The organism is Rathayibacter sp. AY1F2 (assembly GCF_002930885.1).
Classification (GTDB): Bacteria; Actinomycetota; Actinomycetes; order Actinomycetales; family Microbacteriaceae; genus Rathayibacter.
The window spans coordinates 55,500-110,981 of sequence record NZ_PSVG01000006.1 but is presented as its reverse complement, the minus strand read 5'-3'; the positions used below and the strand labels follow the sequence as shown (position 1 = coordinate 110,981).

The window sequence follows — 55,482 nt, the reverse complement described above, 5'->3', positions numbered from 1 at the left end:
GGCGGGGATCCGGTCGCCGGAGGCGGTCTCGGCTCCGACGGCTCGACCGCCCTCGACGACGACCGTCGTGCGTCCGGCGTTCTCGATCAGCACGCCGCCCGCCTCCTGGAAGGCCTGGAGCAGGTGGGCGGTGAGGAGCGGGAGGTCGACCCAGCCCTCTCCGGGGTTGAAGATGGCGCCCTCCTCGGCGACGGAGGAGGGGTCGACCCCTGGGGTCCACTCGGCGATCTCGTCGGGGGAGAGCCACTCGGAGTCGTAGCCGACCGCCTTCTCGTGGGCGGAGCGCTCGCGGTGGGACCGGCCGGGCTTGGCCCAGGTCAGGCCGCCGTCGAAGCGCAGGAACCGCGCGGCGTCGGGGTTGCGGGCGAGGAGCGTCCGGTAGCGGTCGATCCCGGCGACGCGGAGCGCGTGGTACTCGTCGCTGCGGATCCCGGCCGAGTTGAGCCACGAGAGCGAGCGGCCGCTGGCGCCGGAGGAGACGGTCGTCTCGGTCACGAGGGTGACCGTCGCGCCGCGCCGGGCGAGCTGCGCCGCGGTCGAGACTCCGAGCACTCCGGCACCGATCACGACGACGGCGGGAGCGGAGGCGGTGGTTCTGGGCATGGCTGTGCTTCCTGTTCGATGAGTGGAGAAAGGGGGCGCCGTCAGCGCGATGCGGCGGCGCGGATCCGGTCGATCAGCTCGAGGACGCGCACCGCGTCGTCGGGATCGACCGGCAGGGGCGCGCCGTCGAGCAGGGTGTCGGCGAGGCGGGAGTAGAAGTCGCTGTAGCGGCCGGCCAGGAGGGGGTGCGGCCGAGCCGACCCGTCGCGCCCGAGCAGGGCCGGGCTCGAGGCCGCGCCGAAGCCCTCGTCGGTGGGGAGGCCCCCCGCCTTGAGGGCACCCTCCTGCGGGTCGAGGCCCGAGGAGGTGAAGCCGGCCTCGGAGCCGAGGACGTGGAAGCGCGGCCCGACCAGCGGCGCCACCGCGTTCATCCACAGGTGCGAGACCACTCCGCTCCGGTGCTCGAGCGAGACGAACGCGTCGTCCTCGGCTCCTCCGCCGTCCCGCCGCGTCGCGAGTTCCGCGTGCACGTGGTCGACCTCGCCGAAGAGGAGGAGCGCCTGGTCGAGGAGGTGGGTGCCGAGGTCGAGGAGGATCCCGCCGCCGTCGGCCGCTGTCGAGCGGGCCTTCCACGTCTTCGTCTCGACCGGCTTGAACCACTCGAAGCGGGACTCGAACCGGCGCACCACGCCCAGGGCGCCCTCGTCGAGGAGAGCGCGCAGGGTGAGGAAGTCGCCGTCCCAGCGGCGGTTCTGGAAGACCGTCAGCACGACCCCCTGGGCGCGGGCGTGGTCGACGAGCGCCCGCGCCTCCGCGGCGGTGGCGGCCAGGGGCTTGTCGACGACGACCGCGACTCCGGCGTCGACCGCCCGGGTAGCGAGGTCGACGTGGGTGCCGGGCGGCGAGCCGATGACGACGAGGTCGAGGCCGCGCTCGAACAGGGACTCCGCGTCGGGCAGCACCTCGGCGCCCCGGTGCAGGCGGCGGGCCTCGGCGGCCCGCTCGGGATCGGCGGTGACGACGGCCTCCACCGAGTACCGCGGAGACGTGGCGAGGAGCGGACCGTGGAACACGCGGCCGGAGGTGCCGAACCCGATCACGCCGGTGCGCAGCGGCTCCCGGGCGCTCACAGCACCTCCGAGAGGAAGCGCTGCAGGCGGGCGCTGCGCGGTGCGTCGAAGATCTGCTCCGGGGTGCCGACCTCGACGACCCGGCCCTCGTCCATGAAGACGACCTGATCGGCGACCTTGCGGGCGAACTTCATCTCGTGCGTGACCACGAGCATCGTCATCCCGCGCTGCCCGAGCGCGGCCAGGAGGTTCAGGACGCCCTTGACCAGCTCGGGGTCGAGCGCGCTCGTGACCTCGTCGAAGAGCATCACCTCGGGCGCCATGGCGAGGGCCCGGGCGATGGCGACGCGCTGCTGCTGGCCGCCCGAGAGGTCGCGCGGCCGGTGGTCGGTGCGCTCCGCGAGTCCGACCTCCTCGAGGCGCTCGTGGGCGACGCGCAGCGACTCCGCCTTCGACATCCGCTTCACGTTGCGCAACGCCAGCGCGACGTTCTCGAGCGCGGTGTGGTCGGGGAAGAGGTTGAAGTGCTGGAAGACCAGGCCGATCCGGCGGCGGAGGACGTCGGGCTTCACCGCGAGGGCGCTCTCGCCGGCGGTCCGCACGTCGCCGCTCTTCGGCTCGTGCAGGCGGTTGATGCCGCGGAGCATCGTCGACTTGCCCGAGCCGGAGGGCCCGATGACGCAGGTGGTCGTGCCCGGCTCGACCGTCAGGCTCACTCCGCGGAGGACCTCGATGTCGCCGTAGGCCATCGTGAGGTCCGCGAGCTCGAGGCGCGACCCCTCGTAGACGTGGCCGTCGGCCAGGGGGATGGGCGAGGTGTAGGTCACGTGTTGCTCCCGAGGGTGAGAGGGGTGGGCGAGACCTCGGCGACCTCGTCGAGACCGCTCTTCGGCGGGGTGGCCCTGCGGCGGCCGGTGCGGAAGCGGTTGTCGAAGTAGTTGACGAGGTGGGTCAGCGGAACGGTGATCACGAGGTAGAACAGGCCCGCCATCACCAGCGGGGACAGGTTGCCGGTGAGGACGGCGGCGTCCTGGCCGACGCGGAACAGCTCCCGCTCGCTCACGAGGAGGCCGAGGAAGTAGACGAGGCTCGAGTCCTTCACGATCGCGATCGACTGGTTGACGAGGGCGGGCAGGACGCGGCGGATGCCCTGCGGCACCACGACCAGCCGCATCGCCTTCCCGTAGCTGAGGCCGAGGGCGCGGCAGGCCTCGAGCTGTCCGCGGTCGACGCTCTGGATGCCGGCGCGGAAGATCTCGCCGATGTAGGCGCTCGCGATCAGGCTGAGCGCGAGGATGCCGAGGGGGTAGGGCGAGGGGCCGAAGATCTGCTGGCTGAAGCGGGCGAAGCCCTGGCCGATCAGCAGGATGGTGAGGATCGCGGGGAGGCCGCGGAACACGTCGGTGTAGATCCGGGCGGGAATGCGCAGCCACCGGGAGGTGGAGATCCCCATGACGGCGAGGATCATCCCGAGCACGATGCCGATGACCGTCGCCGCGAGCGAGATCACGAGCGTGTTGACGAGGCCGGTGCCGAGCAGCTGCGGGAAGACCGCGGCCATCGCGTCGAAGTCGAGGAAGGTCTGAGTGAGGGTGTCGAGCCAGTCCATGGTGCTCTCTCAAAGGTCGAGGGGGCGCGGCGCGGACCGCGCGCGCCCCCTTCAGGTCACGGGGTGGGGGTGGGGGAGCTGGTCTGCTCGGCGCTCGGGAGGTACTGCTCGGGCATCGGGGAGCCGGGGAACCACTTCTGGTACAGCTCCTTCCAGGTGCCGTCCTCCATGGCCTCGTGGAGTCCGTCGTTGAGGGCCTCGCGCAGGGCGTCGCTGCCCTTGGCGACCGCGAAGCCGGCCGGGGCGTCGAAGGACGGGATGTCCTCCACGTCGACGAGGTCGTACTGGTCGATGTACGCCTTGGTCGACTCAAAGTCGAGGAAGTGCGCCTGGATGGTGCCGTTGTTGAGCGCCGCGATCGCCGCGTTGTTGTCGGGGAAGCGCACGAGCTCGGCCTCGGGGAAGTTCTTCACCGCGTAGGTCTCCTGGAGGGTGCCCTGCACGACGCCGAGGCGGGTGCCCGAGCCGAGGTCGTCGGCGGAGGAGATCCCGCTGTCCTTCGTGCTCAGCACCGTGAGGTAGCCGGCGAGGTAGCCGTCGCTGAAGTCCACCGTCTTCTGGCGGTCGGGAGTGATGCCGATCGCGGCGACGCCGACGTCGTACTGCTTGTTCGCCACGGCGGCGAGGAGGCTCGAGAAGTCCTGGCCGGTGAAGACCACGTCGGTGATGCCCTCGCGGGCGGCGACGTCGGTGAACAGCTCGATGTCGAAGCCGCTGAACTTCCCCTCGGCGTCGGTGAACGCGTAGGGCTTGATGTCGCCGACGCTGGCGACGCGGATCTGGCCCGGCGTGATGAGGCCGTAGGGGTTCTCGGCGGAGGTCGCTCCGCCGCCTGCTCCGCTGCTGCCGCAGGCCGTGAGGGTGAGCAGGGCCGCCGCCAGCGTGGCGATCGCTGCGGGGATGATGCGCTTCTTCATCGCTGTCCATTCATGAGGAGGTGGGGCGGAGGATCGGGGAATTCTGTAGGTGAGTCCGGTCCCAATCAGCTAAGTTGAGACCGGACTCACCGCGGTATCGAGGAAGCTACCCCGCGCTGCGAACGAGTGTCAAGAGCAGGAGAAGTCCGGATCGGAAGGAGCGTCGTGACCGACATCACGAAGCGGAGGCGCGAGGTGACCGTGGCCGACGTGGCCCGGGAGGCCGGCGTCGGGAAGGCCACGGCGGCGCGCGCGCTGGGCAACTACGGCGCCGTCAGCGAGAGCGTCCGCGACCGGGTGCTGGCTGCCGCCGAGCGCCTCGACTACCGGCCGAACGAGCTCGCCCGGAGCATGAACACGGGGAAGTCGAAGACCATCGGCGTCATCGTCGGCGACATCGAGAACGGCTACTTCGGCCTCGCGATGAGGGGCATCACCGACGCCGTCGCCGGAGCGGGCTACGACGTCGTCCTCATCAACACGTCGGAGGACGTCGACACCGAGGTCGACGCGGTGAGGGTGCTCCTGGACAAGCGCGTCGACGGCATGATCGTCTCGCCCGCGTCGTCCTTCCACACGCAGCACCTGCACGACGTCCACGCCACGGGTCGTCCCCTGGTCCTGCTGGACCGGCGGATCGACGGACTCCCGGTTCCCTCGGTCGGTGTCGAGATCGCCGTGGCCGCCGAGCAGGCGACCGCCGCCCTGCTCGAGGCCGGGCACCGCCGGGTGGCGTTCGTGACGGCGCTCGCCGACCCCGGCGATTGGACGCCGGGCGAGCCCCTTCGCGTGTCCTCGGTGACCGAGCGCCTGTCCGGCATCTCCGCGGCGCTGAGCTCGGCGGGCATCGCGCCCGACCGGGAGCTGATCCACTTCGGCGCGACCGGCTTCGTCGAGGCGGCCGCCGTCCTCGACGACCTCCTCGCGCTCTTCGAGCCGCCCACCGCGATCCTCGCCTCCGACAGCCTCATCGCCCTCGACCTGCTGCGCGCCGCGAGGGCCCTAGGCCTGCGCGTCCCGGACGACCTCTCCTTCGTGATGTTCGACGACTTCCCGTGGGCCGAGCTGATCGATCCGCCCCTGTCGGTCGTGTCCCAGCCGATCTACGACGTGGGAGTCGCGGCCGGCCGCACGATCCTGCGCCTGCTCGGCGGGCGGACGGAGTCGGACGCGGAGATGCTCGCCGCGACGTTCATCGCCCGGGAGTCCATCGGGCGAGTGGGCGGCGGCGCACCGGAAGAGCGCATCGACTGAGGCGTGGGCTGTCCGAACGTCTCCTGCCGGCCATCGGCACGGCGGACGTTGCCGGGGAGCGGAACCTCTGCGCCACTGACCGCGTCGGGGCGACCGGATGGATCGTCGGCTGCGCGGGAGTGTCGCGGCGCTCTCGGTGCCGAGGTCAGACGGGGCTCGGCTCGACCGCGCCGACGTCGCGGTCGTATGGCGCCACTCCGGGCATACGCGTATGCTGTCACGCATGATAGATGGAGTCGGGGCACAGCTTCGAAAGGGCGTAGCCGAGTTCTGCATCCTGGGGCTGCTCGACACCGTTCCCATGTACGGGTGGGAACTGTCCACGCGCTTGCAGGAGGTCGGTGTGATCGGGAGCATCGGCACCCTGTACCCACTCCTGGGTCGGCTGCGGGACCGAGGCTCGATCACCGCAGTCGTCGTCCCGAGTACGCAGGGTCCGGCTCGGAAGTACTACTCGTTGACCGACGTGGGGAAGGTCGAGCTCGGGCGGTTCAGGGCGGAGTGGCCGTCCTTCGTCGGGCAGGTGAACGAGACGATCGGAAGGGGAACGTCATGAGCACGACGACATCGCCGGCGGCGGCGCGCTACCTCGAGGAGCTGAGGATCGCATTGTCCGGCGTGCCCGCCGACCTCCGGAGTGAGATCTGGAGCGGGATCGGCGAAGAGCTGGACGGCCTCGACGACGATGCCGCCCGTGAGCGGATCGCTGAACTGGGAAGTCCCTCTCGGATCGCGCAGGCCGCCGGCGGATCGCTCGCTGGGGGCGGCGGGTCGATCTTCGACCGCCCCTGGTTCGCCGTCGTCGCCTCGCTGGTCTTCGCCTTCGGCTGGCTGGTGATTCCCGGGTTCGGCTGGCTCCTCGGCGCCGTCGCGATTCTCCTCTGCTCGTCCTGGACCGTCTCGGAGAAGAGGGGGGCGCTGGTGATCCCCGTCGTCGCTGCCGTGGTGGTCGGCGGGGCGATCGGGCTCTACTACTGGCTGTCGGCGATGCCGAGTTCCGGTATGACGACGTGGACGGTCCTGGCTGGTGCGTGGCTGGTCGGGGGTGGCACCAGCCTTGTTCTCGGGACGCGACTGTGCGCCCGCTTCGTGAGGACGCGGCGGGCGCACAGCGCGTTGGAGTGAGCCGGATGAGCTCTGCTCGTCAGCTCCAGCTCACCGTCGCGGCTCCTCCGGAGACCGTCAGGCGCAACTCGAAGGTCGTGTTGTAGGGGACGCCGCACATCTGCGCGTTGATGAGCATCTGCGCGCGGTTGGCGAGCGGTCGGCCGAGGTAGTTGAGCGACGAGCCACAGGCTCCCCCGATCGTCCAGGCCGGGCCCCACGGGTTGGCGGTCACCGTGTTGCTCGACAGGTTGTAGGAGGTGTAGAAGCTCATGCTCACCAGTCCGACCCAGGTGTCGATCTTGCAGCCGTTCCGCGCGGACCCGCTCACGGAGCACTCGCTGATGCCGCGCGTCTTCACGTCGGCGCCTTCTCCTCCGATGCGGACGACACTGACGGATCCGTCCTCATAGGTGGAGATCGTGTAATCGCCATCAGGACGCTTCTCCTCGACCACCTTCACGGTCGGGTTAGCGCTCGACAGCGAGTCCCACGCCTCGCCGGCGAGGTACGCCTCGACCAGGTCGTCCTGCGTCTCGGAGGGAACGCCGTACTCCGAGAGGAACTCGCGGGCGATGACGACCTCCGAGTGCTCGGCTTCCGTGCTCGCGCTTGCAGGCGCGGCTCCGGTGAGAGCGAGTGCGAGGACGGCGATCCCCGCGATCAGCTTGGATCTGAATCCAGACATGAGTGTCTCCGTTTCTTGTTCCGGGTGGAACATTGCGTGACAAGGTACTGATGGCGTGCACAGGCGGCCAAGGCTTCGGAGCACGGTGGCGCGTTCGCTGCGCTACAGACGCGATTCTCGCCGCGCCGTGTGCCGGTGCGCGGGGGCCCTGCGCCAGTTCGTGCCGCGGTCCCGTCCGTCTCCGTAGGCTCCGACGCATGTCTGATCAGGTCCAGGCCGGAGTTCAGCACGGAAATGTGCGGGGGATTCTCGCCCGTCGGTGGTTCGCGGTCGCGGCCTCCCTGGTCTTCGCCTTCGGCTGGCTGCTGATCCCCGGAATCGGCTGGCCGATCGGCGCCGTTCTGGTCCTGTGGAGCTCGTCGTGGACCGCCGCCGAGAAGAGCTCGGCGCTCACGATCCCACTGGTCGCGGCCGCGCTGGTCGGCAGCGGAGCGGGGCTCGTATTCGGGCTGCACGCCGTGCCGAGTTCGAGCATGACGATCTGGACCGCGGTGTGTGCCGGGCTGCTGGCGGGAGGCGTGACGAGCGTCGTTCTGGGGGTCCGGCTGTGCGCCGGGGCACTCCGCAGGCCTGCAGCGTCGGGCGACCGCTCGCTGTCCGGGGCGGCCCCTGCGCCTCGCGCGCACGACGTCAGCTGACGGGAGGGGGCGTCGGCTCCTGAGGGAGGCCGCCCTGTCTCAGCCGAGGTCGTGCGCACCCCGGCGGAGGCGAGCGCCTCGACGGCTCGAAGGGCGCAGGTCCGCCGGCGTCCTCGCGCGTCGGCAGGTCCCGCTCAGCGCTCGCCGGCCCCGCTCGCGTCGTAGCGGAGCCGCACCAGCTCAGAGCCCGGCAGAACCGTCGCGTCGAGGAGGCGCAGCCCGTGCTGCGGCGCCCCGGAGTAGAGCGGCGTCCCGCCGCCCGCGAGTCCGGCGCCGACGAGGACGATCAGCTCGTCCACCAGGCCCTGCTCGAGGAGCGGGTTCCAGGTGGTGCCGCTGCCGAACATCAGCAGGTCGCCCCGGTCGCCCTGCTTGAGCAGCTCGATCTCGGCCGGACCCTGCTTCCGCGGCACGATCCGGGTGGTGGCGGCCCACGGCGCCTCCGGATCGGGAGCCAGGGAGTCGCTGATCACCAGCGCGTCGAGCGACGTGACCAGCCGCGCGGTCTCGTGCTCCCGCTCGCCCGCCGTCCCGTCCGCGGCGACGGCGCTCCAGCTGTCCCAGTTGTCGCGGAACCAGCGGCCGCCGTAGACGAGTGTGCCCGCGCGGCGCAGCAGCTCGAGGTTGCGGTCGTTGAACGCGTCCTCGAACGGCAGCGCCGAGAGGTCGTGCCCGGGCCCCTCGAAGCGGCCGTCGAGCGAGGTGAGGACGGAGACGACGAGCCTGCTCATGCGGGGGATGCTACTCAGGCGGGGGTGCCGGGTGAAGGGGCGCGGAGGGCCGCGAGCCGGAGGAAGAGCGGCGGGGGCGACTCATCCGGCAGGGGTGTCCGAGAAGCGTCGGCAGCGGTGTTCCCGATCACCTTTCGATACGCGGCTGGATAGTGTCGAGCCGGGAAAAGGCGTCTACGGGGAACAGGTACAGGTGATGGTCGAGCGACCGGAGTTGGACAGGGCGAAGGAGAGAGTCGCGCGAGCTGCCGGCGATCTGAGCAAGCGTGCGCGGAGCGCTACGACGCAGGTGATGGAGCAGGCCGGCGATCTCCGCGAAGCAGCCGCCGAGAAGTTCGGCCCGAGGAGCCTCCAGTCGTACGAGGAGGTCACGGCCGAATACAACCGCGCCTTCACGGCGATGAGCGACGACGGGCTCTCCCTCCTCCGGCAACGCGAGCGCTCCACCGACCTGATCGCTCTCGTCGAGCTCGTGGTGAACAGCATCGCCAACACGCCCAAGTCCTTCAGCAGGGACTTCGAGCAGATCGAGCTCGACAGAGCCCGGTTCCTGGACGCCGAGGAGATCGCCCGCGCGGATCTCGTCGCTGCACGGAAGTCCGCGGCGGGAGCGGGCGCCGGTGTCACCGCCGGCGCGGCGATCGCGAGCGTCGCGCCGACCGCCGCCATGTGGGTCGCCACCACGTTCGGCACCGCGTCGACCGGGACCGCGATCTCGACCCTGTCCGGTGCCGCTGCGAGCCAGGCCGCCCTGGCATGGCTCGGCGGCGGGGCCGTCGCTGCCGGTGGCGGAGGGACCGTCGCGGGAGGAGCGCTGCTCGCGCTGGCCGGCCCGGTCGGCTGGAGCCTCGCAGGCGCCGCCGTCCTCACCTCGGTCGTCCTGTTCACGAAGAAGAAGTTCGAGAACCGCGAGACGAAGCACGAGATGCTCACCGCCGTGATGCGGAACATCGCGCAGGTGCAGGCGATGGACGCGCAGATCGACGACCTCCTCCAGCGCACCGCCTCTACTCGAGAGCTGCTTCTGAAGGTCTACGGCGAGGCGCTGCCGCTCTTCGGGGCGGACTTCGCGACCCTGGCTCCCGCTCAGCAGTCGCAGCTCGGCGCGCTGGTGAACATCGCGAAAGCGAGTGCGGCACTGCTGAGCGCCCGTGTGGAGCAGGCCGCCGACGATGCCTGATCTCGCCGACGTCGCCCGAAGCACTCACGAGCAGGCCGTCGCCGCCTGGGTGGGCTACCTGAACCAGGTCCGCGTCGATCGACTCATGGGCGCCCTGAGCAGGCAGGACCAGAACCTCTCGACGGCTCTCGACCATCTGGATACGGCCCTCCTGCACATAGGCGACGTGGTCTCGTCGAACCGCGGTGGAGTGAAGGGCGCGCACGGATTCATCGCCGAGGTCGCCGAGGTCGGCATCGGCAACGCCCGCGCCGCTGTGCTCGGGGAGACCGGCGGCAACTCCTGGGTGAACGACAACGGCCCTGTCGATCTCATGCGGAACGGCCTGCTGATCCAGCAGAAGTTCTCCACCGCCGGCGGGCGGTTCGGCCTCGGCGCGATCACGGAGCACCTCGAGAGGTACCCGGACTTCGTGAGGAACGGCGGCAGGTACCAGATCCCGAGCGACCACTTCGAGGCCATCCAGAAGCTGCACGCGATGTCCGCCGAGGATGCAGCGAAGCTCCTCTCCCGCAGCGGGGACGGCCCGTCCCTCCGCGACTGGAACCGTGTGGAGGCCTTCTTCTCGAGCGAGACGATCGACATCGCGGCACTCGAGCCCTCCCGGCTGGAGTACCGGGACGTGCAGCTCGGTGCGTACGCCGACACGTTCGCGGCGGAGGAGGGAAGGATCACGGCGACCGACGAGGCCGCCCGCACGGCTGCCGTTCGGGAGAACCGGGCGACGGTGCGCCAGGGCGCTCAGGCCACCGTCGTCGCCGCCGGGATCGAGGGTGGGACCGCATTCGTCTCCGCGGTCCTCGACAAGCGCCGCGAAGGCACGAAGCTCAAGGAGTTCTCGGCCGACGACTGGAAGGACATCGCGAACGCCTCCGGTCTCGGCGCGGTGAAGGGCGGTGTCCGCGGTCTCACGATCTACTCACTCACCAATCTCACTGCGACGTCGGCCGCCACGGCGAACACGGTCACGACCGCCGCGCTGGGGATCGCGGGCCAGGCGAGCAGGCTGCGAGCGGGCGACATCTCCGAGATCGAGTTCATCGAGAACTCCGAGATCCTCTGCCTCCAGGCCGGCATCAGCGCGCTGTCCTCGGTCGTCGGGCAGGTGCTCATCCCGGTCCCCGTCCTCGGCGCCGTCATCGGCAACACCGTCGGCTCCGTCATGTTCAGCGTCGCGTCGTCCTCGCTCTCCGCCCGGGAAGAAGCGCTCATCGCCGGATATCTCGAGGATCAGCGCTCACTCGATCAACAGCTGGCCGCCGACTACGCCGATCTCCTGGCGAAGCTCGAGACGAGCATGCTGCACTTCATCGACATCCTCGACCGGGCGTTCTCTCCCGACATCGAGGTCGCGCTTCTCGGGGCGATCGACCTCGCGGCCCGAGTCGGGGTGCCCTCGGAGGAGATCCTGGACACCGACGAGAAGGTGAACGCGTACTTCCTCGACTAGGTGCCTGCGGGGCGGGGCCGGACGTCGTTCGTGGCGGGGGCGTTGTGCCGGCCTGGCCCCACGTGTTCCGGATGGTGCTGCCGGCACGCCCGCCCCGCACCCCTCCTCACATCGCTGCTCCCAGCGCCTCCCGCAGCGTCGCCCGCGCCCGCGCGTGCCGGCTCCGCACCGTCGCGGCGCGGAGGGACAGGATCTCGGCCGCCTCGGCGAGGGAGAAGCCGTCCCAGTAGACGAGGGTGATGATCTCCTGGTCGACGGGCTTCAGCTGCGCGATCGCGGCGCGGACGTCCTCGGCCGCGTCGTCGGCCGGCGCGGGCGGAGTGATGCGGAGCTCCTCCGCCAGCCGCTCGACGAGCGCGCTCCTCCGGGTCGCGGTGCGGCGCTGGCCCGAGAGCACCCGCCGTGCGACGCCGAACGCCCACATCCGCGCGCGCGTCTCGTCCTCGGGGATCGACCGCTCCTTCCGCCACAGGATCAGGAGGGTGTCGCTGAGGAGGTCCGCGGCGTCCTCGGGGCTCGCCGTCCGCCGTGCGAAGTAGCGGAGCAGGTCCGGCGCCTCCCGCTCGACCAGGGCCGTGATCTCGGCCTCCCGGTCGCGCGCGGGGGAGCGGACGACGCTGCGCGCGATGGACGGCGCCGCCTCGCCGGCGCTCATCACAGCTCTCCCGTGCAGTCGGTGCTGCCGCCCAGGCCGCCGTCGCCCTCGACGATCACGCCCTCGGGGATCGTGTCGAGGATGTGGTCGTCCGCCGCCGTGATCCAGGCCCGCCAGCGGATCGTCTCCTCCGAGAGGCCGGGGCCGTCGCTGTTCATGTCCGAGGCCAGCCATACGGGGTCGGTCGTGTAGGCGACCGCGTCGTCGTGGATCCGCTGGCCGACGCCGCTCCAGTCCTGCGCGCGGAGGTAGGCGGTCGCGGAGGTGGTGACCTCGCGGTAGTCGATCTCGCCGTTGAAGTAGTCGATCGAGCACGACACCGCTGCGCCGGAGTCGGTGGTGTAGCTGATCGGGATCGTGAAGTCGGGGACCGAGCGGACGTCGGTGCCGGCGCTGGTCGCCAGCACGAGACCCGGGACGAGGAGGACGGGAGCCGCCAGCCACCACGCCCTCGACCGCGCGGGACGGCGGGGCGCGCGTTCGCGGGTCTCGGCGATCACGCTGTGCAGGGCGGTGCGGACGCCGGGCGCCCGGTCGTCGGTCGCGGGGTCGCTGCGGGAGAGCAGGTCGTCGAGTGTGCGTCGCGTCATCGGGTCCATCCTTCGTCGGTCGGGCGTCTACCGAGTACGTGGCCGGGTGGGGCCCGAGCGTTGCACGGGACCTGACGGGAGGAGTGAGCCGAGCCGGTCGCGCGCGCTCACTTCTTAGAACTCCTTCGCGAGGACCCGTCAAAAGGCGCCATATTCGGCTTCACCCCGGTCCTTTTCTCATCGGTTACGGCCCCGACAAGGGGGGCTCACTTCTCTATGGCGAGAGGGAGGCCGACCTATACGTTCATCTTCGGAAGCCCGCGGGGAATGCGTGCTCCCCTCCGGAGTCTGGGGCCTCCGCACTCGCTGCGACATCCGTGTCGTTCGTCGTGTCGACGTTTCGCTCATCTCCACGATCGACAACACGACTGAGAAGCAGAACCATGGCTTTCACGACCCGGCGGCGCCGCCACTCACGGCACCGATCGCCGTCGCGCCTCGGAATGCGGGCCGTCGTCTTCGCGACGATCGGCGCTCTCCTCGTCGGCTCGTGGGGGCTCGGCGACGTCTCCGCCTCGTCTCCCGCTCAGGCCGCGAACCAGGCGGATCCGGTCGCCGGCGACGCCCCCGCCCTTCTCCCGACGCCGGTCGCACCGACACCGCCGACAGCCCCCGAGGCCGATCCGGCACCCGCCCCCTCCGCATCTGCCACCTCGGCACCCACTCCGTCAGCGTCCGCCCCGTCGACGTCCGCCCCGTCGGCACCCGCCGAGGCCGCGGAGTCGCCGAGTGCGACGGCGGAGGAGCCCGCTCAGGACGAGCCCGATCCCGCAGCGCCCCGCGGCGCCGCGCAGACGGAGCAGCCCGTCGAGCCGACGCCCGCCGAGTCGGCGCCCGCTCCCGCGGCGGCCTCGGACGACGATCAGGAGTCGGACCGCGGCCCGCCCGCGACGGCGCGAGCAGCGGGAGGCTTCTCCACGCTCGCGGCCGGCGTCGCCGAGGCCCCGCGACAGGTGTGGACGGAGACCTTCGAGCAGGGTCTGACCACCACCCCGAGCGCGCTCACCGCCTACGCGAACGGCCGCTACACGGCAGCCACCGGCTGGTCGACCGCCACGAACTGCACCGGCGTCCTGGTCAACTACACGGCGCCCTACCCCAACTCCGCCTTCTGCCCGACCCGGCCCCTCCTCACCGTCGGCACGGGATCGTCGGCCGCACGCGAGACCCGCCGCATGGCGGACGTCCTCGGACAGGTGGCGGCCGGAGTGCCGGGGTCCACCTCCAGCAGCGCCCCGGCCAACGGCTCGAACACCGGCACGCAGGCGAACCACGCCCTGGTCGAGTACCCGTACGCCGCCATCACCGGCGGCACGACCGTCGCCCAGAGCGCCGCGGGGATCGGCGTCTCCGCGCCCGCCGCCCGCTACTACGCCGTCGGCATGAACGCCGCCGGCGGGCAGTGCGGGACGAACAACGCGTCCCTCTCCCTCAACCTGGTGTCGGGCGGGTCCACCGTCCTCACCGGATTCGCGGCACCGGTCGTGCCCTGCGCCGCGACCGGCGGCGTGTTCTACACGTCCCCGACCCTCCCGCTGGTCGGCGGGCTCGGCTCGCTCGTCGATCCCGCGCTCCCCGCCTCCGCTCGCGCCGCCGCCTACACCGGCACGAGCACCGCGCTCCTCACTCCGGCGCAGATCGCCGCGGCCCAGGTGCAGCTCGTGAACACGGTCACCGGCACGGGAAGCGCCTTCGCCGTCGACGACCTCCGCGTGCTCGACGTCACTCCCGCTCTCGATGCGGCCTTCACGCAGGCCGTGCCGACCGCGACGGTGCCGACCACGCTGACCTACACGGTCACCAACACCAGCGACCTCCTCGCGAAGGCGGACTGGCGCTTCTCGACCGCTCTCCCGGCCGGCCTCGTCGTGGCCCCGACGCCGGCTGTCGGCGGGTCCTGCACCGACGTCACCGGAACGGCGTTCGCCGTGACCGCGGCCGCCGGATCCTCCACCGTCTCGACGCTCGGCGGCGATCTCGCCGCGGGTGCGACCTCGTGCACGATCTCCGTGGACGTGGTGGCCGCCGCCGCCGGGACGTACAGCACCGGGACCACGACTCCCACCGGCCTCATCGCCTCCGCCCCCACCTCGGTGACGATCCAGGCCGCGACGACCCTCACCGTCCGGAAGAACCTGCCGGTGCGCAGCGCCACGGGCGACCAGTTCACGCTCTCGGTGCGCAGCGGCACGACGGTCCTCGCGTCGGCGACCACCACGGGCACCGCCACCGGGATCCAGGCCGCGCAGATCAGCCGCCTCACCGTGCAGTCCGGAGCGACGTACACGATCGCCGAGGCGCAGACCGCGGGCGCAGGCCTGGGGTACTCCAACAGCTACGAGTGCTCGCGCGGCGGCACGGTCATCGCCTCCGGAGCCTCCGCCGCCGGGTCGATCACGATCCCCAGCGAGGCGGGAGCGGAGGTGCTCTGCACCTTCACGAACACGGTGCAGACGCCGCGCCTGTTCTGCGACACCGGCCGCTTCTACTCCCTCACGGCGGCCGGCGCCCTGCAGCAGGCCGACATCGTCACGGGATCCCTGACCTCGATCGGCAGCTGGTCGGGGACCGCCGAGGCGAACGCGCTCGGCGTCGGCGCGAACGGCGCCTTCGCCTACGCGCTGGACCGCTCGTCCGACGCGACGGACGTCGACGCCGTCCTCAAGTGGACGCCGGACGCCGGCTTCCAGAGGATCGCGAACAGCGCGTACACGACCGTGGCCGGCGGAGCGCAGGTGACCGGCAGCATCGTCGCCGGCGCGGTCGACCTCCGGACGGGCCGGTACCTGTTCGGCAGCTTCGCGAGCGGCCAGTTCTACATCTGGAGCTTCACCGAGGCCAACCCCGTCGCCACCCGGTTCGCCCTCGTCGGCTCCTTCCCCACCTCCGGAACCCCCAACGGCAACGGCGACATGGCGTTCGACGCTCGCGGCAACCTCTACGTCGTCGGCGCGGGCTCGGTCAACAACGCGAGCAGCGCCGCGATCTTCACCGTGCCGGCCGACGCCCTGGCCGCGGCGACCGGCGGCACCCTCCCGGTGAACACGTCGATCGCAAAGGCCGTGACGGGGACCGACGCCGCCTTCGCCAACATCAACGGCATCGCCTTCTCGCCGCGCGGAACCGTCTACCTCGCCAACGGCGACGTCGCCGCCGCGAACGGCGCCCCGGCGATTCCCGGCAGCGCCTACGAGTTCGACGCCACCACGTGGACCCGCGTCAGCGGCACGCCGCGCGTGAGCGTCAACGCCGTCGACCTCTCCGGCTGCTCCTCGCCGGCCACGATCACCGTGCAGAAGAGCGTGGTCGGGCGCCTGGCCGCGGCGGACCAGTTCCAGCTCACGGCCGCCGCCGGCTCCCCGGCGTCGCCGTTCGCCACGGCCACCACCACCGGCGCCACCACCGGCCGCCAGACCGCGCAGATCGGCCCCTTCCCCACTCCGATCAACAGCACGGTGACGGTCTCGGAGGCGATGGCCGCGGGCTCCGCCTCCCCGATCACCGCCTACACGAGCATCTACGAGTGCTACGCGGACGGCGTGCGGGTGAGCACGGGCTCGAACCCGACCGGCACGGTCACCCTCCCGAACCGGCTCGGCGTCAACGTCACCTGCACCTTCTTCAACTCCCCGCGCCCCGCCTCCACGGTGCGCATCACCAAGACGATCCGGGACGCCTCCGGCACGACCCGCCCCGGCGTGGACTGGACGGTGGGCACGACGGCGACGGCCACCGCGGGCACCGTCGCCCTGCTGCCGGAGCAGTCGCCCCGCCAGCAGACGGACGCCGCGGGCCAGGCCGCCTGGACCGTCCTGTTCGGCACGGAGGCGTCGCGGGCGACGCTCACCGTCTCGGAGGTGCAGCAGACGGGCTTCGCGTTCGTCAGCGGCGCCTGCACGGTCAACGGCGCCGCGCGGGCGACCACGTTCTCGCAGTCGGGGACCGTCATCAGCGCGAGCCTCACCGGCATCGCCTCCGCGGCGGTCATCGAGTGCTCGATCGTGAACCGGCCCACGGCCTCCCTCACGCTGGTGAAGACGGTGAGCTCCGGCAGCGCGCTGCCCAGCGACTTCACGCTCAGCGCCACCGGCCCGACCGGCGCCCTGCCCGGCCCGACCGGCCGCGCGGGCTCCGCTGGCGTGTCGGCGATCCCCGTCACCCCGGGTGCCGCCTACCGGCTCGCCGAGACCGGGGGCCCCGCCACCTCCGTGCAGACCGGACCCTGGCAGTGCCGCACCGACACCGGCGCCGCCCTCACCGTGAGCGCGGCCGGAGACGTGACCCCGACGAACGGCGCCGCCGTCACCTGCACCGTGGACAACGCCAGCGCGACGATCACCCTGGTCAAGCAGGTCCTGCGCCCCCAGACCGGCTTCCAGGCCGCCGATTGGCGCGTCACCGCGACGCCCGCCGCACTGGCCGGAGCGACGCTCCCGACGGAGACCCGGGCCGGGGCGGAGTACGTCGCCGCGGGCAACCCGGCGAGCACCTTCGAGGTGCGACCGGGTCACGGCTACACGCTGTCCGAGGCGGCGACGGATCCGACCCGCCGCCTCGCCTACCAGGAACTGCGTCTCGAGCGCCTGACCGGGACGACGTGGTCCCCGGTCGCCTCGCGGACGATCACGGCCCCCACGGCCGGTCAGACGGCGGTCTACCGCTTCGTCAACGCCCCCGTGGACCCCACACGCCTGCCGCTGACCGGTGGCGCCAGCACCGACGCGTTCCTCCTGGGCGGGGGGTCGGTGCTCACTCTCGCACTCGGCCTCCTCCTCTGGGAGCGGCGCCGGAGGCTGCGAGGCCCCACCCGGTGACGCCCCGACCGAGAGCCCCGGCGCTCTCCCGCAGACCCCTTCCCGCACACCTTCGACTCCACGACACCAGCACTCACGACCTCAGTAGGAGAGATCACATGTCCCGCTCACTCACCAGGCGGCTCGCCGCCGCAGCCGGCGTCCTCGCGCTGAGCGCTGCGGCGGTCTTCACCGCCGTCGCGCCGGCGTCAGCGGTCACGCTGCCCGGCAACATCGACCCGACCATCAGCCGCACCCTCACCGTGCACAAGCTCGCGCTGGGCTCCAACAACGGCCAGGCGATCGGCACCGGCCAGGAGATCACGGTCCCCGGTGACGCGCTGCCCGGAGCCGTGTTCACCGCCGCGCGCGTCCAGGGCGTCGACCTCACCACGCCCGACGGCTGGAACCAGGTCGCGAACCTGACCCCGGGCACCGCGGCGACCCGCGTCACCGCCGCCGACACCTTCACCGCCACCAGCGGCACGGACGGCGAGGCCGTGTTCAACAACGGCGCGAGCATGCCGCTCGGCCTCTACCTCGTGACCGAGACCCAGCTCCCCGCCGGAGCCACCAACGGCGCGGCGCCGTTCCTCGTCACCCTGCCGTTCCCGACGGGCCCGACCGGTGCGCCGGCGAACCAGTGGATCTACGACGTCCACGTCTACCCCAAGAACGCGGTCACGGAGCTCACCAAGACGCGCGTCCCCGCGGCGGCGAACTCGGTCGAGGCGCGCAACCCCGACCTCATCCGCTGGGCCATCGCCTCGGACGTCCCGGTGCTCGCCGCCGGTGACACGCTCGACACGTTCACCCTCACCGACACGCTCCCCGCCGAGCTGACCTACCTGCCGACCGGCCCGGCCGGCGTCGCGCCCACCGGCATCACGGTGACCAGCGCCGCGGGCACCGCGCCCGCACCGGCGTTCATCGCGAACACCGACTACACGCTCGGCTACGACGCCGCGACCCGGAACGTGACGCTGAACTTCTTGCAGTCCGGCCTCACCAAGCTCCAGGGCCTGCAGGGCGGCGTCGTCACCCTCACGGTGCTCACCCGCGCCACCGCCATCCCGGCCAACGGCATCATCACCAACTCGGCGACGAGCGTCGTGAACGGGGCCACGGAGACGGTCACCGGCAGCACCCCGATCGGTCAGCTGACCGTGTACGCCTACCAGAACAACGGCGCCAACCGCGTGCCGCTCGCGGGAGCGGTCTACCAGGTGTTCCTCACCGAGAACGACGCCAACCTCGGCCAGAACCCGGTGTTCATCAACGGCAACCAGAACTGGACGACCGGGGCGAACGGCATCGTCGAGATCCCGATCATCACGCCGGGCAACTACTACGTCCGCGAGCTGACCCCGCCCGCCGGATTCCGTCTGCCCACCCCGGCCCAGGTGCTGACGCAGGTCGTCGCCGGACCGAGCTCGGCCACCGCGCCGATCCAGAACTACGTCGAGTTCCTCCACACCCAGGTGCCGGCGTTCGCCCTGCCCCTCACCGGTGGCGGCGCGCAGTGGTTCACCCTCGGTGGAGGCGCGCTCCTCGCCCTCGCGATCGGTTCGGGCCTGATCGCCTCGCGCCGCCGCACCGCGCTGGCTGCTCAGACCGCCGAGTAACGTCACACCATGACGAAGTCGAATGCGGGGCACCCGTCGGGTGCCCCGCATTCCTCTGTCTCCGGCCCTTTTCCTCCGCGGAGGCGGATCCACCGCCGGCCGCGGTGGCGGCTCCCGATCGCCCCGCTGGTCATCGCGCTCATCAGCCTCTCGGGGGTGGCGCTGCTGCTGTACCCCGTCGCCGCCAGCTGGCTCAGCGCCGTCGAGCAGGCGCGCGAGATCGACTCGCTCACGCAGGACATCACCGACCTCGGCGCCGAGACCCTCCGGCAGAACCTCGTCGAGGCCCGCGCCTACAACCAGAGCCTCAGCGGAGGCGGCGCGGCCGTCGCCGCGAACGAGCGCCTCCCCCTCGCCGACGACGAGCAGGTCGCCGACCGGGAGCGCTACTCCTCCCTCCTGCGTGGCGACGCCGAGGGACTGATGGCCCGCATCCGGATCCCCGCCATCGACGTGGACCTGCCGATCTTCCACGGCACGAGCGACGCCGTCCTCGAGCGCGGCGTCGGCCATCTCGAGGGCACCGCCCTGCCGGTCGGCGGCCCCTCCACCCACTCGGTGCTCACCGGCCACCGCGGCCTCGCCTCCGCCGAGCTCTTCACCCACCTCGACCGCGTCGACGTCGGCGACACCTTCACCATCGAGGTCTACGGCGAGGTGGTCACCTACCGCGTGCGCGAGACGCTCGTCGTCGAGCCGGAGGACACGCAGAGCCTCCTCGTGCAGCCCGGCCAGGACCTCCTGACCCTCGTCACCTGCACCCCGCTCGGGATCAACACCCACCGCATCCTCGTCACCGGCGAACGGGTGATCCCGACGCCGCAGTCGGACGTGGACGCGGCGGGGGAGTCGCCCGACGTCGCCGGGTTCCCGTGGTGGGCGGTCGCGGCCGGAGGCGCTGTGGTCGCCGCCGGAGTGTACGTGTGGTGGGCGGGGCGGCCGGCGCGCGGCGCGTGGGTGCCGGTGGTGGTCGCCGACGAGCGGGACAAGGTTCCTGCGGATCGGTGAGGCGAGGGGGTACGGATCTCCACCGTCCTGCTCAGGTCGCTTCGGCGCCGTCCTGTCCCCGTCGTCGGGAGCGCAGCTGCGCCGGCCTGGTCAGGCGGGGCGCCACTCCTCGAGGAACTCGGCGACCGTCTTCGTCTCGAGGTCGAGCTCGACCTGCCCGAGGAGGTAGTGGGGATCGGTGAGATCGGCCTTCACGCGGATGATCTCGGCCCCGGTGTCGAGGCGGACGACGACGAGGTCGTAGGGCGCGAGGAACCCGCTGCCCAGCGCCATGTCGATGGTGAGGCGGAGCCGCCCGAAGCGCCGCAGCTGCAGCTCGGCGCGGAGGTGCTCGGCGGCGACCTCGGGAGCGTCGGGAGTGGGGTCGGGCATGGGGGAGACGGTACCGAAGCGGGGGTGGTAGACCTCTGGCCGCGCCCGCGGTTGGCGGAGACATGACCGGAGTCGCTGTGACGCGGTCAGTCCCGCAGCCCGACCGTCACCGCTCGGCTCTCCGGCGCCGCGATCAGGTTCTTCGCCACCGCGGCGGAGAGGTACGACGTCGCGTCGTGCCGGCGCAGAGTGACGACCGAGGCGACGGCTCGCACCGCCAGGACGATCGGAGCGAAGCTCGGCCCTGAGGTCAACCAGTCTCCGACCGCGACGCCGACCTCGGTCATCGGGATCAGCAGCGTCATCGGATCGAGTCGCCCGCCGCCCTCGCCTTTCAGAGGTCCGGACGCTCGGTGCAGCTCCGTGACCCGCGCCTTGTAGGTGATGAGAGCGTCCTCGAGCTCCCGGCCGTCGTCCGCCTCGGTGACGGCGAGCCGCACGTCCCGGAGGCCGTCGAGGTACCGAGCGAGCAGCTTCTCCTTGCTCTGCCGGAAGGCCACGATGTCGTCGAAGGTCGCATCCTGGTGTGGCTCGGGGATGTCGTAGAGCGTGAGGGCGAGTGCGCGCTGGTCGGAGGCGTCGTCGATCGCGAACAGCGCCTGGCGGGCAGTCGCCGTCGTGGCCACGCCGTACTGCCAGCCCTTCGCCTGGCAGAGACGCCGGCCGCAGATCGCGAGGAGCGCGGGGACGAGGTTCTGTCTGGTCGCTCGGAACTGAGAGCCGTCGCGAGAAGCCGGCCTGAGGTAGTCGTTCTCGACGAGCCAGTGCTCCAGTTCGTAGGGGAGCTTGCGGGCGAACAGCCTGTCGGACTGCTGCCAGTCGTCGGTCGTGAACGTGTACCGCTCTGCAGAGCGGATACACTCGGCGACCGCTTGATCTCGAGTGGGCTCGTCGAGGTCGTCGAGGTCAGCAGGGATCCACCAGCCTCGATCCTGCATCTCGGCGAGGGCCTCGGTCGGCGCGAACCGTCGCGGAGAGATCGTCGCGAACCGCTCGCTCAGCAGCAGGGCCTTCTTCATCTCGGCCTCGGGCGGAACGATGAGCGGCGACAGCAGGAGGGTGTAGTCGAGGGTCGGGTGCATTGGTTCTCCGATCGTCTGGGCGGCTGGTGCGTGACGGCGCTAGTAAGGCGCTCTGTGCTTCGCGGCGTCGCTTCTCTCACGGACGCGTGAGACGGGAGCGCTCGTGCCATGCTTCTGGCCGATGCCGTGCGCACCTCTGACCCTCGCCCTCCAACTCGAGGGGGTGGTAGCCCTGAGAGTAGGGGCGATGCCTTGAGCGGGATAGGGCAGGAGCCCATGCTCCTCAGATGGCCGTACTGTTCGCACTGATCACGACTCATCGAACCATGAACGACTCGAGCAGTCGCAGTGAGTCCCTGCTCTACGCGGTTTCGCGGAGCTCATCGCTGACCAGGAGGCGACGGGCGACTTCCCAGTCCCGCAGACAAAATCCGCGTCAGTGACGCCTATCATTAAAGCAAAACGGAAGCGAGACGCCGGCGGTGCCTCCGGGTTGTGGGTATCGTCAGTCCTAGCGCCTAACTGACTGACAATGTCTCCAGAGACAAAACCGCAAAATTTAGATTTCTCGGCATCAAACGTTGAAAAAAGGATAAATTATGCCTGCGGCCCACATTACGCAAACTACTTTTCGCGTCGCTGATTTCCTCTCCTGGCAACGGCAGGGGCAATTACAGCTTAGCCCGACCTTCCAGCGACGATCGGTTTGGAATGTAAGTCAAAAATCGTACTTGATCGATACAATTGCGCGCGGCCTTCCAGTACCAATAATCTTCATTCGCGAATCGATTGACCTCGACACACAGTCAAGTTCGAGAGAGGTTGTCGACGGGCAACAAAGACTCCGGACTTTAATTTCATTTATTGACCCGGAGGCATTGCCAGATCTCGATGAGGCCCGTGATATATTTACAGTCAGAAAGATTCATAATTCCGATATCGCCGATAAGCCATTTGATCGACTACCCAAGGACGTGCGAGTTGCGATACTTGGGTATGAGATAAGTACTCACGTTCTTCCGTTGTCCTTTGAAGATCGCGACGTGCTACAAGTGTTCGCTCGAATGAACTCGACGGGCCAAAAGCTAAACCAGCAAGAATTAAGAAATGCGCAATATGCAGGCGCATTCAAGACGTACGCATATGAACTCGCCACCGAACAACTGGATCGATGGAGAGATTGGGGAATTTTTTCAGAAGATCAGGTCTCTCGTATGAGGGAGGTTGATCTGGTAAGCGACCTTCTGATCAACGCGGCAGCCGGTCTAACAGGCAAGTCTCAACCGGCGATCGACAAGTTCTACGATCGTCACGACCTTGAATGGCAGGGAGCGGAGCAATATTCCGCACGGTTCCGGCACGTTATGGACTCGATCGATAAAATTCTTGGAGACGAGCTTCGTGCCAAATCACCAACAGCCTGGAGAAGCGAAGTTAACTTCTTTACCCTGTTCGCGGTGCTCTACGACCTGGAATGGAACCTTGGATCGACCCCGGAGGCTCAATCCGCCCGCAAGCTCCCGCCAGTGACAGCCAGGCGCCTCGAAGAGATCGGGCGACGCATACGAGCCGGTGAAGTTCCGGCTGCCGTTCTTGATGCGATGCAACGCGCTTCAGCAGATCTCGGTCGTCGGCGCACAAGATTTGATTTTGTTAAAGATGCCATCGAAACCCGCTAGCACGGTCGCGGATGCTTGCGCGCGAAGAGCTAAATACATCATTGCATATTCCGCACGTATTTCGGCCCGATGTAATTCTGATGCGGACAAGAACCAGGTCTATGCAGGAGCCTATGTGGCGTACCTTGCTTTCTTCGAGCAACAGCTCGAAGAACTTTTCCTAGGCCTCCTCAGTTCGAGATATGCGCACCCGAATCCTGCCGTGCGCCCATTGGTTGCCACTTCCAACCGAACAGTCGCGGCTGGGTTGGTCAGAGGTGGCAGAAGTTATGTCGACTGGCTGCCGTATGAACTACACACAAAGAAGCGAGCTCCGGCTTTTTTTAAGGACGGGGAGCCTTTCAGCCGTTTGGAGAAAGCTGAGCGAGATGTGCTTGAAAGAGCGTCTATCTTGCGGAACGCGCTTGCACATCAGAGTGATCATTCTCTTAGTCGCTTCTCTGCAATGTTCACTGCTGGAAAGACTCTTCGTTCCAGCGAGCTGCGTCCTGGTGGCTATCTTCGCGGTTCCCATTCGCTCGGGCGAAATAGGTTTCAGATGCAACTACTCGAATTGGTTCGAGTAATGCGGATTCTCGCGACGTGACGGCGTTGTGGTAATGGTGATAATACTTATTAGGCTAAGTTTACATGCTAATAGTTGAGCTTCGCTACGTCTTGGTTCAGTGAACACGTCGCTCCTTCTTTACAAAGCTATGGTGCGTTCAAGCCACAACTTCGACACGCGCTCGAGCATCGACTTTGTGCAGGATGTCCACGATGGCCGTGACGTCGGACTCCTCGAAGAGATAGTCGATGCCGCTCGGAGCGCGGTCTGTGTAGGGCGATTCGTAGAGCCGACCGGCGCTCATCAGGCCGTTCGCGGTGAGCTCGTCGGCGATCAGGTGGATGAAGCGGATCTGATCGACGGAGAAGCGCGAGCCGTCGAGGAAGCGTGCGAACGACTCGAGCGCCGCTTCCCTGTCCAGCCCGACGAGAGAGCGGATGAACGGCCCGAGCCCGTGCGCCTGTTCGGCGGCGAGAACGATATCGGCTTTCGAGCCGGCACCGCTCGCGAGCAGCATCGACTCGAGGGCAGCCAGGTCATCGGGAGTGAGCTGCCGGTTCCGGCGCAGGCGTTGCAGCGCGAGGTGGTCCTCGTGCTGCCGCAGGTAGGCGGCCGCCTTCGCGCGGAACCGTTCGAGATCGGTACCCGGAGTGGTCTGCGCTAGGAAGATCTCGGTAGCGTCGCCGAGCTCGTCGATGAAGTCGGTGTAGACCCGTGGACGGGTGACGTTCGGCACGAATCCGGCGAGCTCGCGGATGCGTATCCGAGCGGTCTCGAGCATGCCGACGGTCACATCGATCCACCAGTCGTCGCCGGCGACCTCTTCAAGCAGGACGAGTTGCGAGGCGACGGCCGGAATGGCCGACTTGCCGAGTAGCGCCGTCGCGATCGACTGCACCTGTTGACGGATGCGCTCGGCGGCGGCCGCGTCGCCGTCGAGCTGTGCGAGCTGCCTGCGGAGGATGAGCAGATCGAAGCGCTTCGCGTCGACGTCGTCGTCCTTCACGCCTGACGGCAGGCCAGCCAGATGCGCGAGTACCTCCGCCGCCTCCTCGGGGGTCAACGCAACCCAAGCGTCCGAGGCGGCGAACTGCTCGACCCAGCGCCGTTCCGGACGCACGAGGATGTTATCGATGTTCATGCCTGCGATGACCCGATGCAGGGTGTCGGCAGTCGTAGCGCGCAGCTCTCCCTCGAGGTGCTCACGATCGAGCGCAGTGAGCAGCCCGAGCCGTGCTTCGAAGAGCCGCTGGCTGAGCGACTTCTGGGTCGAGCCTTCGCTGCCTGGGAGGTCCTGGCTGAAGAACTCCAGATTTCCGCAGAAGTCGAAGACCAAGAAGTCCTGTTTAGGGAGACCCTCCCCGAACAGGTCGGGGCGCAGGCGGGTGCCGCGACCGATCATCTGCCAGAACTTCGACATCGACCGCACCGTCTTGAAGAAGACCAGGTTCACAATCTCAGGCACGTCGATACCCGTGTCGAGCATGTCGACGGAGATCGCGATGTGCGGAGCGCGGTCGGCGATCGAGAACTCGTCGATCAGATTCTGCGCGTAGGGCGTGCCATGGGTGATGACACGGGCGAAGTGGCCGGCTTGCTCCGGGTACTGCTCGTCGAAGCGACGCTGGATGAATTCGGCGTGCGCCTGGTTCTTCGCGAACACGATCGTCTTGCCGAGCCGGTCGCCGCCGGCGACCTTGTACCCGCGCGTCATCAGGGTCGCCAGCACCTTGTCGACGGTGTCCTCGTTGAAGAGGAAGCGGTTCACTTCCTCCGCGTCGACCGCGGTTGGTGGCCCGCCATCGCCCCAGTCGAGCGCATCCCAGTCGTCCTTCTCCTCGTCGCTGAGGTCGTCGTAGCGGATGCCCTGGCGCAGGAATCGAGTACCGACGGAGACTCCGCGCGGCGGCACCAGGAATCCCTCTGCGACGGCCTCGTCGAGCCCGTATGAATCGGTTGGTACGCCGTCCTCGAGGTGGAACCGGCGGTAGGTGTTGTGGTCGACCTCGTTCTTCGGCGTCGCCGTCAGGCCGACGAGCAGCGCGTCGAACCAGTCGAAGATTGCCCCGTACTTTTGGTAAATCGACCGGTGCGCTTCATCGATCACGATCAGGTCGAAGAACCCCGGTCCGAACCGCCGCGTCGGTGCACCTTCGCCGTCGCTCATGTGGTCGATGAGGTTCATCATCGTGGGGTACGTCGAGACGTAGACGCGCCCCTCAGCGTTTCGCTCGGTGACCAGATTGACTGTCGCGGCCCCGGGCAGGTGCGCCTTGAACGCGTTCGCCGCTTGGTTCACGAGCGCGGTGCGGTCGGCGAGGAACAGGATGCGCTTGGCCCAGTTCGCCTTCATCAACTGATCGGCCAGCGCTATGACCGTCCGCGTCTTGCCGGACCCCGTCGCCATGACCAGCAGAGCCTGCCGTTGCTTGCGATCGAACGCGTCCCCGACAGCCCGGATCGCCCGCACCTGGTAGTGGCGGCCGGCGATGCCCGGACTCACGGCGGCGCCGGACAGGGCTGAACGGGTTGAGCGGCGCTGCATCATCAGCTCCAGCTCGCTGCGCGTGAAGAACCCGGCGACCTGCCGCGGCGGGTACCCCGCAGCGTCGTCCCAGAGCCAGTGCTCGTAGCCGTTGGTGAAGAAGACCACCGGCCGCCGCCCGTAGGCCGCTTCGAGGCGGTCCGCATAGAGCTTCGCCTGCTGCTGCCCGACCTGCGCACTCTTCGTCGTGCGCTTCGCCTCAACAACCCCGAGCGGCAGCCCGTCACTTCCCCAGAGCACGTAGTCGACGAATCCCACACCTTGCCCGTTCGGCATGCCGGCGACCTCATACTCGCGATCGCGCGCCTCGGTGAGTGGCCAGCCCGCCTCGGCGAGCAGCACGTCGATGAACAGGTCGCGGGTCTCGGCTTCGGAGTAGTCGTGGTTGTCGGTTGTGTTATTCGACGCCTGTGCGGCGGCCACCTGCGCCCGCAACTGCTCGATCTCCGCCGCTTGTACGGCCGCCAGCTCATCACGGTTTGCAAGCGCCTTCGCGTGAGCTTCGTCCTGCGCAGCGAACTTTGCCGCGAGCCGTTGCACGTCCTCGCGGGTGAGCGGTGCCGCTCGGGCGGCGAGAGCGGAATCGAACGATGCGCCCGTCGGGACGCCCTCCGGATGCGCTGAATGCCGGAACACCGCCCACACCAGCACGTGATGCAACTCACGCAACGCCGCCAATGCGATGTCGGGCCGCACCGGCTGCGGAGCATGCACCGCTAAATTGCCCAACTTGCGGATCAGGTTCAGCTTCTGCCCAATCCCCACCCCCGCAACCCGCGCGAAGCTGGCGTCGTTGATGCGCGCGGCGAGATCGTCCTGGTACGGGACGGGCAGATCGAGCACCTCGAACAGGTGGCTAACGAGCTGCTCGATAGCGCGGCGGCTATAGAAACAGGCCGACCGTGGGTCACTCGACAGGTAGGACTCAGCGCGGGAGGCGTCGGCACAGACGTCCGGCCACGCTGCGCGCACGAAATCAAAGTTCACGGTCACAGTTCACCTCGGAACGCCCGGGCCACGGCGGACGCGAAAAGCTCGTCTTCCATGGCGAGGGCACGCGCTGACTCAGCTCGGTGAGCTTCTATCGCTTCGATATGTCTAGCGAAACTTTGCTGTTCGGCAAAGCTGACCGCCGGAAGCATTAAGTCTGCGATCTTCTCCTTCGATATGTTCTTCATCGACCCTCCCGTTCCGCTAGACATTCGACTTATTCGGTGACGGATTGTGCGGGATTGGAACAAAGCTCGATAGAATACTGGAACACTTGCCGCCTCGTGCCATTCAAACCGCCAGATTTTGTCGGGCAGAACTAAATTGTCTGCGACCTGACTTACATGAGCGACCGCGCCGACCAACTCGGCCGTGTTAGCGCGGCTCATGAGCAAGTCGCCGGCGCGAACGAAGTGAGCGATTGGTGGCTGATATTGTAAGGGCAGTGGTTTTGATTCGCTCGGACGAAATTGCCCAGTTGTCACCGCGCTGATTTTGAGCACACGATATGGCGTTTCCGCGCTTAAATCATCCGCTACCAGGTTTCGGCCGCCCGAGAGCGAGGCTATCTTGCTAAATGGCACTTTCTCCGAAGCCATGTCAGGGTCGCCGAATAGCGTCAGGAAAACGCTCTGGGGTAACGAATCGAGGTGGGCGAGCACCTCACGGCGCTTCGCCGGGAGCGCCTCGGCGCGGTCGAGAATCGCGGCGATTCGCCGTTGCTCCCTAAGCGGCGGCTTCGGCACTCGAATCTCCTTCAAATATTTGAAGTGACGTGAATAGCCAGCATTCGGAAGGTTTTGCGAGGTTAGGAAATAATAAAGGTATTTTGCATCAAAGGCGCTACCAGGCCGCAGCACCTTCACGCCGTCCGCCCCAATAGCGAATGGGAAATCGATGTACTTGAGAATCCGTGTGTGGTCACCAAAGACGATCACTGGACCAGGTGCGGAAACGCGGGAGCGACCGTCGTTCGTCCAGCCGCCGACGAGCTTTTTACTCTGATCAACGACGGCAAGTTCTCCCGCCGCAAGGAAAGCCGATGCAGGAATCTTCTGGTTTCCTGCGGAAATATCGGTTAGTGATTCAAGCAGCGGGACCGTTTCGATAGTCACGCGAGCATCGCCTTTAGGTCAGCCAATTCGTCCGCAAGTTGCGCTTCGAGGGATTCAATGTCGGCGATAATCTCTAGAGGCGATCGGTGCTCAACTTCGTCGCGGACAATCTTCTTGTAGCGACTTAGGGAGAGGTCGTAGCCCTGCGCGACAATTTCTTCCTTGGGTACGGTGAATGATTGTTCGGTGCGGGCCCGGTCATTTTCGCTGGTGCGGCGGTGTGCCCATCGGGTGAGTACATCCGGTAGGTCGTTCGCTTTGATCGCATTGCGTTTGTCGTCGAGGGAGAAGCCGTCGGCGTGTACGTCGTAGAACCAGACGTCGTCTGTGCCACCCGAATCCGTCTTCGTAAAGAACAGGATCGCGGTCGACACGCCTGCGTAGGGACGGAAGACGCCGGATGGCAGCTTGACGACCGCATCAAGTTTCTGGTCCTCCACGAGCATCCGCCGCAACGCCTTGTGTGCGGTCGACGAGGTGGAAAGCACGCCATCGGGCACGATCACGGCTGCGCGGCCGCCGGGCTTCAGTAGCTTCAGGAATAGGGCGACGAAGAGCAACTCGGTCTTCTTCGTCTTCACGATACGCTTTAGATCCTTCGAGGTCGACTCGTAGTCGAGGGAGCCGGCGAAGGGCGGGTTGGCGAGGATCAGCGTGTAGCGCTCGGCGTCGTCGCTCACGCCCTCGGAGAGCGAGTCGCGGTAGCGGATGTCGGGCGCTTCGATGCCGTGCAGCAGCATGTTCATGCTGCCGATGCGCAGCATGGTCGAGTCGAAGTCGAACCCGTGGAACATGCTTGTGTGAAAGTGCGAGCGCTGCGCCGAGTTCGTCAGCACACCGGGGTGTTCGCGCCGCACGTACTCCGATGCGGCGACGAGGAACCCCGCCGTGCCGCACGCGGGGTCGCAGATTTCGTCCGCCGGCTGGGGCGCCATCATGGCGACCATCAGCTCGATGATGTGACGGGGCGTGCGGAACTGCCCGTTCACTCCTGCGGAGGCGATCTTCGAGAGCAGGTACTCGTACAGGTCGCCGTTGGTGTCGCGCTCGGCCATGGGTATGTCGTCGAGCATGTCGACCACCCGCGACAGCAACGCGGGCGTTGGAATGGTGAAGCGGGCGTCGCGCATGTGCTCGCCGTACGTTGACCCGTCACCACCGAGGGCCTGTAGGAGTGGGAAGACCTCGTCGCGGACGACCAGCCACATGATTTCGGGGTCGTCGTTCTTGAAGCGGCTCCACCTGAGATGGTCTTGGTCCCGCCGGTAGATCGTCCGCCCGACTGATCCGCCTGTGACGCGCGCCTTCCTCTCGGCGAGTGTCTGTAGGTCATCGAGCCGCCGCACGAACAGCAGATAGGTGATCTGCTCGATCACTTCGAGCGGGTTCGAGATGCCCCCGGACCAGAACGCATCCCAGACTCGATCGATCTTGCTCTTGAGCTCTCCGGTGATCACACCCTCACCATAACCGAGCCGTGGTTGCCGCCCCCCGCCGCCGGTACGCCCAGAGCCTGCAGCATGTGACGCTCCCGACCCGGTCGCCGACAGCGGCTGGAGCTGAGGAGCCGCTGGGATGGTCCGAGGTGCGATCCAGGCGCCGGCTCGGGCTTCCCAGATCACTCGGGTCACCACGCATCGCTTCCGACTTCCGGTACGCGGCGCTGCTGTCGGCTCAGAGCGGACCGGTGCACGTTGCCCTAATCAGGTTCGGCGACCGTTGGCATCAACTCAACCCCTCTCTTGGCCACTCGTTGCGCCGACTGGTGGGTACATGGCTCGTGTTGAGCGAGCGGACGTTCCCTGCGTGCCGTTGGGTGCTGAAGTGGCTGTCAGTGCGGCAGAACGTGTCCGGTTCGTTCCCGTGCAGTTCTACCGTGCCCACTCAAAGTCGGGACCCCAGGTCAGGCGTACACCCGCCGACCTCGTGGCATCGACCCATCGCCGCGGATCGACGGGCTTCCGTTCCAGCACGAGAACCGGTTGAATCTCCTGATCTGTTGTCGTTGCGCGCCGGAGCTGTGCCGCGTAGTCGACTACCTGGCCCATACCGAGTCGAATCTGTTGTGCTTCGTCGGGGCCGCCCAGGCTTTTCACCTCCGCGATGAAGGACCGCGTCGAATCACTCCATCCGACGTCGAATCTCGGCGCCGTCCGACTCGGCCGCTCAGCGACGAGCTGACGGCGGCCGAGCACGTCGATGAATGCCGCCAGTGTTCGCTGATGAGCGATTGTTCCCTTGTCCAAGGCGGCCAGGTCGAGCTCGACCATCACTCCCGAGTGATCGGGGGTCGGTCCGAGCGTCAACGGCCCACCGAGGATGCCCTCCCCGACCTGCGGCAGGACGAGGTACTCGTCGTCGCTCTCGGGCAGCAGCAGTCGATTCCGCGCGGGAAAACCTGCACACAGGTCGGAGAAGCCAGGCCCGTCGATCACGTGTATCCGCATCCCGGCACGTCGAAGGCGCTCTGCCAGAGCCAACTTCTTGCTGTAGTGGCGCGTCTTGTCGGTCACGACCGAACTGGCCAGGTCTCCGTAGACCAGGAGCGTGACCTTGCTGGACATGTCGGTCTTCCATCCGAGAGCGCCCCGTCTCTCGGCCATCAGGACACACTCCTCGCGGACGGTCCACTCCCCGTCGACGAGGACCTTCCCGGTGAAAGCCAGGACCTCACCTCGCAGGCTTGCGATCCACTCAGGCTCCACGTCTCTCCTCCTCGAGCGACGCACGATCCCGCACAACGCTTCGCGCGTCGTGGGGTGAGACCGGCGTGTTGTTGGTTCCACCAGAACTTAGCGCCGGTGCAACTTGCCCATTGCGTCAGGGCGACATGTCTACGGCGCTTGTTGCGCCATCCACCTCGGCTGAAACGCGGCAGGGCTTCTTGTCGCGCCGCAACGCGGCGTGGGTCGTTCAAGGGGACGGGGGATACGAACGTTGCCTAGAATCTCGTCGTGTTCTCCTACCCTTTCCAGGACGACGCGGTAGCCAGGTACTTGAAAAGGTCGACCCTGATTCCGCGTGTCGCACTTGCTGTCGTCCTCCTTGTGCTCATCGTCGGCGTCGTCTTGACCTCCGTCTTCGCGGTCCGCGCAGCAGACGTGTCCGCCCAGTCCGAAGCGGCTGATGTCGCGCTCGCACAGTCGTCGGATGCGTTGTCCGACGCCGAGAGCAAGCACAAGGGTGCCCAGAACCGGGAGATCATCGAGCGAGAGAACATGGAGGGGACGATCCAGCGGAACGCGCAGACATACGATCTCGAGGTCGCTCGCGGTGTCGAGAACGGAACGATCGCCGCTCCAGTCTGGCCGGCGAGGTACGGCTACGATGCAGGGCTGAAGGCGAAGATGGACGCAGCAGACACGGCGGCGCGAGAGCCGATCATCCTGGCGACGGAGGTCGCGGACTCCGCTGAACGGCACCTCGCTGAGGTGCGCGAGGACAATGCCAGAGCTCTCGGTACTGCGGTGGCGGTGAGTTTAGATGCTGACGAGGCCCGCTCTCAGACAATCGTTACCGGAGTTGCATCGGCGATAGCGGTCGCTGTGCTCGCGACGGTGCGGTTCATCCTGGCGACGCTGACCGCCAGGGCTCGCGCAACGATGGCGCTCCAGAGCGGTTCAGGATCCGCAACCCGCCTCTGACTGCGACTGACCGCTTGAGATTCGACGCCTGCGAGCGTCAGCGGCACTGAGTCGCCATGGACGAGAAGGCTGAGTGCGCCGCCAGCTGTCCAGCCTGACCTACACGTCTCCATGTCCGCGTCCTGGAACCGACTCACGGCTCGGGGATACCTGGACGGCGCACGATGAGTGTTCCCCAAGCGTCATCGATGTCTTTGTGCCTCCCGCCGACGCACGGCATCAGCCGTCCGCGCCTCCTACTTCCGCCGATTCAGCACCTTCGTCCCCACCCCCGCGATCGCAGCCCCCACGATCGGCGCCACCAGGAACACCCACACCTGCCCCAGTGCATCCGGCCCCGCGAACACCGCGGCAGCGATCGACCGAGCCGGGTTCACCGACGTGTTGCTCACCGGGATGCTGATCAGGTGCACGAGTGTCAGCGTGAAGCCGATGGCCAGCGGCGCGACGGCCTTGTACTCGCTCTTGGTGGTGACGGAGAGGATGACGGCGACGAAGACGGCGGTCAGGACGATCTCGGTCAGCATGACCGCGCCGAGGCCGAAGCCGCCGGGGGAGGCGGCGCCGTAGCCGTTGGAGGCGAAGCCGGAGTCGCGGGCGGCGGCGAGGTAGCCGGCGGGGCCGTCGGCGGCGACGAGGAAGACCATTCCGGCTCCGACGACTCCGCCGATGATCTGGCTGACGATGTAGCCGGGGATGTGCTTCCACTCGGTCCGGCCGGCGATGGCGAGGCCGATGCTGACGGCGGGGTTGAAGTGGCCGCCGGAGATGTGGCCCACGGCGTAGATGCCGGCCATCACGGTGAGGCCGAAGGCGAGGGCGACACCGAGGAAGCCGACTCCGAGCGCGTTGCCGGAGTCGGGGAAGGCGGAGGCGAAGACCGCGGTGCCGACGCCGCCGGCGACCAGGAGGAAGGTGCCGAACGCCTCCGACGCGTAGCGCGCTCCGGCCGAGTACTGCTCGGCGTGCTCGGTGCGCTGCTCGCTCGTGGTGCGGCTGGCGGAGTGGGGGCGGGCCATGATCGTTCTCTCTCTCGGGTCGGGGGAGTGCCTGCGGGGTCACCGGGCACCGGGACACTCCAGCACCAGCCAGCCGTGCCGGAGCCGGGACGCGGAGGGCTCTCAGACTCCGTCGCTCGACCGTTCCGTGAGCGGCCTGGAGCCACTCGCTCGGCGGCCATCCCGGGCGCCCATGCACAGGCGTCCGACACCGTAGCGACTGGCCGACGCGTGCACGTCCCAGCACCGGGGACAGGCGGGAAACAGGCTCCAGGTGGCACGTGCACCGCCTCACCCACCTCCCTCTTCTCCTCCGCCCGCCTCCCTGCTACGGCGCTCTGAACCGGTTTACAAAACCGGTTCAGATGCGGCGACGAGCGAAGGAGCTCCCATGGCGGGCAGACCGACGATCCTCGACGTCGCGCGCGAGGCCGGCGTGAGCAAGGCGCTCGTCTCGTTCGCGCTCAACGACCGGCCGGGCGTCTCGCCCGACTCCCGCGAGCGGATCCTCCGCGTCGCCGCCGAGCTCGGCTATCGGCCCAGCCTCACGGCCCGCTCCCTCTCCACCAGCGTCTCCTTCGCGGTGGGCCTCGTCGTGGCGCGCGACCCGGCGGTCATCGCGGCCGACCCGTTCTTCCCCTCCTTCATCTCGGGGGTCGAGCGGGTGCTCGCCGAGCGCGGCCGCGTGCTGGTGCTCAGCGTCGTCGACCCGCTTCGACGCCATGCTGGTGCGACCTCTGGTCACGCGCCTCGTGGTCGGAGGAGAGGGCGGCCGCACCGAGCTGATCCGCAACTCCACCGACGGGGTGCGCACCACGGCGATCGGCGTCTCGGGCGGCTCCGGCACCCTGCGCGTCTACTCGCAGGACGGCGCGCTCGTGAGCGAGACGGCGCCGTCCGGAGCCGTGTCCGTGCAGCTGCCCGCGCAGGGCTTCGCGGTGCTGGTGGGCTGAGGTCGGCCCTGCTGGTCGAGTAGCCGCTACTCGATCGGCAGGGGGCGGTGAGTCCACGGAAGTCGCGGTACTCGCGTTCGAGTACCGCGACTTCTGCGTTCTCGCGGGGGCGAGGGCGGCGGGGAGGCGCGCGGCTGGGCGCGGACCATCAATTCGATGAGAGCGCTCTCTCGAAAACGCTTGACCTCTCCGCGGGGGCGTGCGTAAGCTCGCCGCACACCTCGTGAGAGCGCTCTCACATACGCGGAACAGCACGCGTGAGAGCGCTCGCAGGGGTGCCCCACCACCATCACGAAGGAGTGACCGTGCCCTATTCACGACGCACCAGGATCGCCGCGGCGATCGCCGGCGCCTCGGCCCTCGCCCTGATCGTCACCGGATGCTCGTCGGGATCCGACGCCTCCGAGGGCGGCGAGATCGAGCTGACCGTCACCACGTTCAACGCCATGGGCTTCGACGAGCTCTACGGCGAGTACGAGGACGCCAACCCGGGGATCACCATCGTCCCGAACAACATCGACACCGGCGGCAACGCGCGGACCGACGCGTTCACCAAGCTCGCCGCCGGCTCCGGGCTCGCCGACGTCGTCGCCATCGAGGAGGGCTGGCTCGGCTCCGTCATGGAGGTCTCGGACCAGTTCGTCGACCTGCGCGACCACGGCATCGAGGACCGCAAGGCCGACTGGGTCGATTGGAAGTACGAGCAGGCGACCGACCCCGAGGGACGCGTCATCGGCTACGGCACCGACATCGGACCCGAGGGTCTCTGCTACAACACGGCCGCCTTCGAGGCCGCCGGCATGCCCACCGACCGCGCCGCCGTCGCAGAGATGCTCGGCGGACCGGACGCGACCTGGGACGACTACTTCGCCGCCGGCCAGAAGTACCACGACGCCACCGGCAAGGCCTGGTTCGACCACTCCGGATTCGTCTGGAACGCCATGGTCAACCAGCTGCCCGAGGGGTACTACACCTCCGACGGCGAGCTGAACGTCGAGGGCAACCCGGAGCTCGAGGAGCGCTGGGGCCAGCTGACCGACGCCACCGCCTCCGGCCTCTCGGCCGCGCAGAAGGCGTGGGACTGGAACAAGGGCAAGTCGTTCACCGACCAGACCTTCGCCACCTTCGTCTGCCCGGGCTGGATGTTCGGCACGCTGAAGAGCAACGTCGAGGCCGGCGGCGGGAACGCCGAGGCCACCGGCTGGGACTTCGCCGACGTCTTCCCCGGCGGCCCCGCCAACTGGGGCGGCTCGTTCCTCTCCGTCCCGACCCAGTCGAAGCACCCCGCTGAGGCCGCCGCGCTGGCGTCGTGGCTCAGCGAGCCGGAGCAGCAGCTGAAGGCGTTCGAGGCGGCCGGACCGTTCCCGAGCACCCTCGACGCGCAGAAGGAGCTCGCCTCCGCGGCCGCTCCCGACCCCGGCATGAACGACTCCCCGACCGGCGCGATCCTCGCGCAGCGCGCCGAGGGCGTCGTCGCCCAGTACAAGGGCCCGGACGACTCGCTGATCCAGGAGAACGTCTTCGGACCGGTCCTGCAGAAGGTCGACCGCGGCGAGATCGACGGCAAGGAGGGCTGGAACGAGGCGCTCCAGCTCCTCGGCGAGCTCGTCGACTGATCCGGTCGGGCCGACGCCCGGGGGCTGACCCCTCCGGGACGAGGCCCCACCATCACGGGAGGTCCGGCCGCCACCGGACCTCCTGGTCCCCGTGCGGCCGGGCCGCCCGCATCCCGGGCCGCCTCGCCGCACGGGAGAAACGCTGCCGCCCGCCGGCCGAGGCCTCTCCGGCCCCGCCGCCCGCGACTCCTCCCGGCCGGCCCCGCCGCACGAGAGACTCCGGCCCCGCCGCATCCCCTCCGACTCCGACTCGACCTCGAAGAGAGCGCCATGACGAGCACACTCACCCCGCCGACCACGGCGACGCCCCCCGCGGGGAAGCGGCGCCCGGCGCCCCGACTCCCGCTGACCTTCCGCCAGCGCGCGAGCCGCTTCGACGTGAAGGCCTCGCCCTACCTCTACATCTCGCCGTTCTTCCTGCTCTTCGCGCTCACCGGAGCGTTCCCGCTGGTCTACACGCTCGTCGTGTCGCTCTACGACTGGCAGCTGCTGCAGGGCCAGGGCGACTTCGTCGGGTTCGCGAACTTCGCGGCCGTGCTCGGCGACCGCTTCTTCTGGAACTCGATCGTCAACACGCTGAGCATCTTCCTGCTCTCCACGATCCCGCAGCTCGCCGTCGCGCTGCTGCTCGCGGCCGCCCTCGACCAGGCGCTGCGGGCCAGCACCTTCTGGCGGATGAGCGTCCTGCTGCCGTACATCGTCTCGCCGGTGGCGGTCGCGCTGATCTTCTCGAGCGTGTTCAGCGACCAGGAGGGCCTGATCAACAATCTGATCGGCCTCGTGGGCATCAGCCCGATCGAGTGGACGAACGACCGCCTCGCCAGCCACGTCGCGATCGCGACGATGGTCAACTGGCGCTGGACCGGCTACAACGCCCTCATCCTCCTCGCCGCCATGCAGGCCGTGCCGCGCGAGCTGCACGAGTCGGCCGCGATCGACGGAGCGAACGCGTTCCGCCGCTTCCGCTCGATCACGATCCCCAGCATCCGGCCGACCCTGATCTTCGTGATCATCACCGCCACCATCGGCGGCCTGCAGATCTTCGCGGAGCCGCGCCTGTTCGACGTGTCGAACGCCGGCGGCATCGGCGGCTCGGACCGGCAGTTCCAGACCACCGTCCTCTACCTCTGGGAGATGGCGTTCTTCCGCCAGAACTTCGGTGAGGCGGCCGCGATCGCGTGGCTGCTGTTCCTCCTGATCGTGCTGATCGGCCTGCTGAACTTCGCGATCTCGCGGCGGATCGCCTCCGTCGAGAACCGGATCTCGCAGCGCTCGAAGCGGCGCTCCGCCCGCCCCGCGACCGCCGACGAGATCGCCGCCGCGGACCCCCTGCTCACCACCACCGGCCTCGGCCAGAACGAGAGCGAGCGATGACCGCCCCCGCCACCTCCGCCGCCTTCCCGGTGCGCCGCGTCCGCGCCTCCCGCGCCTCCCGCGTCGACCGGCCCGGCTTCCTCACCTACGGACTGCTGAGCGCCTTCATCCTCGGCTCGACCTACCCGCTGTGGTGGTCGTTCGTCGTGGCGAGCGGCTCGAACGCGACCCGCAGCGAGACCCTGCCGCTCGTCCCGGGCGGCAACTTCCTCGCCAACGCGTCGCAGGTGCTGACGGCGATCCCGTTCTGGACGGCGCTGCTGAACAGCGTCATCGTCTCGGGGATCATCACGCTGTCGGTCGTGTCGTTCTCGACGCTCGCCGGCTACGCGTTCGCGAAGCTGCGGTTCCGCGGGCGCGACGGCCTGATGATCGGAGTGGTCGCCACCATGGCGATCCCGACGCAGCTGGGCATCATCCCGCTGTTCATCCTGATGCGGCAGCTCGGCTGGACCGGCTCGCTCGGCGCCGTGATCGTGCCGACGCTGGTCACCGCGTTCGGCGTGTTCTTCATGCGGCAGTACCTGGTCGACGTGATCCCGGACGAGCTGATCGAGGCGGCGCGCGTGGACGGAGCGAACCAGTTCCGGACGTTCCTCACCGTCGCGGTTCCCGCCGCGCGACCGGCGATGGCGATCCTCGGGCTCTTCACGTTCATGATGGCGTGGACCGACTTCCTCTGGCCGCTGATCGTCCTCAGCCCCACGAATCCGACGCTGCAGACGGCGCTCGCGCAGCTGCAGTCGGGCTACTACGTCGACTACTCGATCGTGCTGGCCGGCGCCGTGCTCTCGGTGATCCCGCTGCTGGTGCTGTTCCTGCTCGCCGGACGCCAGCTCATCGCGGGCATCATGAGCGGAGCGGTGAAGGGCTGACGCCCGGAGACTCCCGCGGGACCGGGTCGGGGGGACATCGGACCGCGGGACGGGGGCCTCGGGCCCGGGGCCGTGGTGCTCCGGGTCCGGGGGTCGGGGGCTGCGGTGAGGGATCGGGCAGTGCACTGGGCGGCCGGTGGGTTCGCGACCCGGCCGGTCGTCGTGCTCGGCTCATCCCGACCACTGCCGCGCAGGATCCCGCCGATCATGCCCCGTTCGAGACCTCCAGGCCCGACCTCCCGCCGCCTAGGCTGGCGCGGAGGAGGCGACATGGAGCCGAAGGACCCGCGCGACGAGGACCCCTCGAGCGGGCCGACGCAGCCGCGTCCAGGGGACGGGCCGACGCCGTCGGAGCAGGCGCTGCGCGCCATCCGCGACGTCGCGAACGGGGCGGATCCGACGAGCGAGGCGTTCCGGCTGTCGAACGACTTCACCGACCGGCAGGCCGAGCGGCTCCGGAGACTCCTCGCGCGCTTCCGCCGCGGGCGCTGACGGGCGCGAGGCTCCCGGCCTCCGCCAGTGCGCGACCGATCGCCGTGCGCCGGTCGCGCCGGTGATCGCCGAGGCGGCGCCCCGACCGCCCGGCGCCACCCCGAACGGCCTCGATCCGCGCCCTCGCAGGCCGCGGACTCACTCCGCCGGCCCGCTCCGCCGCCCCGCATCACCCCCGAATGGCCGCGATCCGCGCCCCTTCACGCCGCGGACGCCCCGCACGAGCCCACTCCTCCAGCGCTCGGCTAGCCTCGGAGGCACCCGCGAGGAAGGCCCGCATGACCCACGACACCGCTTCGGCCGCCCCGACCCTCGAAGCCGTCGCCGCGCTGGCCGGAGTCTCCCGCGCGACGGTCAGCCGGGTCGTCAACGACTCCCCGCGCGTGAAGGACGGCGCCCGGACGGCCGTGCTCGCCGCGATCGAGCAGCTCGGCTACGTGCCCAACCGCGCCGCGCGCTCCCTCGCCAGCCGCCGCACGCAGACCGTCGCGCTCGTGGTGCCGGAGTCGGCGGCGAAGGTGTTCGCGGATCCGTTCCTCGCCTCGGTCGTGCAGGGCGCCGCGATGGCCTTCGCCGGCACCGAGTACACGCTCACCATCGTGATCGCGTCCGAGGCGGCGCCCGAGAAGACGCGGCGCTACCTGCTCGGCGGCAACGTCGACGGCGCGCTCGTCGTCTCGCACCACAGCGGCGACCACTCCTACGCGCAGCTCGGCGCCTCGCTCCCCGTGGTCTTCGGCGGGCGGCCGCTGACGGAGGAGGGCGGCAGCTACTTCGTCGACGTCGACAACACCGGAGCGGCGCGCACGGTCACCGAGCACCTCCTGGGCCTCGGCCGCACGGCCCCCGCGATGATCGCGAGCCGCCAGGACATGCCCGCCGCGATCGACCGCTTGGCCGGCTGGCGCTCGGCCGTCACCGCCGCGGGGCTCGACGACTCGCTCGTCGAGTACGGCGACTACTCGCCCGAGGACGGCGCGACCGCGATGCGCCGTCTGCTCGACTCCGGGCGGCCGATCGACGCGGTCTTCGCCTCCAACGACCAGATGGCGGCGGGCGCCCTGACGGCGCTGCGCGAGCGCGGCCTCACGGTGCCGGGCGACATCGCGCTCGCGGGCTTCGACGGCGACTACTTCGCCGAGGCGAGCGAGCCGCGCCTCACCACGGTGCGCCAGCCCTCCACGGGCCTCGGCGAGGCGATGGCGGACGTGCTGGTGCGACTCCTGGCCGGCGAGGAGGTGCAGCGCGTGACGCTGCTGCCGACCGAGCTGCTGGTGCGCGGCTCCACGGTCGCGGGCGCGTGACCCCGCGCTGAGTGCGCTGACCCGTTCGCTGAGTCGCCCGGATCGGCTCCCCGTTGCGGTGTGTCGCGAGCCGATCCGGGCGACTCAGCGCTGGACGGGCTCGTCGGGGATCTCGAGCAGGTGGAAGGGGCCCCGGGGGAGCGGGCCTGTGCTCCACAGCGCGACGACGGCCCAGCCGAGGTCGGCGTGCGCGACGGCGCCCTCGGGCAGGGTCCGGGTGAAGAGCGCGTAGTCGATCCCGTCGAGGGGGAGGGGGCTCACGCCCCACGCGGGCCGGTCGGCGGCCAGCTCCTGAGCCCGCGCCTCCGCCGCCACCATCGCCGCTCGCGTCCGGTCCCCGGGCAGGCCGGCGGGGATCACCGAGAGGAGGAGCGAGCCGATCGCGAGCGTGGCCGTCGCGACCGGGTCGGTGACCACTCCGTGCACCGAGCCGCGCGGCCCGAGGCGGACACCGGTCAGCCGCAGCGTCCGGACCGAGTACGAGCTGCCGTCCCGCTCGGCGCGGACCGAGAGGTCGTCGACGGGCCCGTCGTCCGTCCGCCCGCTCCCGTCGACGGACCACGGATCGGAGACGGGGACCAGCGCGCGCACGCCCTCATCCGACTCCCTGCGGCGCCGCCGGTCAAGAGGCGCAGGGCGAGGATCCGTGCTGTGGTGCTCGGATCGGCCGGCCGTTCCGGCGTGTCGTGAGCAGATCCGGGCACCTCAGTGCGGAGGCGCGGAGGCCCGCAGGCGCTGCTCAGAACTCCTCGTAGTTGTAGGGCTCCGGGTCCTCGTCGATCACGGGGCGCGCGATCGTGGCGCGGTTGCTCTTGATGCGGGAGCGGATGTCCTCGACGGCGGCCTCGACGGCGCCGGTGGTCGACTCCTCGTCCTTGATGGAGACCTCGACGGGGACGGCGACGAGCTCGCTGCTCGCGTCGAGCGTCATCTTCGCCTCGATGAGCTCGCCGTCCTCGGTGAACGCCGGGACCGTGACCGCTTCGGAGTGCTCCTGGCGGTCGATCGCGGTCACCAGGTCGAGGAGGGCCTCGGTCACGGCGTCGGTCGTCACGAAGCTCTTGGAGGCGTAGGTCAGCTGCTGCATGCCTCCACTCTCCCGAACGGGAGCGCCCCTCGCGCGGGGTTGCGCCTCGTCGGCCCAGCCCGTAGCGGAGGGGCAGCACGACCGGCGCGGGCGCGAGGAGTCAACCCTCTAGGCCGCGATCCGGGCGTCCGCTTCCCTGGTGGCGGGGCCTCGGGAGGAGGCGCGGGGGTCTCGGGATCCCGGGGCCCCGGCACTCGATCGGGAGGGGACCGGATGCGGCGTCGGGGACTCCGCGGCGACCGGGCGTTCCAGGGCGGCCTCCTGATCGGAGTCGGCCTCATGGCGGCCGTCGACGAGATCGTCTTCCACCAGATCCTCGCCTGGCACCACTTCTACGACCGCTCCACTCCGGCGATCGGCCTTCTCTCGGACGGGCTGCTGCACGCGGCCGAGATCCTCGCGCTCGTCGGCGGCGGCTTCCTGCTCGCCGACGCCCGGCGCCGATCCGCTCTGCGTCCGCGCACGGCGTGGGCCGCGGGGCTCACAGGGGCGGGACTGTTCCAGCTGTGGGACGGAGTCGTCGACCACAAGCTGCTCCGCGTGCACCAGGTCCGCTACGACGTCGACCTGCTCCTCTACGACTCCGCCTGGATCGCCTCGGGAGCGGTGCTGCTCGCGGCGGGGCTGCTCCTCCTGCCGCGGCGACGGCGTGCGACGGCGTGACCCCGCACGCCGACCACTCCCTGCTCGACCCGGGCCTGCTGCTCCTGGTCCCGCTGGCCGCGGCGGCGGCACTCGGAGGGGGCGCCGCGGCACTCGAGCGGCGGCGCGGACGGCCGTGGCCGCTCCACCGCACCGCCCTGCTCCTCGGCGGGCTCGCGACCGCGGCGCTCTGCTTCACGGGTCCGCTCGCGGAGTGGTCGCACGCGGATCCGCGCGGGGCGATGCTGACGCACCTGGTCCTCGGGATGCTCGCGCCGCTCCTCCTGGTGCTCTCGGCCCCCGTCACCCTGGCCCTGCGCGCGCTCGACGTCACGGCTGCCCGGCGGCTCTCGCGGCTGCTCCGGAGCCGCCCGGCCCGTCTCCTCGCCCACCCCGTGACGGCGCTCCTGCTCTCGACGGGCTCCCTCTGGCTCGTGCACGCGACCGGACTGCTCGCCGCCGCGCACGCGGATCCGCTGCTGCACCTCGCACTCGGCGTGCACTTCCTGCTCAGCGGCTGCCTGCTGACGGCGGCGCTCGCCGGAGTCGATCCGAACCCGCACCGCGCCCCGTTCGGCCTGCGCCTGGGGGTGCTCGGAGCGGGCATCGCCGCGCACGGGCTGCTCGCGACCGTGCTCTACGCGGAGGCTCCGGACGAGACCGGACGCCAGGCGGCGCTCCTGCTGTTCTACGGAGGCGACCTGCTCGAGACGGCGCTCGCCGTGGTCGTCTGCGCCCGGCGCTTCGCGGCGACGGCGCCCCGGCAACCCCCTCCGCCGAGCGCGCCCTGCTCCCTACGCTCGGACGCATGCTCCTCATCTTCGGGACCCGAGCCGTCGAGGACCTCCTCCGGACGCTCGTCTTCGTCTGCCGCGTCTGCGGGCAGCGCGACGAGCAGCGGATCCTCCGCCGCCGGACGCGCCTCTCGCTCTTCTTCGTCCCCGTCCTGACCGTCTCGACCCGCTACCTGCTCGAGTGCTCGCACTGCGGCACCGTGTCCCCGATCAGCAAGGAGGAGGCGCAGGGCTCCGTCCGCTGGGCCGGCAACTCCGACCAGTGACCGCCCCGAGCGGGAGGCTCCCGCGGTGCGCTCAGCGCACCGGAGCCGGTACCGCCACGGGACGCGCGGCGACCGCGGCCGCGCGCCGCGTCGCCCAGTTGTTGAGCAGCAGCGCCGTCACGACGATGGCCGCGCCGAGCAGGGCGACGGGCCCCGGCCGGTAGCCGCCCGCCATGCTGATCGCGAAGGTCGTCACCGGGACGAGGTTCTGGAAGAGCGTGCCGTTGAGGGCGCCGAGCAGCTTGATGCCCGTGTTCCACAGCAGCACGGCGACGACGCCGGCCAGGAGGATCAGGTAGGCCAGCTGCGGCCAGGCCGCGAGCACCTCGGCCCCGGTCGGCGGGTGCGCGGAGCCGGTGGCCGTCGCCACGGCGACCGCGACGGCGATCGAGGGGCAGCCGAGCGCGGTGGTGAGCGTCGAGTACCGCAGCGCCGACCAGCCGGGGAACGCCGCGGCTCCGCGCGTGTAGACGACCCAGCAGATCGCTCCGAGTAGGGCGAGCAGCTCGCCGAACCCCAGCTCGCCGTCGAGGAGGAGGGCGACGTCGCCGCGGGTGACGACGAGCGCGACTCCGGCGAGCGCGAGCAGGATGCAGCCGACGGTGGCGGCAGGCGGCAGGCGACGCGCGCCGATGCTCGCGAGCACCGCGCCGATCGCGGGCATCATCCCCATCATCAGGCTGACGTTCGGGGCCGAGGTGAACCGCAGAGCCGTGAAGGCGAGCAGGCCGAAGCCGGCGAATCCGGAGGCGCCGAGCAGCGCCAGCCGCCACCCGCGGCCGTCGAGCCGGAAGGCGCGGAGCCCCTCCGCCCGGGCGAGCAGCAGGGCGAGGACGACCGCGGCGGCCGTGTAGCGGATGAGGGTCATGAAGAAGGAGTCGACCGTCGCCGCGATGCTGTCCGCGACCGGGAGCATGCCGCCCCAGAGGATCGGCGGGATCAGGCAGAAGAGCAGACCTCGCGACCGCATGGCGCCCCTGACCCGTCGGGTGCGGCCGCCCCGGGCGGGGGCCGTCGCTCGATGGTGGACCCCGGCGGCTCGACGCACAAGAGCGCCGCCGACCCCCGAACGGCCCGTCGCGGGGCCGAGCGGAGAGGGGTGCGCCGGGTGTGGAGGAGGCTCGGCGAGCCGACTGACCTGATACGACGAGGACGAGGGAGCCGCAAGGACCTTGCGTGGCCCCTTTAGGGTGACAAAATTCACTTGCTTCCATCATCTCCGTGCCCCTAGGTTGATCGCAGCACCCCCCGATGCTGTCCTCTGTCAGGCCCTGCTCCGATCCCCCCGTCGGACGCCGATCCTCACTCGGGTCGCGCCCACCCCGGCGACGACCTCCGTTCCGCGCGGGCGCTCATCAGCGCACATCGGCCCCCGGCCGCGGAGAGGAACAGTCATGAGCACACAGCCCGGCCACGGCGCGGACGAGCCGGCGGCTCCCCGTCGCCGGGCGACCTGGGAGGCGCACGACGAGACGGCCTCGCGCCCGCTCTCGGGACGCCGTGCCGCCCGCTCCGGGCGCGAACGGGTCTCCGCTCCGCGCCGCCTCGCGTCCGCGACGCCTGCCGGAGCGGTGACGGTTCCAGCCGCCCCGACCGCGGTGCTGGAGCGTCCGGCCGCCCCGTCCGCGGTGGTCGAGCGACCGGTCGTGCCAGCCGCTGTCCTGGAGCGTCGGGCTGCGCCGACCGCGCTTCCGGCCGCGACGGCCGCTGTCCTGGAGTATCCGGCCGCCGCGACCGCCGTCCCGGAGCGTTCGTCCGCCGCTACCGCCGTCCCGGAGCGTAAGGCCGCCCCGACCGCGCTCCTGGAGCGCTCGGCCGCCCCGACCGCGCTCCTGGAGCGCTCGGCCGCCCCGACCGCGCTCCTGGAGCGCTCGGCCGCCCCGACCGCGCTGCTCGAGCGTCCGCCGGCCCCCACTGCGGTCCTCGAGCGCACCGGGCTCCCCGCCGTCGACGCCGACCGGCTCCCTCCGGCATCCACCCCGATCGCCGGCACGCGCCCCCGCAGCGGCCGCCGCGCTTCGTCGCGCATCGGCGACCTGGTCGCCGCCCTCCCCGCCCACAACGAGGAGGCCGGGATCGCCGCGGCGATCGAGGGCCTGCGCCGGCAGACCTGGCCGCCGGACCGGATCGTCGTCATCGCCGACAACTGCACCGACGCCACGGTCGAGATCGCTCTCGCGCACGGCGCCGAGGTCTTCGTCACCGTCGGGAACAGCCACAAGAAGGCGGGCGGCCTCAACCAGTTCCTCGCCGAGGTCCTCCCGGGGCTGCAGGACGACGACCTGGTTCTCGTGCAGGACGCCGACTCCGCGCTCGACCCCGGGTTCCTCGAGATCGCCCGCGGCAGGCTGCACGGCGGCATCGGCGCGGTCGGAGGAGTGTTCCGCGGCGGCGAGGGCGGCGGCTTCGTCGGCCACCTCCAGCGCAACGAGTACGCGCGCTACGCCCGCGACGTGCTCCGGCTGAACGGGAAGTGCCTCGTCGTCACGGGCACCGCGGCCGTGCTCCAGGTCGCCGTGATGCGCCGCATCAGCGCGGCCCGCCTGGCCGGCTCCCTCCCCTCCGGAGACGGCATCGGCGGCATCTACGACACCACCGTCCTCACCGAGGACAACGAGCTCACGTTCGCGATCCGCCACCTCGGCTACGACGTGCTGAGCCCTGCCGGCTGCACCCTCGTCACCGAGGTCATGCCGACCTGGGGAGACCTCTGGCGTCAGCGCCTGCGCTGGAAGCGCGGAGCGGTCGAGAACTGCGTGCAGTACGGCTTCACGCGGGTCACGGCTCCCTACTGGGGGCGCCAGCTGCTCACGATGCTCGGATGCATCATCACCTACGTCTACCTGGCCACGATCGTCTACGCCGTCGGCTGGGGCGAGCTGAGCCTCCAGCCGTTCTGGCTGGCCGTCACCGCGATCTTCGTCGTCGAGCGGATCGTGACGGTCCGCGACCGCGGCTGGCGGTACATGCTCGCCGCCGCGTCGATGTACGAGCTCGTCGTCGACCTGTTCCTGCAGGTCGTCCACACCAAGGCCTACCTGGATGCGCTGACACGCCGTCGGCGCGACTGGTGAAACAGAGAGAGAGACATGTACAACCACATCGGAACAGCCGCCGGAGCCGGAGTCGGTGCCGGAACGCTCGCCATGACCGGGTTCGACTCGGTCTGGCTGGCACTCGCGGCCTTCGCCCTCATCGCTGCGGGGACCGCCGTCCTGCGCATCGCTCCTCGCCGCAAGCGCGAGGTCTGAGACACGGTGGCGGGCGGGGGACAGCCCGCGCCCGTCACCGTCCCACGACCGCCGTCGCCGCGGAGGTCCGGCTCGCGGTGGAGTAGCCGGTCTTCGTCCCGGCGACGGTCAGCGTGATCCGCTTCCCCGCCTGAGCCTTCGTGAGCGTGAACCGCGGCGACGTCGCTCCCGCGATGGCCGCGCCGTCCGCCTTCCACCGGTAGGTGAGGTTGACGGGGGTCGGCGTCCACGGACCCGGAGCTGCCGTGAGCACCGCTCCGACCCGGGCCGTGCCCGTGACGGTCGGCGTCGCGGCGCCGAGGGTGCCGGCGGCGACCGGTGCGGTCGGCTGCGAGGTCGTCGGGCCGGAGCCGTCGGCGGCGCTCACCGTCACGGTCACCCGCTTGCCGACCGCGGAGGAGGGGACCACGAGATCCGGACCCGTCACTCCCGCGATGTCGACGCCTCCCGCCGCCCAGCGATGCACGAGCGGTCCCGTCCGGCCGGCGGAGGAGGACAGGGTCGCGCCCACCGCGGCGGTCCCGACGACGACCGGAGCCGGCGCCGCGTCGGACCGGTAGACCGCGACGTGGTCGACGAGCATCGTCCCGCCGGAGCTCTTCGGAGCGGCTGCACTGTCGCACCCGCACACGCCGTTCGGCAGCCCGCCCCCGATGGCGAGGTTCAGGATCAGCAGCACGTCGTTCGGGACCGCGGCCTGCCACGCGGCCGTCCCCACCTCCGACTCCCGCACCACGTGCCGGGTGACGCCGTCGACGAGGAACTCCACGCGCTCGTCGCCGGGCACGGTCCGGTCGAGCAGGGCGGAGTAGCGGTGGAACCCCGTCACGCAGGACGCGCAGTCCAGCATCCCGCTCGTCCGGCCGGCGGGCTCGTCGCAGGGGCCGCCGTCCGGCGCTCCGCAGTGCAGCGTCTGGATCACCTGGGCGGTGCCGTTGACGGCCTCGAGCATGTCGAACTCGCCGGTCGCGGGCCAGTCGATGACGGCGTTCGCGTCCCGCCCGAGAGCCCAGAAGGCGGGCCAGTAGCCGGTGGCCTGCGCGACGTCCGGCAGCTGGATCGAGGCGGTCATCAGCAGTCGGCCGCCCGCCGGCGCCGAGAACGACTTGTCGGCGGTGACGATCCGCCCGGAGGTCCATGCTCCGGCGGAGTCGCGGAGGGCGCGGATTCCCAGAGCGCCGCCGCCCGTGAGGAAGACGTTCGCCGTCGACGCGGTCGTCCGGTCGACCGCCCCGGTGCCCCAGGTGCCGACCTCGTGCTCCCACTGGCTCCCGACCGGCGCGCCCGCCGGCCCGGTGAAGTCGTCGCGCAGGAGCGTGGTCCAGCCCGGGGCGTCGGCGGGTGCCGCCGTGACGGCCTGGCCGGCGGACGAGGCGGTCGGAGTCGTGGACGCCGGTGCGAGGGCGGCGACCGCCTGCGGGGGTGTCGCCGCCAGCACTCCGAGGCACAGGGCTGCGAGGGCGAGGGCGAGTCGCGGCCGGTCGAGGAGTCGTGAAGGCATGGCGAGTCCTCTGCGTCGAAGGGGCGCGCAGCTGCACGCGCCTCGACGCTAGTGAGGAGTACTCGCTCTCCCCCCACCCTCCAGGCGGGGTGATCTCCGGCACGAAAGCTCACGACCGGGCTCGGCCGGGCCGGGTCCAGGGTGCTGGCAGAGGGGCGGCCGCCGTCGCCTCCGATCGCCCGTTCGAAGGAGAACACCATGCACCGTCGTCTCACGGCCACGCTCGCCGCGATCGCCCTCGCCCTCGGAGGGGCCGTCGCCGTCGCTACCCCCGCCTCCGCCGGGCAGCTCGTCTACCAGAACGGCGGCCCGGGCAACTGCTGCGAGGTCCGCTCGCAGCGCGACTCCCTGGGTCGCGCGCAGGTCACGGTGTGGTGGCACTGCGACCAGGCGAGCAACGTCAAGGTCATCTGGAGGAACGGCCCGGACAGCGGCTGCAACAAGATGAGCATCATCAACCGCAAGTTCAGCGACAGCTCGGGCGTCGCGTCCCGCTTCGACCGCCTCGTCTCCTGCTGACCCGGTCGGGCTGCCCCTGATCCCTTCCGCGAGACGCCACCTCGGTACGCGACACGCCGCGCGAGGCGTACCCGGGTGGCCTCTCGTGGGAGGGGGACGGCGGCGGGCCCGCTCAGTGCTCGGCGCGCCCCGAGTCCTCGATGAGGCGCACCTTCACGTTGACGGCGAGCGGCCCCGTGACCGACGGGTCGGCGGCGAGCAGCGCGTGCATCCGCTCGCCCACCAGGCGGAGCGTCTCGGGGGCCGGCAGTGCGGCGGACGCGGCGATGTGAGCGCTCACCGTGGTGAACCCCTCCGACCGGTCGATGTCGACCAGCACGTCGGGCTGCCGCAGGTCCAGCTTCACGGCGAGCGCGTCGGCCGCGGCCTCGACGATCGGCTGGGCGGGGTAGACCCCCGCGACGCCCTCGATGTCGCGGATCTCGGCGGTCAGCCGCTGCGAGAGCTCGGTGTCGTCGGTCATTCCCGCTCCTCCCGGTGGGGGTACACGTCGTCGACGGTCACGTCGATCGCGCCGACGGTCAGCTCGGTGTGGCGCTCGAGGGCGTAGCGGATGCGCTCGCGCAGGCGGTCGGCGGCCACGGCGACCGGCAGGCCGAACTCGAGGGCGCAGGTCACGTCGATTCGAACCACGGCGCCGGGAGCCGAGACGTCGCCGTCGAGGGTGCAGCGGCCCATGATGACGCCGCCCATCGTGTCGCCGGCGCGGCGGATCATCCCGCGCACGGCCGCCTCCGTGAGCGCCAGGCGGAGGGTCGGGTCGGGGTGGCGGACGGGGATGTCGCGGCCGGAGCGCACCTCGGAGCGGATCGCGTCGAGCAGGCCGGCGATCCAGACCTCGTCGCGGTCGGGCTCGCGGTCGGCCTCCTGCCGCAGCGCCCGTGCCGAGAGCTCGGTGAGGCGGGTGAGGTTCGCGAGAGCGAGCCGGCACGCGGCGGAGTTCTCGATCGAGGGGTCGCGCGGCTCGCGGCCGCGGTCGAGGTACTCGCCCAGCTCCTCGAGCGTGTGGCCGTCGAGGTCGTCCTCGGGCACGGCGGCGTCGTCGGTCATCGCCATGCCTCCAATTCGTGGAGCAGGAATCGACGGGCCCGGGCGAGGAGGCCGCGGACCGTCGAGACGGGGAGTTCGAGAGCGTCGCCGATCTCCTGGTAGCTGTAGCCGGCGGTCTCGCGGAGTAGCCAACAGCGTCGCTGATCAGCAGGCAATCGGTCCAGCGCTTCCCAGACCGCGTCCAGCTGGAGTCGCGCCTCCACGATGCGCTCGGGCGAGTGCTCGGGCGGCGCGGGCGGATCCCAGTCGTCGATGTCGTCGTGGCGGCGGCGGACGCGGATCCGGTCGATCGCCTTGTGGGTGACGATGCGCATCAGCCAGTTGCGGATGTGCGCCGGGCTGTCGAGATCGGCCAGACGCCGCCAGCCGGTGAGGAACGCCTCCTGCACCACGTCTTCGGACTCCGCCTCGGAGCCGAGGAGCTTCGCGGCGTAGACGCGCATGAGGGCGCCGTGGCGGCGGGCGAGCTGCTCGAACGCCTGCACGTCGCCGTCGACGGCGCGCGCGGCGAGGGTCGCGTCGGACGCGTTCAGGAGGGGGTCGTCGTCGATGAGCGCCTCCTCCGCGGTCCCGCGCGCGGTGTCCCCGCGCGCCGATGCCCTCAGTGTGGGGCGCCGTCCGGCATGACTACCAGCCTTGACAACGGGCCGCCGAATCCGCTGGCCGGATTGCGAGTGCCGCCGATGGGGGACGTCTCGAGACGGGATTCGTGACATTCCGGCTCCTCGACACGTCTTGATTCCGTACCCCTCGTGCGTCCCCCCGAGCGCACGGACCCCGAACCCGGAAGAAGTCCCCCATGCACTGCTCCCTCCGCCGCCGCCCCGGGCGGACGTCATGAGCGAGTCGACCTTCACCCTCGGCAGCCCCTTCGCGGGCGACGAGCGGGCCGACCGGCGCTACGAAGCCTCCGGCGACGATCCGACCGCCGCGTCCGCCGTCTACTCCGAGGCGTACGGCGGAGGCGAGTTCCGCGTCGCTCCGTCGCAGCGCGGCTTCTCCTACCGCTACGCCGTCCGCGGCAGCGACCGGGTGACCCTGCGCACCTCCGACTGCTCCGGCGCCCTCACCGGCCAGGTCCCCCACCTGAAGGAGTACGTCGTCGGCTGGTTCCGCGCCGGCGGCGGACGCCTGAACCTGCCGCCGTTCACCTGGACCGGCGCGCTGTCCGCCCCGTTCCTGTTCCCTGCGGAGCGCCAGTTCGGGCTCGAGTTCGAGCCGCACCGGCAGAACCTCATCCACTTCGCCCCCGGGTTCCTCGAGGACGTCGCGACCGAGACGCACGCCGGCCCCCGCCAGCCCGTCTCCTTCGACCACGGGGCGGACGCCGACCCCGGCGTCCTCGCCCGCTGGCGCGCCGCGGTGACGGAGGCGAGCGCCGCGCTCGCGACGGCTGCGATCACTCCGCTCGTGCGCTTCACCGCCGAGCTCGACCTCGCCCGCGTGCTGCTTCTGCTGTTCCCGTGGCGCGCGTGGGACGTGCCGGCCGTGCTGCGGCGCCCGTCCGCCTCCCGCACCCGGGTGGCGCTCGACTTCCTCCAGCACCACGCCCACGAGCCGATCACTCCGGCCGACGCCGCCCGCGCGGCCGGTCTGCACACCCGCACGCTGCAGCAGGCGACGAAGCGGCACCTCGGGGTGTCGCCGTCGGTCTACCTGCGCGACGTGCGCCTGGACCGCGCCCACTCCGACCTGGTCGCCGGCGACCCCTGCTCGACCACCGTCGCCGCGGTCGCCCGCGAGTGGGGCTTCGGCAACCTCGGCCGCTTCGCGAGCGCGTACCAGGTGCGCTTCGACGAGAAGCCGAGCCACACGCTGCGCCGCTGACGCGCAGCCCCAGCGTGCCCGAGGGCCCGGACCGTCTCACGGCAGTGCCGGCCCTCGTCGTCTCCGGGTGCGTCCCGAGGGGCCGTTTCGGAGGATGCTTCTCGTGTCCTCCGACCGGTCTTCCGGACACGGACCTCGTGACACTCGGCGCCGGCTCAGCCCGGCTGATGCACGTGGATGTCGCTGCTCGACGTCACGCCGTTGAGCTCGAGATACAGCTGCCCCTCGACGACCGACACGGTCAGCGTGTTGCGGCGCTCGAGTACCGCGACCGCGGCATCCAGGAACCCCTGGTCGAAGCTCTGCACGGTGATCTGCTCGAGCTGGTGGACGCGCTTGCCGGACCACGCCGCGATCACCTTCTCCGGGTTGCGATGCGTGTAGACCGTCGTGCGGTCGGCCAGCTTGCTCCCGAAGTGCAGTCGCTCGGCGTCCGGCGCGCCCACCTCGATCCACGTGGTCAGCCTGCCGGTGAGATCGCGGACCAGCACCGCCGGCTCGGTCGCCGTCGACGAGATCCCCTCACTGAAGGTGATCCCCTCCACGTATTCGAGGCAGTACGCGAGCACGCGCGTCATCATGTACGCGTCGGTCTCGGAGGGGTGCCGAGCGGCTCGCAACGTGATGTCCTCGTAGACACCGCGGTCCACATCAGCCAGCTGTATCGCGAAGTTGTACATCACTGCGCCGGCTGCCACGTGTGCGAGCTTATGTCCTCTCGCTCATCGAGGAGCGCGAGGCTTCTCCGGCGCCGGTGGGGGCATCGTGTCCGCGCGCCTCCACCCAGGAACGGCCCGGCAGGAGGCATCCACTCCGTCGAGAGCGTCTCACTCCGGGCGACGTCGGCGCGCATGCGCAGGTCGATGACGACGGGAGCCGACCGCTCGGCTCGCCGGGAGGGCGCGAGGCCCCGACCAGGCGACCGGACCACTCCGTTCATCCGCCTCGGGAATTCCCCGCCACTCTCTCGCCTTCTTCGGCCTGCATGCAATATATTGCATGCAGTCATCCGACCACCTCATCCCGAAGGAGCAGCCATGTCCACGTCCGCGTTCACCCCTGAGGGCGACCGGCCCACCGTCGTCCTCGTCCACGGCGCGTTCGCCGAGTCGTCCAGCTGGAACGGAGTCGCCTCCCGGCTCCTCGCCGAGGGCCTGCCCGTCCTCGCGGTCGCCAACCCCCTCCGCGGGCTCGCCCCCGACGCCGAGTACCTCCGCAGCGTCCTCGACGGGATCGACGGACCCGTCGTCGTCGCCGGCCACTCCTACGGGGGCTCCGTCGCGAGCGAGGCGGCGGAGGGCGCAGCGAACGTGCGGGCGCTCGTCTACGTCGCCAGCTTCCTCCTGGAGCCGGGCGAGAGCACCGGGGAGCTGACCGGGAGGTTCCCGGGCGGCGAGCTCGGCCCCGCCCTGACCCCCGTCCCCTTCGCGTCCGGCGGGTTCTCCGGCGACGACCTCTACATCCAGCAGGACCGGTTCCGCGAGGTCTTCGCGGCCGACGTCGACGAGCCCACCGCCGCTCTGATGGCCGCGACCCAGCGGCCGATCGCGGCCGCCGCGCTCGAGGACTCGGCCACGGCGGCCGGGTGGAGGAGCATCCCCTCCTGGACCCTGATCACGCGTCAGGACCTCGCCGTCCCCGCCGAGTCGCAGCGGTTCATGGCCGAGCGCGCCCGCTCCACCGCGGTCGAGATCGACGCGTCGCACGCCGTGACGGTCTCGGAGCCGGACGCGGTCGCGGAGCTGATCCTCGACGCGGTGCGGGCGACGCGGTGACGGGGCGGGCGGGCCGAGGGGCCGCCTCCGGCCGCCGGACCCGGGCTGCCGCGGTCGTCCTCTCGTCCGCGCTGCTGCTCGTCGGCTGCGCGGGCGCGGCCGATCCCGGCCCGGCCGTCGAGGACGCAGCCGAGGCCGCGGCGGGCGGATCCTTCGCCCTCGCGGAGGTGGACGGCGTCGACGGCTCGGACTTCCTCGTCGTCTGCCCCTACGAGTCGCCGGAGTCGGTCGAGGAGCGGACCGGGATCTCCTGGTCCGGGCCCGACCGGTCCGAGGACGAGGGGGTGCAGACGCTGATCGTGCTCGACGGCCGCGAGGTCGTGACGACGAGCGGACTGGACCGGGACCGCGTCGACTTCTGCTCGGGCGACCGGTGGGAGCCGCTCTCGCTCGACACTCGGCTCGCGGTGGGCGGAGCGGGCGCGGTGTCGGTGGAGTGACGCCGGTGGCGGCGGTGGAGTGACATATGCAATATATCGCGCGGTGCTATCGTCGTCGTATGCCCATCCCGAAGACGACCGCCGTCACCCCCCGGTCCCTCCTCCGCGACGACGTCTACCGTGCCCTGCGCGACGCGATCGTCGACGGGACGTTCGAGCCGGGGGAGCGCCTCCGCGACCAGGAGCTCGAGGCCTGGCTCGGAGTCAGCCGGACGCCGATCCGGGAGGCGCTGCTCCGGCTGGCCCGCGTCGGCCTCGTCTCGGCAAAGCCCGGCCGGGCGACGATCGTGACCCCCGCCACGGCCGAGAGCATCAGCGACGCCCAGCAGATCGCCGCCGCCATGCACGAGCTCGCCACGCGCCTCGCCGGCCCGGCCGTCACTCCGGAGGCGCTCGCCGCGATGGAGTCGGCGAACGACGACTTCGCGCGGGCGCTGGCGGAGGGCGACGTCGAGCTGGCGCTGCGCTCCGACGACGCGTTCCACGCGGTGCTCACCGGGCTCAGCGGCAACGGGATGATCGAGGACGTGCTCGAGCAGGCCACTCCGCTCATCCGCCGTGCCGAGCGCCAGCGCTTCGCCTCCCTGGCGGCCCGCGGATCCGTGGAGCAGCACCGCGCGATCGTGGAGTCCCTCCGCGCGGGCGACACCGACGGCGCCGCCCGTCTCAGCCGCGAGAACTGGATGACGCTCGACCGCCACCTGCACTCGGCCTGACGCGCTGCTCCTCCGCGGGGAGGAGTCCGCGCTCGGTCATGCGCGAGGCCGACGCGATCGCATCCGCGACGAACCGCTCGGTCAGGTCGGCATGCCCTCGCCCGCGCGCTCCGCATCCGTCCCGAGAGCTGAGCGCCGCCCTCCCCGCGCCTCCGCCGCCGGGATGCGGGTCGAGGCGGGTGCCGGGCGCGGCGCGGAACGACGGACGGCCGACGCGCGGGCGGCCGGAGCGCTCTGGAACACTCGAGCGAGGGGCGGGGGCTCCGGAGCGGGGGAGCCGTGGCGTCACGCTTCGTCGAGCTCGACGGTCTGCGCGGCCTCGCCGCCCTCGGCGTGGTCGTCTACCACTTCACCACCGCGTTCTCGCTCGATCATCCGGATGCACCGCCGGGATCCGTCGCGCTCCCGTTCGGCGAGTTCGGCGTCCAGCTCTTCTTCGTCATCAGCGGCTTCGTGATCCTGATGTCCGCGGACCGCGCGCGGCGGCCGTCGGACTTCGCGATCTCCCGCGTCAGCCGCCTCTACCCGGCCTACTGGATCGCGGTGGTCGTCTCGATCGTCGTCGGCGCTCTCGCCCGCGTCCCCGGCACCGACCTCACGCCGCTGGAGCTGCTGCTCAACTTCACGATGGTGCAGCGGTTGCTGCTGGTGCCCAACGTGAACGGCGCGTTCTGGACGCTGGCCGTCGAGATGCAGTTCTACCTGCTGGTGCTGCTCGTGCTCGTCCTCACGAAGTGCCGGTTCACGGATCGGCTGGTCCGCGTGCTGGTGGTCGTCTGGCTCGGCGTCGCCGCGACCGCCTCCGTCGCCGCCCACCTCGCCTCGGGAGGCGTCGACGTCGTCTCGGCGCCGGTCGCCGTCCGGGTCCTGGCGAACCTGACGCTGGCCGAGTACGGACCCCTCTTCTGCGTCGGAATGCTGCTGTTCCTCTCGCGACGGCAGGGGCGCTTCGAGCTCCTCGCCGTGCCGGCGGCTCTGATCGCGGCCCTGAACGCCCAGCTCCTCCACGGCGGGCCGGACGGAGCGGTCGTCCTCGGCGTCTGCGCGGCCGTCACGGTCGTCGCGATGCGGCGCCGGACCGCCGTGCTGAGATGGGCGCCGCTGCTCTGGCTCGGGCGGATCAGCTACTCGCTCTACATCCTCCATCTGGTCGTGGGCAGCGCGATCGTCAGCGCGCTCTGGCCGCTGATCGGCCGCGACGGAGCCGGACTCGTCGCCTTCCTCGTCGTCCTCCTGCTGTCGTGGGGCGTCAACGCGGTCGCCGAGGAGCGGTGGAGCCCCGCCTGGCGCCGCGCCCTCACCCGTCGGCGCGACCGCCGGCTCCCGGCGGGGACGGCGACCGCGGCCTGACGCGGCTGTGCACTCCGCTGGCCGCTCAGCGAGTGCGCCGAAGGAGCCTGTGGACGCCGGTGGCCGCGAAACGCATCTCCGCTCGACGTTCCCTGCACCTTGGCTGAGCCACCGGGACGTCCGAGCCCCGGGCCACGTCTTCATCATGTGCCACGGATCGTGAGCACCGCGGCCCCGGCCACGACCTCTGACCATCTGGAGAAGATCATGACCAACGTCACCCCCACCAGCCTCGCCAACGCCTCCTCGGCCAAGCACGGCACCGCCACCTCGGCCGGCAAGAACACGATCGCCGACGGCGTCGTCGAGAAGGTCGCCGGCATCGCGGCCCGCGAGGTCCCCGGCGTGCACGACCTGGGCAACGGCGCCGCCCGCGCCATCGGCGCCATCCGCAACGCGATCAACGCGCAGGACCGCGGCCAGGGCATCTCCGTCGAGGTCGGCGAGAAGCAGGTCGCCGCCGACATCACCGTCGTCGCCGAGTACCCCGTCGCGCTGCAGAAGCTCGCCGACAGCATCCGCTCCGCCGTCTCCGAGGCCATCTCCTCGGTCGTCGGCATGGAGGTCGCCGAGGTCAACGTCACCATCTCCGACGTCTTCATCCCCTCGGACGACAAGGACGACGAGACCGAGAGCCGCGTCAAGTGACTCCGTCCCACATCGGCCTGGTCCTCGGCGCGGTCCTCGCGCTGACCGCTCTCGTCTTCGGCTTCTGGGCGCTCCTCTGGGTCGCCCTCGCCATGGCGATCGGCTACGGCGTCGGGCGGGTCGTCGAGGGCAAGCTCGACCTGCGCTCCCTCGGCGACACCCTCCGCGGGCGGCGGTCTTCGTGACCGCGGCGGTGATGGCCGACGAGGCCAGCCACGGCCGCACGACGATCAGC

At 70.2% G+C, this 55,482-nt stretch carries 55 protein-coding genes and 1 pseudogene (2 of these 56 running past the window's edge); 32 read left to right on the top strand and 24 right to left on the bottom strand.

Features of this window, described 5'->3' with window-relative positions; all coding sequences use genetic code 11:
- The 5 genes in view from C5C54_RS06950 to C5C54_RS06930 are tightly spaced (at most 56 nt apart) and all read right to left on the bottom strand, a layout consistent with a single transcriptional unit that may run on beyond the window.
- Positions 1–603: the 5' portion of an FAD-binding oxidoreductase gene (locus C5C54_RS06950; RefSeq protein ID WP_104288035.1), read on the bottom strand. It extends 534 nt beyond the left edge of the window; 603 of the gene's 1,137 nt are visible here — the first part of the coding sequence; it begins with the start codon at positions 601–603; its stop codon lies off the left edge, out of view.
- A 41-nt stretch (positions 604–644) separates the two neighbouring features.
- Positions 645–1,673, bottom strand: a complete 1,029-nt coding sequence (locus C5C54_RS06945; protein WP_104288034.1) for a Gfo/Idh/MocA family oxidoreductase — start codon at positions 1,671–1,673, stop codon at positions 645–647.
- The gene (locus C5C54_RS06940) at positions 1,670–2,440 is read right to left on the bottom strand and encodes an amino acid ABC transporter ATP-binding protein (RefSeq protein WP_104288033.1); all 771 of its coding nucleotides are present in this window, start codon (positions 2,438–2,440) and stop codon (positions 1,670–1,672) included. Before C5C54_RS06940 ends, C5C54_RS06945 begins: the two co-directional genes overlap by 4 nt.
- Positions 2,437–3,222, bottom strand: a complete 786-nt coding sequence (locus C5C54_RS06935) for an amino acid ABC transporter permease (protein ID WP_104288032.1) — start codon at positions 3,220–3,222, stop codon at positions 2,437–2,439. The genes C5C54_RS06940 and C5C54_RS06935 overlap by 4 nt, the downstream gene beginning before the upstream one ends.
- Before the next feature lie 56 nt (positions 3,223–3,278).
- Positions 3,279–4,139 carry an ABC transporter substrate-binding protein gene (locus C5C54_RS06930; protein ID WP_104288031.1) on the bottom strand — a complete coding sequence of 287 codons (861 nt, stop codon included), beginning with the start codon at positions 4,137–4,139 and terminating at the stop codon, positions 3,279–3,281.
- A 165-nt stretch (positions 4,140–4,304) separates the two neighbouring features.
- Here C5C54_RS06930 and C5C54_RS06925 point away from each other — a divergent pair, with 165 nt between their 5' ends.
- From C5C54_RS06925 to C5C54_RS06915, 3 genes are all read left to right on the top strand, one after another.
- The gene (locus C5C54_RS06925) at positions 4,305–5,393 is read left to right on the top strand and encodes a LacI family DNA-binding transcriptional regulator (protein ID WP_258063247.1); all 1,089 of its coding nucleotides are present in this window, start codon (positions 4,305–4,307) and stop codon (positions 5,391–5,393) included.
- A gap of 223 nt (positions 5,394–5,616) precedes the next feature.
- A complete protein-coding gene (locus C5C54_RS06920) occupies positions 5,617–5,949 on the top strand; it encodes a PadR family transcriptional regulator (RefSeq protein WP_104223999.1) in 333 nt (110 codons plus the stop codon).
- Positions 5,946–6,518, top strand: a complete 573-nt coding sequence (locus C5C54_RS06915) for a hypothetical protein (RefSeq protein WP_104257774.1) — start codon at positions 5,946–5,948, stop codon at positions 6,516–6,518. Before C5C54_RS06920 ends, C5C54_RS06915 begins: the two co-directional genes overlap by 4 nt.
- Positions 6,519–6,537: 19 nt before the next feature.
- Here the strand turns inward: C5C54_RS06915 and C5C54_RS06910 are convergent, their stop codons facing one another.
- Positions 6,538–7,185 (bottom strand): hypothetical protein, encoded by a 648-nt coding sequence (locus C5C54_RS06910; RefSeq protein WP_104288030.1) that lies wholly within the window; start codon positions 7,183–7,185, stop codon positions 6,538–6,540.
- A 197-nt stretch (positions 7,186–7,382) separates the two neighbouring features.
- Here C5C54_RS06910 and C5C54_RS06905 point away from each other — a divergent pair, with 197 nt between their 5' ends.
- Positions 7,383–7,823, top strand: coding sequence for a hypothetical protein (locus tag C5C54_RS06905; RefSeq protein ID WP_146078440.1), 441 nt, complete (start codon positions 7,383–7,385; stop codon positions 7,821–7,823).
- 134 nt (positions 7,824–7,957) lie between these two features.
- On the opposite strand, the gene C5C54_RS06900 is transcribed toward C5C54_RS06905, so the two are convergent.
- The gene (locus C5C54_RS06900; RefSeq protein WP_104288029.1) at positions 7,958–8,554 is read right to left on the bottom strand and encodes a dihydrofolate reductase family protein; all 597 of its coding nucleotides are present in this window, start codon (positions 8,552–8,554) and stop codon (positions 7,958–7,960) included.
- Positions 8,555–8,846: 292 nt separating this feature from the next.
- Between C5C54_RS06900 and C5C54_RS06895 the strand changes: the two genes are divergently transcribed.
- Positions 8,847–9,734, top strand: a complete 888-nt coding sequence (locus tag C5C54_RS06895; RefSeq protein ID WP_219812167.1) for a hypothetical protein — start codon at positions 8,847–8,849, stop codon at positions 9,732–9,734.
- On the top strand, positions 9,727–11,184 hold the full coding sequence (locus C5C54_RS06890) for a hypothetical protein (RefSeq protein WP_104288028.1): 1,458 nt from the start codon (positions 9,727–9,729) through the stop codon (positions 11,182–11,184). Before C5C54_RS06895 ends, C5C54_RS06890 begins: the two co-directional genes overlap by 8 nt.
- Before the next feature lie 106 nt (positions 11,185–11,290).
- Here C5C54_RS06890 and C5C54_RS06885 read toward each other — a convergent pair whose 3' ends face one another.
- Together C5C54_RS06885 and C5C54_RS06880 are read right to left on the bottom strand one after the other, a co-directional pair.
- Entirely contained in the window at positions 11,291–11,839 is a 549-nt protein-coding gene (locus C5C54_RS06885) for an RNA polymerase sigma factor (protein WP_104262553.1), read from the bottom strand.
- The gene (locus C5C54_RS06880) at positions 11,839–12,429 is read right to left on the bottom strand and encodes a hypothetical protein (protein ID WP_104288027.1); all 591 of its coding nucleotides are present in this window, start codon (positions 12,427–12,429) and stop codon (positions 11,839–11,841) included. The genes C5C54_RS06885 and C5C54_RS06880 overlap by 1 nt, the downstream gene beginning before the upstream one ends.
- A 383-nt stretch (positions 12,430–12,812) precedes the next feature.
- Here C5C54_RS06880 and C5C54_RS06875 point away from each other — a divergent pair, with 383 nt between their 5' ends.
- From C5C54_RS06875 to C5C54_RS06865, 3 genes are all read left to right on the top strand, one after another.
- Positions 12,813–17,243: an LPXTG cell wall anchor domain-containing protein gene (locus C5C54_RS06875; protein WP_146078799.1), complete on the top strand. Its 4,431-nt coding sequence runs from the start codon at positions 12,813–12,815 to the stop codon at positions 17,241–17,243.
- Positions 17,244–17,341: 98 nt separating this feature from the next.
- A complete protein-coding gene (locus tag C5C54_RS06870; protein WP_104288025.1) occupies positions 17,342–18,847 on the top strand; it encodes a SpaH/EbpB family LPXTG-anchored major pilin in 1,506 nt (501 codons plus the stop codon).
- A gap of 9 nt (positions 18,848–18,856) precedes the next feature.
- Positions 18,857–19,855 (top strand): class C sortase, encoded by a 999-nt coding sequence (locus tag C5C54_RS06865; RefSeq protein ID WP_104288024.1) that lies wholly within the window; start codon positions 18,857–18,859, stop codon positions 19,853–19,855.
- A gap of 90 nt (positions 19,856–19,945) precedes the next feature.
- Here C5C54_RS06865 and C5C54_RS06860 read toward each other — a convergent pair whose 3' ends face one another.
- Both C5C54_RS06860 and C5C54_RS06855 read right to left on the bottom strand, forming a co-directional pair.
- Positions 19,946–20,227 (bottom strand): hypothetical protein, encoded by a 282-nt coding sequence (locus C5C54_RS06860; RefSeq protein WP_104274018.1) that lies wholly within the window; start codon positions 20,225–20,227, stop codon positions 19,946–19,948.
- Positions 20,228–20,313: 86 nt separating this feature from the next.
- Positions 20,314–21,309 (bottom strand): hypothetical protein, encoded by a 996-nt coding sequence (locus C5C54_RS06855; protein WP_104288023.1) that lies wholly within the window; start codon positions 21,307–21,309, stop codon positions 20,314–20,316.
- A gap of 539 nt (positions 21,310–21,848) precedes the next feature.
- Between C5C54_RS06855 and C5C54_RS06850 the strand changes: the two genes are divergently transcribed.
- The gene (locus C5C54_RS06850; protein ID WP_104288022.1) at positions 21,849–22,928 is read left to right on the top strand and encodes a DUF262 domain-containing protein; all 1,080 of its coding nucleotides are present in this window, start codon (positions 21,849–21,851) and stop codon (positions 22,926–22,928) included.
- Positions 22,929–23,632: 704 nt separating this feature from the next.
- On the opposite strand, the gene C5C54_RS06845 is transcribed toward C5C54_RS06850, so the two are convergent.
- The 4 genes from C5C54_RS06845 to C5C54_RS06830 all read right to left on the bottom strand — a co-directional run bounded on the left by C5C54_RS06845 (position 23,633) and on the right by C5C54_RS06830 (position 30,830).
- Complete coding sequence (locus C5C54_RS06845) at positions 23,633–27,007, bottom strand: DEAD/DEAH box helicase family protein (RefSeq protein WP_104288055.1); 3,375 nt, start codon at positions 27,005–27,007, stop codon at positions 23,633–23,635.
- A gap of 2 nt (positions 27,008–27,009) precedes the next feature.
- A complete protein-coding gene (locus tag C5C54_RS06840; protein ID WP_104288021.1) occupies positions 27,010–28,125 on the bottom strand; it encodes a restriction endonuclease subunit S in 1,116 nt (371 codons plus the stop codon).
- Positions 28,122–29,582: a class I SAM-dependent DNA methyltransferase gene (locus tag C5C54_RS06835; RefSeq protein ID WP_104288020.1), complete on the bottom strand. Its 1,461-nt coding sequence runs from the start codon at positions 29,580–29,582 to the stop codon at positions 28,122–28,124. Before C5C54_RS06835 ends, C5C54_RS06840 begins: the two co-directional genes overlap by 4 nt.
- A 414-nt stretch (positions 29,583–29,996) precedes the next feature.
- Positions 29,997–30,830, bottom strand: a complete 834-nt coding sequence (locus tag C5C54_RS06830; protein ID WP_104288019.1) for a hypothetical protein — start codon at positions 30,828–30,830, stop codon at positions 29,997–29,999.
- Between the two features lie 249 nt (positions 30,831–31,079).
- Here C5C54_RS06830 and C5C54_RS06825 point away from each other — a divergent pair, with 249 nt between their 5' ends.
- The gene (locus C5C54_RS06825; protein WP_104288018.1) at positions 31,080–31,769 is read left to right on the top strand and encodes a hypothetical protein; all 690 of its coding nucleotides are present in this window, start codon (positions 31,080–31,082) and stop codon (positions 31,767–31,769) included.
- 236 nt (positions 31,770–32,005) lie between these two features.
- On the opposite strand, the gene aqpZ is transcribed toward C5C54_RS06825, so the two are convergent.
- Positions 32,006–32,788, bottom strand: coding sequence for an aquaporin Z (gene aqpZ / locus C5C54_RS06820; RefSeq protein ID WP_104288017.1), 783 nt, complete (start codon positions 32,786–32,788; stop codon positions 32,006–32,008).
- A 370-nt stretch (positions 32,789–33,158) separates the two neighbouring features.
- On the opposite strand from aqpZ, the pseudogene C5C54_RS18255 reads away from it, so the two are divergent.
- From C5C54_RS18255 to C5C54_RS06790, 7 genes and pseudogenes are all read left to right on the top strand, one after another.
- Positions 33,159–33,251 (top strand): annotated as a pseudogene (locus C5C54_RS18255) (LacI family DNA-binding transcriptional regulator); the annotation flags it as partial.
- A gap of 238 nt (positions 33,252–33,489) precedes the next feature.
- Positions 33,490–33,720: a hypothetical protein gene (locus C5C54_RS18250; protein ID WP_258063257.1), complete on the top strand. Its 231-nt coding sequence runs from the start codon at positions 33,490–33,492 to the stop codon at positions 33,718–33,720.
- 305 nt (positions 33,721–34,025) lie between these two features.
- A complete protein-coding gene (locus C5C54_RS06810) occupies positions 34,026–35,336 on the top strand; it encodes an ABC transporter substrate-binding protein (protein ID WP_104224001.1) in 1,311 nt (436 codons plus the stop codon).
- A 270-nt stretch (positions 35,337–35,606) separates the two neighbouring features.
- Complete coding sequence (locus C5C54_RS06805; RefSeq protein WP_104247219.1) at positions 35,607–36,710, top strand: carbohydrate ABC transporter permease; 1,104 nt, start codon at positions 35,607–35,609, stop codon at positions 36,708–36,710.
- The gene (locus tag C5C54_RS06800; protein WP_104288015.1) at positions 36,707–37,585 is read left to right on the top strand and encodes a carbohydrate ABC transporter permease; all 879 of its coding nucleotides are present in this window, start codon (positions 36,707–36,709) and stop codon (positions 37,583–37,585) included. The genes C5C54_RS06805 and C5C54_RS06800 overlap by 4 nt, the downstream gene beginning before the upstream one ends.
- A gap of 270 nt (positions 37,586–37,855) precedes the next feature.
- Positions 37,856–38,077: a hypothetical protein gene (locus C5C54_RS06795; RefSeq protein WP_104288014.1), complete on the top strand. Its 222-nt coding sequence runs from the start codon at positions 37,856–37,858 to the stop codon at positions 38,075–38,077.
- A 278-nt stretch (positions 38,078–38,355) separates the two neighbouring features.
- Positions 38,356–39,381, top strand: a complete 1,026-nt coding sequence (locus C5C54_RS06790; protein ID WP_104288013.1) for a LacI family DNA-binding transcriptional regulator — start codon at positions 38,356–38,358, stop codon at positions 39,379–39,381.
- Positions 39,382–39,465: 84 nt separating this feature from the next.
- Here C5C54_RS06790 and C5C54_RS06785 read toward each other — a convergent pair whose 3' ends face one another.
- Complete coding sequence (locus C5C54_RS06785; RefSeq protein WP_104288012.1) at positions 39,466–39,972, bottom strand: hypothetical protein; 507 nt, start codon at positions 39,970–39,972, stop codon at positions 39,466–39,468.
- A gap of 148 nt (positions 39,973–40,120) precedes the next feature.
- A complete protein-coding gene (locus tag C5C54_RS06780; RefSeq protein ID WP_104223965.1) occupies positions 40,121–40,468 on the bottom strand; it encodes a hypothetical protein in 348 nt (115 codons plus the stop codon).
- Positions 40,469–40,681: 213 nt separating this feature from the next.
- On the opposite strand from C5C54_RS06780, the gene C5C54_RS06775 reads away from it, so the two are divergent.
- Genes C5C54_RS06775 through C5C54_RS18510 form a run of 3 tightly spaced genes read left to right on the top strand, consistent with a single transcriptional unit; the run spans position 40,682 to position 42,170 of the window.
- Positions 40,682–41,131 (top strand): DUF2243 domain-containing protein, encoded by a 450-nt coding sequence (locus C5C54_RS06775; protein ID WP_104268776.1) that lies wholly within the window; start codon positions 40,682–40,684, stop codon positions 41,129–41,131.
- Positions 41,128–42,060, top strand: a complete 933-nt coding sequence (locus tag C5C54_RS06770) for a cytochrome c oxidase assembly protein (RefSeq protein WP_104268775.1) — start codon at positions 41,128–41,130, stop codon at positions 42,058–42,060. Before C5C54_RS06775 ends, C5C54_RS06770 begins: the two co-directional genes overlap by 4 nt.
- Positions 42,012–42,170 (top strand): hypothetical protein, encoded by a 159-nt coding sequence (locus C5C54_RS18510; RefSeq protein ID WP_374953265.1) that lies wholly within the window; start codon positions 42,012–42,014, stop codon positions 42,168–42,170. Before C5C54_RS06770 ends, C5C54_RS18510 begins: the two co-directional genes overlap by 49 nt.
- A 31-nt stretch (positions 42,171–42,201) precedes the next feature.
- Here the strand turns inward: C5C54_RS18510 and C5C54_RS06760 are convergent, their stop codons facing one another.
- A complete protein-coding gene (locus C5C54_RS06760) occupies positions 42,202–43,140 on the bottom strand; it encodes a DMT family transporter (protein WP_104223969.1) in 939 nt (312 codons plus the stop codon).
- A 424-nt stretch (positions 43,141–43,564) separates the two neighbouring features.
- Here C5C54_RS06760 and C5C54_RS06755 point away from each other — a divergent pair, with 424 nt between their 5' ends.
- Positions 43,565–45,244 carry a glycosyltransferase family 2 protein gene (locus C5C54_RS06755; RefSeq protein ID WP_104288011.1) on the top strand — a complete coding sequence of 560 codons (1,680 nt, stop codon included), beginning with the start codon at positions 43,565–43,567 and terminating at the stop codon, positions 45,242–45,244.
- A gap of 15 nt (positions 45,245–45,259) precedes the next feature.
- Positions 45,260–45,421 (top strand): hypothetical protein, encoded by a 162-nt coding sequence (locus C5C54_RS17905; protein WP_167305255.1) that lies wholly within the window; start codon positions 45,260–45,262, stop codon positions 45,419–45,421.
- Between the two features lie 34 nt (positions 45,422–45,455).
- On the opposite strand, the gene C5C54_RS06750 is transcribed toward C5C54_RS17905, so the two are convergent.
- Complete coding sequence (locus tag C5C54_RS06750; protein ID WP_104288010.1) at positions 45,456–46,922, bottom strand: family 16 glycosylhydrolase; 1,467 nt, start codon at positions 46,920–46,922, stop codon at positions 45,456–45,458.
- 198 nt (positions 46,923–47,120) lie between these two features.
- Here C5C54_RS06750 and C5C54_RS06745 point away from each other — a divergent pair, with 198 nt between their 5' ends.
- The gene (locus tag C5C54_RS06745; RefSeq protein ID WP_104288009.1) at positions 47,121–47,441 is read left to right on the top strand and encodes a hypothetical protein; all 321 of its coding nucleotides are present in this window, start codon (positions 47,121–47,123) and stop codon (positions 47,439–47,441) included.
- Between the two features lie 112 nt (positions 47,442–47,553).
- Here the strand turns inward: C5C54_RS06745 and C5C54_RS06740 are convergent, their stop codons facing one another.
- Genes C5C54_RS06740 through C5C54_RS06730 form a run of 3 tightly spaced genes read right to left on the bottom strand, consistent with a single transcriptional unit; the run spans position 47,554 to position 48,976 of the window.
- A complete protein-coding gene (locus C5C54_RS06740) occupies positions 47,554–47,904 on the bottom strand; it encodes a hypothetical protein (protein ID WP_104288008.1) in 351 nt (116 codons plus the stop codon).
- Positions 47,901–48,497, bottom strand: coding sequence for an Asp23/Gls24 family envelope stress response protein (locus C5C54_RS06735; RefSeq protein ID WP_104223973.1), 597 nt, complete (start codon positions 48,495–48,497; stop codon positions 47,901–47,903). Before C5C54_RS06735 ends, C5C54_RS06740 begins: the two co-directional genes overlap by 4 nt.
- Positions 48,488–48,976 carry an RNA polymerase sigma factor gene (locus tag C5C54_RS06730; RefSeq protein ID WP_258063246.1) on the bottom strand — a complete coding sequence of 163 codons (489 nt, stop codon included), beginning with the start codon at positions 48,974–48,976 and terminating at the stop codon, positions 48,488–48,490. The genes C5C54_RS06735 and C5C54_RS06730 overlap by 10 nt, the downstream gene beginning before the upstream one ends.
- Positions 48,977–49,328: 352 nt before the next feature.
- On the opposite strand from C5C54_RS06730, the gene C5C54_RS06725 reads away from it, so the two are divergent.
- On the top strand, positions 49,329–50,318 hold the full coding sequence (locus C5C54_RS06725) for an AraC family transcriptional regulator (protein WP_104288006.1): 990 nt from the start codon (positions 49,329–49,331) through the stop codon (positions 50,316–50,318).
- 155 nt (positions 50,319–50,473) lie between these two features.
- Here C5C54_RS06725 and C5C54_RS06720 read toward each other — a convergent pair whose 3' ends face one another.
- The gene (locus C5C54_RS06720) at positions 50,474–51,016 is read right to left on the bottom strand and encodes a YaeQ family protein (RefSeq protein WP_104247227.1); all 543 of its coding nucleotides are present in this window, start codon (positions 51,014–51,016) and stop codon (positions 50,474–50,476) included.
- Between the two features lie 339 nt (positions 51,017–51,355).
- Between C5C54_RS06720 and C5C54_RS06715 the strand changes: the two genes are divergently transcribed.
- The 7 genes from C5C54_RS06715 to C5C54_RS06685 all read left to right on the top strand — a co-directional run.
- The gene (locus tag C5C54_RS06715; RefSeq protein ID WP_104247228.1) at positions 51,356–52,093 is read left to right on the top strand and encodes an alpha/beta fold hydrolase; all 738 of its coding nucleotides are present in this window, start codon (positions 51,356–51,358) and stop codon (positions 52,091–52,093) included.
- Positions 52,090–52,533, top strand: coding sequence for a hypothetical protein (locus tag C5C54_RS06710; RefSeq protein ID WP_104247229.1), 444 nt, complete (start codon positions 52,090–52,092; stop codon positions 52,531–52,533). Before C5C54_RS06715 ends, C5C54_RS06710 begins: the two co-directional genes overlap by 4 nt.
- A 59-nt stretch (positions 52,534–52,592) precedes the next feature.
- On the top strand, positions 52,593–53,249 hold the full coding sequence (locus C5C54_RS06705; RefSeq protein WP_104247230.1) for a GntR family transcriptional regulator: 657 nt from the start codon (positions 52,593–52,595) through the stop codon (positions 53,247–53,249).
- A gap of 279 nt (positions 53,250–53,528) precedes the next feature.
- Positions 53,529–54,599, top strand: a complete 1,071-nt coding sequence (locus C5C54_RS06700; RefSeq protein WP_181027146.1) for an acyltransferase — start codon at positions 53,529–53,531, stop codon at positions 54,597–54,599.
- A 207-nt stretch (positions 54,600–54,806) separates the two neighbouring features.
- Positions 54,807–55,247, top strand: a complete 441-nt coding sequence (locus C5C54_RS06695; protein WP_104223989.1) for an Asp23/Gls24 family envelope stress response protein — start codon at positions 54,807–54,809, stop codon at positions 55,245–55,247.
- On the top strand, positions 55,244–55,432 hold the full coding sequence (locus C5C54_RS06690) for a DUF2273 domain-containing protein (protein ID WP_104223990.1): 189 nt from the start codon (positions 55,244–55,246) through the stop codon (positions 55,430–55,432). Before C5C54_RS06695 ends, C5C54_RS06690 begins: the two co-directional genes overlap by 4 nt.
- Positions 55,429–55,482, top strand: partial view of a hypothetical protein gene (locus C5C54_RS06685; RefSeq protein WP_258063245.1) — the start only. The gene runs 303 nt beyond the window's last position; the window shows 54 of its 357 coding nt (coding positions 1–54); the start codon lies at positions 55,429–55,431; the stop codon falls past the right edge of the window. The genes C5C54_RS06690 and C5C54_RS06685 overlap by 4 nt, the downstream gene beginning before the upstream one ends.

Coding starts and splice junctions, on each gene's coding strand:
- C5C54_RS06935 (WP_104288032.1), bottom strand. CDS start 3,222: ATGGACTGGCTCGACACCCTCACTCAGACCTTCCTCGACTTCGACGCG.
- C5C54_RS06930 (WP_104288031.1), bottom strand. CDS start 4,139: ATGAAGAAGCGCATCATCCCCGCAGCGATCGCCACGCTGGCGGCGGCC.
- C5C54_RS06920 (WP_104223999.1), top strand. CDS start 5,617: ATGATAGATGGAGTCGGGGCACAGCTTCGAAAGGGCGTAGCCGAGTTC.
- C5C54_RS06915 (WP_104257774.1), top strand. CDS start 5,946: ATGAGCACGACGACATCGCCGGCGGCGGCGCGCTACCTCGAGGAGCTG.
- C5C54_RS06910 (WP_104288030.1), bottom strand. CDS start 7,185: ATGTCTGGATTCAGATCCAAGCTGATCGCGGGGATCGCCGTCCTCGCA.
- C5C54_RS06905 (WP_146078440.1), top strand. CDS start 7,383: ATGTCTGATCAGGTCCAGGCCGGAGTTCAGCACGGAAATGTGCGGGGG.
- C5C54_RS06900 (WP_104288029.1), bottom strand. CDS start 8,554: ATGAGCAGGCTCGTCGTCTCCGTCCTCACCTCGCTCGACGGCCGCTTC.
- C5C54_RS06895 (WP_219812167.1), top strand. CDS start 8,847: ATGGAGCAGGCCGGCGATCTCCGCGAAGCAGCCGCCGAGAAGTTCGGC.
- C5C54_RS06890 (WP_104288028.1), top strand. CDS start 9,727: ATGCCTGATCTCGCCGACGTCGCCCGAAGCACTCACGAGCAGGCCGTC.
- C5C54_RS06885 (WP_104262553.1), bottom strand. CDS start 11,839: ATGAGCGCCGGCGAGGCGGCGCCGTCCATCGCGCGCAGCGTCGTCCGC.
- C5C54_RS06880 (WP_104288027.1), bottom strand. CDS start 12,429: ATGACGCGACGCACACTCGACGACCTGCTCTCCCGCAGCGACCCCGCG.
- C5C54_RS06875 (WP_146078799.1), top strand. CDS start 12,813: ATGGCTTTCACGACCCGGCGGCGCCGCCACTCACGGCACCGATCGCCG.
- C5C54_RS06870 (WP_104288025.1), top strand. CDS start 17,342: ATGTCCCGCTCACTCACCAGGCGGCTCGCCGCCGCAGCCGGCGTCCTC.
- C5C54_RS06865 (WP_104288024.1), top strand. CDS start 18,857: ATGACGAAGTCGAATGCGGGGCACCCGTCGGGTGCCCCGCATTCCTCT.
- C5C54_RS06860 (WP_104274018.1), bottom strand. CDS start 20,227: ATGCCCGACCCCACTCCCGACGCTCCCGAGGTCGCCGCCGAGCACCTC.
- C5C54_RS06855 (WP_104288023.1), bottom strand. CDS start 21,309: ATGCACCCGACCCTCGACTACACCCTCCTGCTGTCGCCGCTCATCGTT.
- C5C54_RS06850 (WP_104288022.1), top strand. CDS start 21,849: ATGCCTGCGGCCCACATTACGCAAACTACTTTTCGCGTCGCTGATTTC.
- aqpZ (WP_104288017.1), bottom strand. CDS start 32,788: ATGGCCCGCCCCCACTCCGCCAGCCGCACCACGAGCGAGCAGCGCACC.
- C5C54_RS18250 (WP_258063257.1), top strand. CDS start 33,490: ATGCTGGTGCGACCTCTGGTCACGCGCCTCGTGGTCGGAGGAGAGGGC.
- C5C54_RS06805 (WP_104247219.1), top strand. CDS start 35,607: ATGACGAGCACACTCACCCCGCCGACCACGGCGACGCCCCCCGCGGGG.
- C5C54_RS06800 (WP_104288015.1), top strand. CDS start 36,707: ATGACCGCCCCCGCCACCTCCGCCGCCTTCCCGGTGCGCCGCGTCCGC.
- C5C54_RS06795 (WP_104288014.1), top strand. CDS start 37,856: ATGGAGCCGAAGGACCCGCGCGACGAGGACCCCTCGAGCGGGCCGACG.
- C5C54_RS06790 (WP_104288013.1), top strand. CDS start 38,356: ATGACCCACGACACCGCTTCGGCCGCCCCGACCCTCGAAGCCGTCGCC.
- C5C54_RS06780 (WP_104223965.1), bottom strand. CDS start 40,468: ATGCAGCAGCTGACCTACGCCTCCAAGAGCTTCGTGACGACCGACGCC.
- C5C54_RS06775 (WP_104268776.1), top strand. CDS start 40,682: ATGCGGCGTCGGGGACTCCGCGGCGACCGGGCGTTCCAGGGCGGCCTC.
- C5C54_RS06760 (WP_104223969.1), bottom strand. CDS start 43,140: ATGCGGTCGCGAGGTCTGCTCTTCTGCCTGATCCCGCCGATCCTCTGG.
- C5C54_RS06755 (WP_104288011.1), top strand. CDS start 43,565: ATGAGCACACAGCCCGGCCACGGCGCGGACGAGCCGGCGGCTCCCCGT.
- C5C54_RS17905 (WP_167305255.1), top strand. CDS start 45,260: ATGTACAACCACATCGGAACAGCCGCCGGAGCCGGAGTCGGTGCCGGA.
- C5C54_RS06750 (WP_104288010.1), bottom strand. CDS start 46,922: ATGCCTTCACGACTCCTCGACCGGCCGCGACTCGCCCTCGCCCTCGCA.
- C5C54_RS06745 (WP_104288009.1), top strand. CDS start 47,121: ATGCACCGTCGTCTCACGGCCACGCTCGCCGCGATCGCCCTCGCCCTC.
- C5C54_RS06740 (WP_104288008.1), bottom strand. CDS start 47,904: ATGACCGACGACACCGAGCTCTCGCAGCGGCTGACCGCCGAGATCCGC.
- C5C54_RS06735 (WP_104223973.1), bottom strand. CDS start 48,497: ATGGCGATGACCGACGACGCCGCCGTGCCCGAGGACGACCTCGACGGC.
- C5C54_RS06725 (WP_104288006.1), top strand. CDS start 49,329: ATGAGCGAGTCGACCTTCACCCTCGGCAGCCCCTTCGCGGGCGACGAG.
- C5C54_RS06715 (WP_104247228.1), top strand. CDS start 51,356: ATGTCCACGTCCGCGTTCACCCCTGAGGGCGACCGGCCCACCGTCGTC.
- C5C54_RS06705 (WP_104247230.1), top strand. CDS start 52,593: ATGCCCATCCCGAAGACGACCGCCGTCACCCCCCGGTCCCTCCTCCGC.
- C5C54_RS06695 (WP_104223989.1), top strand. CDS start 54,807: ATGACCAACGTCACCCCCACCAGCCTCGCCAACGCCTCCTCGGCCAAG.